Source organism: Streptomyces sp. NPDC087844 (assembly GCF_044742785.1).
Lineage (GTDB): Bacteria > Actinomycetota > Actinomycetes > Streptomycetales > Streptomycetaceae > Streptomyces.
On the sequence record NZ_JBIUVD010000002.1, the window covers coordinates 173015 to 230685 of the forward strand.

Here is a 57671-nt window from a genome sequence, read left to right on the forward strand (position 1 = left end):
TCCGGGCTCATGGACGTACTCATTCATGTCTTCGTCGCCCTGCACATCATCGGCATCGCCTCCCTGCTGGGCGGCTTCCTCACCCAGCTGAAGGCCATGGGCGGCGGCACGGCCCGCTTCACCCCCGCCATGCTCCACGGCGCGCTGACCATGCTGGTCACCGGCGCGGTCCTGGTCGGCCTCAACCAGGCCGACGACCAGACCGTCAACAACATCAAGATCGGCGTGAAGCTGGCGCTACTGGTCGTGATCCTCGGCCTCGTCTACGTGAAACGCGACGACGAGAAGGTGGAGAAGGGCCTGTTCGCCCTGGTGGGCGGGCTGACCACGGTGAACGTCTTCATCGCGGTGCTCTGGACCTGAGCGACCGACCCGGAATCCGACCCGGAATCCGACCCGGAACACGGACGGGGTACGCGGACGGGGTACGCGGACGGGGTACGCGGACGGGGTACGCGGACGGGGTACGGCACACACGTGCCGTACCCCGTCCGGATGCGGGTGGGCCCCTAGCCCGGCCGTACCACGCTGTGGACCGGCATGTAGTAGATCGACTCCTCGCGGACGTAGGCACCCGGCTTCGGGGCGTGGATCATCATGCCGTCGCCGATGTAGATGCCGACGTGGCTGATGTCGTCGTAGAAGAAGACCAGGTCGCCGGGCTGGGCGTTGTCCACGGAGACGGTCGTGCCGGTCTCGACCTGGTCCCATGTGGTGCGCGGGAGGGTCACTCCGGCGGCCTTCCAGGCGGCCTGGGTCAGACCGGAGCAGTCGTACGAACCAGGACCGCTGGCGCCCCAGACGTACGGCTTGCCGATCTGGGCGCGGGCGAAGGCGAGCGCCTTGGCCGCCTTGGTGGAGGAGGCGGAGTCCGATCCCGGCACGCTCCCGGTGCCGGTGCCGGTGCCGGTGCCGGTGCCCGCGCCCGTTCCGGCGGCGGCCCCGGTGCCCTGCGTCGCCGCCTCCTGGCGCCGGCGCTCCGCGTCGGCTGCCTGCTGCCGCGCCAGCTCGTCCGCCTTGCGCCGGGCCTTTTCCTGCTTCTCCCGCTCGATCGCGGCGAGGCGGACCTTGTCCTCGGCGGTCAGCTTCGAGAGGAGCTCGCGCGCCTCGGCGAGCTTTCGCTGAACGTCCGCCTTGGACGTCTTCAGCGTGCTCTGCGTCGTGGTGAGCGTCTCCAGACCCTCGGAGGCCTCCTGCCGCCTCTTCGACGTGGTGGCCCGCTGGGTGACGTACTCGTCGACGGCCTGCTGCTGGCGGGCGGTCAGCCGGTTCATCAGCTGGGTCTGGTCGAAGTAGTCCTGCGGGTTGTCCGCGAGGAGGAGAGAGGCCGTGTCGGGGGCGGACGCTCCCGTGCGGTACTGCGCCGCGGCGAACGTCCCCAGCGCCTCGCGCGCGGTGTTGAGCTTCTCCGTACGCTGCGCCACGTCGTCGAGGAGCGTGGCGACGCGCTTGCGTTGCTTGGTGGTCTTCTCCTTGGCCGCGTTGTACTTCTCGGTGGCCGTGCCAGCCTGCTGGTAGAGGTCGTCGATCTTCTTCTGGACTTCCTCCGTGCTGGGCGTGGGCTCCGCGGCAGGCGAGGCGTCCGCCGTCTGGGAGAGCAGGGCCACCGAGGTCAGGGCCGCGGTGGCGAGGGCCGGCGTCCGTACGCCCAAGGGGCTGGGGGGCCGCGACTTGCGGTGTGGCGCCACGAGGGCGTCTCCTTCCGTCATCCGCCTACCGAGTTAGCTGTCGGGTTCGGGCGAATGCTTCGGAAGGTTTGCCCTACGGTCCTTGTCCCGCGAGGGAGTCGGACCGATTCACCCCAGGATCGGTTGGGTCCCCGGTTCCGGAGGCCGCGAGGGCATGCCGGATTCGGCGGAGCCCGCTCGGCCCGGCGTTGTTCGCCGGTGCGGGTCGAGCGGTCTACGCGAAAGTTAGCCAATACGTGTGGCACCTGTGAAGTTTGATGTGCGATATGCCCGATACATTTTCGTGACCTGGGCCACGGATGCCGTCCGCTGACGTCAATTGGTCGTGATCTGCTCCGAGTTGTCCCTGAGGGGCGCGGGAGCGCGGTGGCCGGGTCGCGGAGCGGCGCCCGCGCCGACGGGCCGGTTCCGGCCGCCTCGGTCATTACCTCAGGCAGGTGGTGTGCCGGTGCGCCCTGTCTCCGCACGGCTATACGGAAATCATCCATACGCGGTTCGGGTGCGGGGCGAAGTGGCGCCCTGCAGCGGTAGCGCCGGGCGCGACACGACACGGCGCGGCGCGACACAGCACGACAGGGCGCGACACGACACGGCACGACGGGGCGCGACGGGGCACGGCGCGGCACGCCAAGACACCGTCATGGTCGCCGTGTGTAGTGACGCACTCATTACGGGTGAGGGTCCCCCTCGGCCGCCCGGCCCGGATTCCGCCGAGTTTCCGGGGTGGCGGCCGGGTGTCAGTGGGGGCGCCTAGACTCGGAGAGCGATGAGCAGCCTCTTTGATGACAGCTTCCTGGCGGACCTCAAGCCCTCCCGGGCCCACGAGGAAGAGCCCCCGCCGCCGCCCGAGGACGAGGCGCCGGACCACGGTCCGGACGACCTGTTCGGCGGGCGCTTCGACGTGCCCGCGAGCCGATGGGGGTCCCCCCGGTCGAGCGGGGTCGAGACCGGGGGAGGCTATTACCGCGACGGCGCCCCTCGGCCGCTCATGGACCCGGCCACGCTCCTGGACGGGCTGAACGAGAACCAGCGCGCCGCGGTGGTCCACCATGGCTCACCCCTGCTCATCGTGGCCGGCGCCGGTTCCGGCAAGACCCGTGTGCTCACCCACCGCATCGCCCACCTGCTGGGCGAGCGCAAGGTGCACCCCGGCCAGATCCTCGCGATCACCTTCACGAACAAGGCCGCGGGCGAGATGAAGGAGCGCGTCGAGCAGCTCGTGGGCCCGCGGGCCCACGCGATGTGGGTCATGACCTTCCACAGCGCCTGCGTGCGGATCCTGCGCAGGGAGAGCAAGAAGCTCGGCTTCACGTCGTCCTTCTCGATCTACGACGCCGCCGACAGCATGCGGCTCATGGCCCTGGTCTGCCGTGACCTGGATCTCGATCCCAAGCGCTTCCCGCCGAAGTCCTTCAGCGCCAAGATCTCGAACCTGAAGAACGAGCTGATCGACGAGGAGGACTTCGCCGCCCAGGCCTCCGACGGCTTCGAGAAGACCGCCGCCCAGGCCTACGCGATGTACCAGTCGCGGCTGCGCGAGGCGAACGCGCTGGACTTCGACGACCTGATCATGACGACGGTCAACCTCCTCCGCGCCTTCCCCGACGTCGCCGAGCACTACCGCCGCCGCTTCCGGCATGTCCTCGTGGACGAGTACCAGGACACGAACCACGCGCAGTACTCCCTCGTCCGGGAGCTCGTCGGCAGCGCCACGGACCCCGTCGCGCACCCTGAGGACGTACCGCCGGGGGAGGGCGACCTCCCGCCGGCCGAGCTGTGCGTCGTCGGTGACGCGGACCAGTCGATCTACGCCTTCCGCGGCGCGACCATCCGTAACATCCTCCAGTTCGAGGAGGACTACCCGAACGCGACGACGATCATGCTGGAGCAGAACTACCGCTCCACGCAGACGATCCTGACCGCCGCCAACGCGGTCATCGAGCGCAACGAATCGCGCCGCCCGAAGAACCTGTGGACGAACGCGGGCGCGGGCGCGCGCATCACGGGCTATGTCGCCGACACCGAGCACGACGAGGCGCAGTTCGTCGCCGAAGAGATAGACCGTCTCACCGACGCGGGCGACGCGAAGGCCGGCGACGTCGCCGTCTTCTACCGTACGAACGCCCAGTCCCGTGTCTTCGAAGAGATCTTCATCCGGGTCGGCCTGCCCTACAAGGTCGTCGGCGGCGTCCGCTTCTACGAGCGCAAAGAGGTTCGGGACGTCCTCGCGTACCTGCGGGTGCTCGCGAACCCCGAGGACTCCGTACCGCTGCGCCGCATCCTGAACGTGCCCAAGCGCGGCATCGGCGACCGCGCCGAGGCGATGATCGACGCGCTCTCCCAGCGCGAGAAGATCAGCTTCCCGCAGGCGCTGCGCCGCGTCGACGAGGCGTACGGCATGGCGGCCCGCTCGACGAACGCCGTCAAGCGGTTCAACACGCTGATGGAGGACCTCCGGACGATCGTCGAGTCCGGCGCGGGCCCGGCGACCGTCGTGGAGGCGATCCTCGAACGCACCGGCTATCTCGCCGAGTTGCAGGCCTCCACCGATCCCCAGGACGAGACCCGCATCGAGAACCTGCAGGAACTCGCCTCCGTGGCCCTGGAGTTCGAGCAGGAGGCGGCCGGCGGCGAGGATGCGGGCGCGGGCGCGAACGAGGGCGAAGGTGAGGGCGAAGGTGAGGCGGAGGGTGAGGCCGAGGGCGGTACGCCGACCGGGCTCGCAGCCTTCCTGGAGCGGGTGGCCCTGGTCGCCGACTCCGACCAGATCCCCGACGAGGACGAGGACGGCTCCGGGGTCATCACCCTCATGACCCTGCACACCGCCAAGGGCCTCGAATTCCCTGTCGTCTTCCTGACCGGCATGGAGGACGGCGTGTTTCCGCACATGCGCGCCCTCGGCCAGACCAAGGAGCTGGAGGAGGAGCGGCGCCTCGCGTACGTCGGCATCACCCGCGCGCGCGAGCGGCTCTACCTGACGCGCGCGTCGATGCGCAGCGCGTGGGGACAGCCCTCGTACAACCCGCCGTCCCGCTTCCTGGAGGAGATCCCGGAGGCGCATCTGGACTGGAAGCGCACGGGTTCGATGGGGGCGGTGGCCTCCGGTCCGGTCGGCGGTGTGGCGGCCTCTCTGTCCTCCTCCCGCTCGCGCTCGGCGGCGTCGGGCGCGTCCGGCTTCGCGACGCGGCGCGGTTCCTCGGAGAAGCCGGTGGTGTCGCTGGCGGTCGGAGACCGGGTCACACACGACCAGTTCGGCCTCGGCACGGTGGTCGGAGTGAAGGGCATGGGGGCGAACTCGGAGGCGACGGTCGACTTCGGCGGAGAGAAGCCGAAGCGCCTGCTGCTGCGGTACGCGCCGGTGGAGAAGCTGTAGGCAGCGGGACCGGACGGGATGTGCGGGCGGGGCTGCCGACCGGGCGGCCTCCGCCGGTCCGAGGTCCACTCCGAGGGGGCGCTCGCAGGCCCTAGGTGGGGTCGATGCCGTGGCTGCGCAGCCACGGGAGCGGGTCGATCGCCGAACCGCCGCCGGGTCGCACCTCGAAGTGGAGGTGCGGGCCGGTGGAGTTGCCGGAGTTGCCGGAGTACGCGATCGGGTCGCCGGCCTTCACGACCGTCCCCGAGGCGACCTTGTACGTGGAGAGATGGCAGTACCAGGTCTCCGTGCCGTCCTTGGCCGTCACGATGATCATGTTCCCGTAGGCGCTGTTCCACTGCGTACGGACGGTTCCGTCCGTCGCGGCCATCACCGTCGTACCGTACGAGACCGGAAAGTCGATACCGGTGTGCACGGACATCCAGTTGATACCGGCCTGACCGTAGTAGGCGCTGAGCCCGTGCCTCGCGACCGGCAGCGCGAACTTCGGACGCAGCCGCTCCTTACGGGCCGCATCGGCCGCCGCCTTCTGCTTCTCGGCGGCCTGCTCGGCCTTCAAGTCGATACGTTCCTGCGTGCGGCTCGCCCGGTCCGCGAAGTCGTCCGCGTCGGCGGAGAGGCTTTCGAGCTGGGCGTCCAGCTTGTTGTTCGCGACCGACGGCTTCACGGCGCTCGCGTCGGGCGCGGCGGCCGTCGTCTGGACATCGTCTCCGCCGTCGCCACCGGTCACCGACGCGGCGGCGATGCCGGCGACACCCATCACACACGCCGACGGTACGGCGATCGTCAGCAGCGCGGAGCGCTTGGGCGGCGTGCGGCGGCGCGACCGGGAAGCGGAACGGCCCGCCGCGCGGGACCCGGCACGGGAGGCCGGCGCGCTGGCGGCGACGGGAATGATCTCCTCGACACCGTCGAGCAGCTCGGGCTCGTCGTCGGCGTGGTCGTGATCGTGACCGTGGGTACGAGCGTGAAGGTCGGAGTCCGCGTCGGCGAGAGCGTCGGCATCGGTATGGCCGGAGTGTTTGAACTCGCTCTGCGCGGTGACCCGTTCTTCGAACGGCACCTGCTCGAACGTGGCGGTGGCCTGCTGGTGGAACGACTCCCGCTGGTCGTACGCGTCCTGCTGGTCGTAAGACTCTTGCTGGTCGTGCGACTCGTGTCGGTCGTAGGACTCGTGCTGCGCCTGCGGGTGGAGTTGCGTGTGGGGCTGGGGCTGCTCGCCGCCGTCCGAGTTCCACGCCGTGGCGTCGTACGTGCCTGTCTCGAAGGTCGGCGCCGTCCACTGCTGGGTGGGGTCGGCCTGTTCGGCCTGGTGCCAGGCGTTCGCGTCCCACTGTCCGGTGCCGTCGGGGCTCGTTGCCTGCGTCGGGATCTCACCGAGCTGCTGATAACCGGAATCCGGCCAGACACCGCTCGTGTCGTAGCTGCCGGTCTCATAGGCGGCGTGGTGCTGGGCCGCGTACGGGTCGTAGTTCAGCGTCTGATGACTGCCGGTGGAATCAGTCCAGTTACCGCTGTGGGACGCTCCGGTCGTGGTGCCGTACGAACCCGTTCCGCCGCCGCTCCCGTCGGTTCCGCTTCCGTTGCCGGGCAGATCGCCGAAGAGGGGGTCGGTGTCGAACGTGGTCGTCGCGTAGGCGCCCGTCATGTCGTAACCACCTGTCGTGCCGTACGAGCCGGTGGCGGCCGGGTCAAAACCGGCGGCGGGATATCCGTCGTACGTGGTGAAGTCGCCGTGCTGGACCCCCTGCTGGCCGTGGGACGCGTAATGCGCCGAGGCGGCCTCGGGAGCCGGAGCCGGGGGAGTTACGGTCCCCGACGGGTGACGGTCGTTCACCAACTTCTCTTTCGCCTCGACAACAGGGGCTGGCAGAGCAGTGCGGCGACTGTACCCGGCGGTATGCGGGCGCGACAATCTTCAGCAGGTTTCCTCCTCTCAGGAAAGGGGCATTCGGATGCCTTTCGGCGGAGGTTGGGCAGAGCTTTGGCCTTGCGTTCGATGAACGTTCGAAGAAAAGGCGCCTCCGAAGGCGAGCTCGGCTTCCACTTGGTGCGTTACCCGTCGCTTCCCGTTGCCCCGGTTCGGGGCGGATCGCCTTCAGACGTCCGCTTCCGGTTGAGCCCCGCGGCCGACCTCTTGTATCGGCCTCTCGGGTCGGCCTCTGCGATCGGCCCCTTTGATGGGCCTCTTGGGTCGGCGTCTTCGGTGTCTTCGGTTGTACCTCTCCGAGCGGGTCCGGGCCCTACGGACAGGCTCTCTCCGTTAAGCCACTGTCAGGCCGCCGGTGTGGGTGGTGGCGCGGGCGGTTCCCTCCTCGACATCCAGGGCCTGACGTATGCCGACCGCGACCGCCGGGTGCACCGGCAGGGCGAGATGTCCGATTCCGCTCACGCGAACGTTCTGCGCGAGCAGATCCGGGTGCTCGATGCACGCCGTCTCCACCGGGTCCATCAGCTGGTCGAGGTCGCTCCAGAAACTCACGAAGCGCGTACGGCAGTGCGGGGCGGGCTTGCGCAGCTCTTCGAGTACGCCGGAGCCCGGGCGCATCTGGCGGACGACAGGGTGCGCGTTCATCAGCGGCACGACGCGGGTGCCCGCGTGCGGAGTGCCCAGGGTGACCAAGGTCCGGACGCGGACGTCACCGCCCAGGCGCTGCGCGTAATAGCGCGCGATCAACCCGCCGAGACTGTGCCCGACGATGTCCACCTCCTGGCGGCCGGTGCGCTCACAGATCTCCTCGATGTGCCGGCCGAGCAGCTCGGCGGCGGTCCGTATGTCACAGGTCAGCGGGGAGTAGTTGAGCGACTCGATCTGCTGTCGGCCGTGCTGGGCCAGCGAACGGCGCAGCAGCACGAAGACCGAGCGGTTGTCTATGAATCCGTGCAGCAGGACGACCGGTGGCTTGTCCGGAAGGGGCAGCCGGGCGGCGTCGGGGATGCCGTCCGTGCCGAGGTCGGGGTCGGGCAGGTCGGCCAGAGGCCGGGTCGGGATCGGGGATCGGCGGCGCTCCGGGGTGATGCCGGAGGGGTAGAGGACGAGATGGCCGGCGAGGATCGCGATCTCCAGGGCCGTCGCCTTCAGCAGGGTCAGTGAGAGCCCGGCCAGTCTGGTGGGGAGCAGGCGCTGGCAGAGTGGAAGAAGGGGCAGCAGTGCCCTGGTGACCTTCATGGCCGACCTCCCGTCGGCGCACGGCAGGACCCCTCTGTCCCCCGTGTGCCCTCGTGGGAAGCCGATGGGTGAGGACGGCGACGGTGCACGTGCGGCGTGGGTGACGCCGGGGGGAGCGACGGAGTGCCCGTCGTCGTGCGATCGCCGATGCGCCGCACCACCCCGTCGCGCGGCTGACGGCGCGGAGGTGCGGAGACCTCGTAGCGGTTTCCCTTGCGCCCGTCCCGGGTGCGAACCGTGTGTCGCGGTGTGCGGGGTCGATGCGCTGCGAACTTGTCCCACCGTGTGATTTCCCCCTCGGTCTCCACCGCGAAACTGCCGGTTGCGGGATGGTGGGGATAACGTTCGTTCACTTCCCCGGACCGTGCGGTGCGGGGCGGCCGTGCCGGGCGTGTCTGAGATGCATGCTTGGGACGGGCGCGGTGACGGCGGGTCGCCATCGCGATCGGCAGGTGCTGTCAGTCGCTCTAGATGTAGATGTAGACGTGTATGTAAATGCAGGTGCAGGTGCAGGTGTGGCGATCGTCGCTGGTCGAAACTGATCCCTGCAGATCGGGTTGTAGTCGGTTCATGGAGGCAGTGATGGGTGTGGCAACCGGTCCGATCCGCGTGGTGGTGGCCAAACCGGGGCTCGACGGACACGATCGCGGGGCGAAGGTGATCGCGCGGGCGCTGCGGGACGCGGGTATGGAGGTCATCTACACAGGCCTCCACCAGACGCCCGAGCAAATCGTGGGCACGGCGATCCAGGAGGATGCCGACGCGATCGGGCTGTCCATCCTGTCCGGCGCGCACAACACGCTGTTCGCCGCGGTCATCGCGCTCCTGAAGGAGCGCGACGCCGCGGACATCAAGGTCTTCGGCGGCGGGATCATCCCCGAGGCTGACATCGCGCCGCTCAAGGAGAAGGGCGTCGCCGAGATCTTCACGCCCGGGGCCACGACTACGGCCATCGTGGACTGGGTGCGGGCGAACGTGCGCCAGCCTGCGTAGGGCTGCGCCCGCCGGGTGGGCCGGGGGCCTGGTGCGTGCGCGTGGGTGGGTGCGAATCGGTGGTGGCTGGTCGCGCAGTTCCCCGCGCCCCTGGGGGGTGGGGGTGGGGGTGTGGATGGGGAGTTTGGTGCGGGCCGGTTGTGGCTGGTCGCGCCGTTCGTCGCGCCCCGTGGGGGTTGGGGTTACGGGTGGGTGAGTTCGGTTTGGATCGCTGCGCGTAGGCGCAGTGTGGTGACCAGGCGTTGGAAGGATTCGGCCCAGTAGCCTCCGGCGCCCGGAGCAGCGTTCTCCGATTCGTCGGGGACGGCTGTGAGCGCTTCGAGGCGGCCCGCCTCCGCCGGGTCCAGACAGCGCTCGGCCAGTCCCATGACCCCGCTGAAACTCCATGGATAACTCCCCGCGTCCCGAGCGATGTTGAGCGCGTCCACGACTGCCCGCCCCAACGGGCCGGCCCAGGGCACCGCGCACACCCCGAGCAGCTGAAACGCCTCCGACAGTCCGTGTACGGAGATGAATCCCGCGACCCATTCGGCCCGCTCCTCGGCGCCCAGGATGCCGAGCAGTTTCGCCCGCTCGGCCAGGGAGACCGCTCCGGGCCCGCCCGCCTCCGGCGCCGCCGGTGTCCCCAGCAGCGCTCTGGACCAGGAAGGATCGCGCTGCCGCACCGCCGCCCGGCACCATGCGGCATGCAGCTCGTCCTGCCAGTCGTCGGCCACGGGCAGCGCCACGATCTCCTCCGGCGTGCGCCCCCCGAGCCGCCGCGACCAGGTGCCGAGGGGGGCCGCCTCCACCAACTGGCCCAGCCACCAGGACCGTTCACCGCGGCCGGCCGGAGCCTTGGACACCACGCCGTCGCGCTCCATCCCGGGATCGCACTCGTGCGGCGTTTCCACCGCTATCGTCGGTGTGCCGTGCGTGTGGTCGAACGCGACGCAGGACCCCGCCCGCTCCGCCATCCGCCCCGCGAGCGCCGAGCCGGGCAGCGCGGACAGCAACTCGGCCGCGGTGGCCCGCACATTGCGGCTCCGGTCGGCCAACGCCCCCTCCAGGAACGGCTCGTCGGCCGCGCACAGCCCAGTCCGCAACGAGTCGAGGAACATCAACCGGTCCTCGGCCCGCTCCGACGCCCACGTCCCGGCGAGCAGGTCCCGCGCGGCCCCCGCGTCCCGCGCCCGGACCGCCGACAGGAGCGCGACCCGCTCCGCGAACAGCCCCTCCTCCCACAGCGCGCGCATCCGCTCCGGCTCCTCGGGCCCAGGTAGCACGGCACCGCCGCCCGGCGCCGCCCGCAGCGCGAACCGCCAGTCCGCGTTCAGCCGGGCCAGCCACAGTGCGCGCGGCCCCGTGAACGCCAGCACCGCCGGCCGGATGTCCGTACGCCCCCGGGCCGCGTCCAGCAGAGCGGGCAGTGCCTGGGCAGGAGCCGCGAAACCCTGCCGGTTCGCCGTGGCGAGCCACTGCGGCAGCAGTTCCATGAGGTCGGGGGCCGTCCCCCGGCGGCCGCCGCTCCCCGCCCCCGGCCGGTCGGCGAGCAGCATCGTCAGCCGGCGCGCCGCCGCCGGCGGCAGCGCGGGACGGGAGTCCTCCGCCGCGGGCTCGACCCGGGCCGTCGCCCGGCCCGGCCGCATCCCGGCCCGTCTCCGTACCGTCTCCACGGCCGCCGCGTCCAGCAGTGCCGTCGGTGCGTCGCGCCGGGACGTGACCCCCGGCGGTGTACGCCGTGTGGTCCCCAGCAGTGCCACGGTCACAAGCTCCTCCCAATGGCTTCCGGCGGACGCCGCCGTGGAAGCGGAAGCGGAAGCAGAAGCGGAAACCGGGACAGGGACAGGGACAGGGACAGGGGCAGGGGTGCTGATCATGGGCGTCCCTTTCGTGCGTGGGGGGCGAGTCGTAGAGGAGGCGGAAAGGGTGGAGCGCGGTGCCGTCAGCACAGGGTCACCGCCTCTCCCGGACCCTCCGGCCAGGCCGTGAGGGGGGAGAAGCCGCGGTGGCCGCACTCTCCGAAGACCGTCACCGGAGCACCGCCGGAGAGGGCGACCAGGCGCCACAGACCGGAGCGGGACCGGGCGGCCGGAGTGAGCGGGAGGGCGAGCTCTCCGTCGGCGTCCGCCAACTGCCAGTCGTCGCCGTCCGGAGTCGGTATGACGCGGGCCAGTGTCACGGGCCGCGATTCGAGCCACGGGTCGTCCCGGAGCGCCTCGCCGTACTGGGCCACGGCCCGCGCCACATCCACCCCGGGCGGCCGGAACTCCGTGGGCGCCGGAGCGGCGAACCGCTCTCCCAGCGCCGCCCGCAACTGCCCCGCACCCGGATACGCGGACAGTGCCGCGTCCAGCGTCAGCCCGACGGGCAACGTAAGCTCCGGTGCGCGCCCGGCGGCCCCGTAGGAAAGCAGCAGTGCCGTGCGCCCCGACTGCGCCCCGTACAACCAGACCCGTCGGGTCGTGAGGCGGCTGTCCGCGGTGTCGTACTGGGCCAGGACCAGCCACCGGTCACGCACCGGCGGGCCGTCCGCCGAGCCGGCCAGCCCGATCCGGGAACGGACCGTCGCGGCCAGCCCGTCGGGCAGCGCGGCACGGCGCAGCCACCCCTGGTCGAGCAGGTGGAGCAGCGCGCACTCCTCCAGCAGCCGCACGGGCCAACCGGGCCCCGACGACGGTATCGCCCCCAACTCGCGCACGCGCGCGGCAAGTCCCGGCGCCTGCGCGTCGACCATGCGCGCCGCCGTCTCCTCCCACAGTCCGTACCCCCTCTGATCCGCCGAGGCCAGACCGTCCCGCAGCAGATCGGTCAGCCGCTGCTCCAGCTCGGACGCCCCCGCGGTGATCCACTCGGCCCGCCGCTCCGCCCTGCGCCGCGCCGCCTCCGGATCACCCGCGGACGGCGAACCGGCCGTATCCTCCGTCCGCTTGTCGTCCGCGCGCTTCCTCCTGCCCTCGATCCACTCGTCCGCCCAGTCCGGCGCCTGCCCCCGCGGCACCGCGCCGTCCTCGCCGGCCCAGAGCAGCAGCAGCCCCAGCGCGTGCTTGCACGGGAACTTGCGGCTCGGGCAACTGCACTTGTAAGCGGGCCCGGTGGAGTCCGCGACGTCGATCACCGTCCGGTACGGCTTGCTGCCGCTTCCCCTGCACAGACCCCATACCGTCCCCTCCTCGGAACTGCCCGCCTCCGACCACGGCCCGGCCGCGCCGAGCTTGCTGCCCGCCTTGCGTGACGCGGTGTCAGGCGCCAGTGCCAGCACCTGCTCCGCAGTCCAGCGCACCCCCTGCTGAGTCATGAGACCGAAGGTAGATCCCACCACTGACAATCGCCTGTGACGGCTGAGTTCGCGCAGGTCAGAGCCGATTGTCAGTGGCGTGGTGCACGGTGGTACCAGATCCGAACCGGCCGAGCCGCAAGGGGGACCGCTCCATGTCCGTGTCCGTCGACCCGACGTCCGTCGACCCGAACCACCACCCGTCCGTGCCCGCGCCGGACAAGGGTGAGGAGTTGCGGCCGCATGCCGAGGACGCGTTCGCCTCCGAACTCGCCGCGCTGGCCGCGCAGGACGATCGTCCGCGGCCCGCCCGCTGGCGCATGTCACCGTGGGCCGTCGCGACGTACCTGCTGGGCGGCACGCTGCCGGACGGCACGGTGATCACGCCGAAGTACGTGGGACCGCGGCGCATCGTCGAGGTGGCGGTGACCACGCTCGCCACCGACCGGGCGTTGCTCCTGCTCGGCGTACCCGGCACGGCGAAGACATGGGTGTCCGAGCATCTGGCCGCGGCGGTCAGCGGCGACTCCACCCTTCTCGTGCAGGGCACGGCCGGCACACCGGAGGAGGCGATCCGCTACGGCTGGAACTACGCGCAGTTGCTCGCGCACGGCCCGAGCCGGGACGCCCTGGTGCCCAGCCCGGTCATGCGGGCGATGGCGGAGGGAATGACGGCCCGGGTCGAGGAGCTGACCCGCATCCCCGCCGACGTACAGGACAGCCTCATCACGATCTTGTCGGAGAAGAACCTGCCCATACCGGAGTTGGGCTCGGAGGTGCAGGCCGTCCGGGGCTTCAACCTCATCGCGACGGCCAACGACCGCGACCGCGGGGTGAACGACCTGTCGAGCGCCCTGCGCCGCCGCTTCAACACGGTGGTCCTGCCCCTGCCGGAGAGCGCCGACGCCGAGGTCGACATCGTCTCGCGCCGCGTCGACCAGATCGGCCGCTCCCTGGACCTGCCCGCCGTGCCCGACGGCATCGATGAGATCCGCCGCGTCGTCACCGTCTTCCGCGAGCTGCGCGACGGCGTCACGGCCGACGGGCGTACGAAGCTCAAGTCGCCCAGCGGCACGCTGTCCACCGCCGAGGCGATCTCCGTCGTCACCAGCGGCCTCGCCCTGGCCGCCCACTTCGGGGACGGCGTCCTGCGCGCCGGAGACGTGGCGGCGGGCATCCTCGGCGCCGTCGTCCGTGACCCGGCGGCCGACCGTGTCATCTGGCAGGAGTATCTGGAGGCGGTCGTCCGTGAGCGCGACGGCTGGAAGGACTTCTACCGGGCGTGCCGGGAGGTGAGCGCGTGAGCGAGCACGCCGCGGGGAGCCGGGCCGGAGTCCGCAGGGCGCCCGGGCCTCTGCTGCTCGGGGTGCGCCACCACGGGCCCGGCTCGGCGCGAGCCGTACGGGCGGCACTCGACGCGGCGAGCCCGCGCGTGGTGCTCCTCGAAGGGCCGCCGGAGGCCGACGCGTTGATCGCGCTCGCCGCCGACGAGGACATGCGGCCGCCCGTCGCGCTCCTCGCGCATGTCGTGGACGAGCCGGGACGGTCGGCGTTCTGGCCGTTCGCCGAGTTCTCACCGGAGTGGGTGGCCATCCGCTGGGCCCTGGAGCACGAGGTGCCGGCCCGCTTCATCGATCTCCCGGCCACGCACACGCTCGCCCGGCAGGAGGAGGAAGAGGTGGGGGAGGGCGAGGGGGAGCCGGACGGGGCTCGTTCCGAACCCGCCCGGGCCGTGCGGATCGATCCGCTCGCCGTGCTCGCCGAGACCGCCGGGTACGACGACCCCGAGCGGTGGTGGGAGGACGTGATCGAGCACCGGGGGGCGCGGGGAGAGGACGCGTTCGCACCGTTCGAGGTGCTCGGCGAGGCCATGGAGGCGCTGCGGGAGGTCTACGGGACGGGGGGACACGACCGGGATCTGGTGCGCGAGGCGTACATGCGGCTCCAGGTGCGGGCGGCCCAGCGGGAGTTCGAGGACGACGTGGCCGTGGTGTGCGGCGCCTGGCATGTGCCGGCGCTGCGGCAGCGGACCGCCGTCGCCGCCGACCGGGCCCTGCTCAAGGGACTGCCCAAGGTGAAGGCCGACATGACCTGGGTGCCCTGGACCCACCGACGGCTCTCGCGCACGAGTGGTTACGGAGCGGGCATCGACTCGCCCGGCTGGTACGGGCACCTGTTCGCCGCCGCCGACCGTCCCATAGAGCGCTGGATGACGAAGGTGGCCCGGCTGCTGCGGGACGAGGACCGGCCCGTGTCCTCCGCGCACGTCATCGAGGCGGTGCGGCTCGCCGACACGCTCGCGGCCATGCGGGGCCGCCCCCTGCCGGGCCTCACCGAAACCACCGACGCCGTACGGGCCGTGATGTGCGAGGGCTCGGACATACCGCTCGCGCTCGTGCACGACCGGCTCGTCGTCGGCGACGTCCTGGGAGAGGTGCCCGCGACGGCGCCCGCCGTCCCGCTGCAGCGCGACCTCGCCCGGCTCCAGCGGCGGCTGCGGCTCAAGCCGGAGGCACAGGAGAGAGAGCTGGAGCTCGACCTGCGCAAGGAGACCGACGGCGGACGCAGCAGGCTGCTGCACCGGCTGCGCCTCCTCGGCGTCGGGTGGGGAAAGCCGGTCGCGTCACGCGGCAGCACGGGTACGTTCCGGGAGACCTGGCGGCTGCACTGGGAGCCGGAGCTCGCGGTGCGCGTCGCCGAGGCGGGGGTGTGGGGTACGACGGTGATCGCCGCCGCGACCGCCAAGGCCGAGACGGACGCGGTCGGCGCACGGTCCCTGGCCGAGGTCACGGGCCTCGCCGAGCGCTGCCTCCTCGCCGAACTCCCGGACGCCCTCCCCGTGGTCATGCGGATACTCGCCGACCGGGCCGCCCTGGACGCCGACGTCGGCCACCTCGCCCAGGCGCTGCCCGCCCTCGTCCGTTCCCTGCGCTACGGCGACGTTCGGGGCACAGGCACCCACGCCCTGGCCGAGGTCGCCGCCGGGCTCGCGGAGCGGGTCTTCGTCGGGCTGCCCCCGGCCTGCGCCGCCCTCGACGCGGAGGCCGCCGAGGAGATGCGAGGCCACGTCGACGCGGTGCACGGCGCGGTGGGACTGCTGGTCGAGGGGGTCGAGGGGGTCGAGGAGGTCGAAAAGGTCGAGAAGGTCGAGGGAGGCGCGGACGACTCCAGGGCCGGCATACGCGGCCGGTGGCACTCCGTGCTGGGCACGCTCTGCGCGCGGGACACCGTTCCGGGCATCGTGCGGGGGCGGGCCGTCCGGTTGCTGCTGGACGACGGTGAGCTGGGGCAGGAGGAGGCGGCCCGGCTCATGGGGCTCGTCCTGTCACCGGGGACCGCACCCGGCGACGCGGCGGCATGGATCGAGGGGTTCGTCGGCGGTGGATCGGGAGGCGGCATGCTGCTCGTGCACGACGAGCGGCTGCTCGGCCTGGTCGACTCCTGGCTGACGGGTGTGCCGGGGGACGCGTTCACCGACGTACTCCCGCTGCTGCGACGCACCTTCTCGGAGTACGAGCCCGGAGTGCGCCGCACCCTCGGCGAACTGGTCCGGCGCGGGCCGGGGCCGCGCGGGAGCGTCGCGGACACCGTTTCCGGGACACCAGGCTTCGGACCCGACCTGGACGAGGAGCGCGCCGGCGCCGTACTGCCGGTGCTGCGCCTGCTGCTGGGGCTGGACGAGGCCGCCGGCGATGTTGGTGCTCTCGGTGCTCTCGGTGCTCTCGGTGATGACGGTGATGACGGTGATGACGGTGATGACGGTGATGACGGTGATCTCGGTCATTCCGGGGACAACGACCTTGTGGGGGCGGGCCGATGAGTATGGGAGCGGTGAGCGTGGGAACGGCGGGCCGGGACGACCGGGCCGGGGCGACCGACCAGGCCGGCGGCACCGACGAGCGGCTCCGGCGCTGGCGGCTGGTGCTGGGCGGGGAGGACGGGGACGGTACGGGCTGCGCGCTCGCGGGGCAGGACGCCGCGATGGACGGGGCGCTCGGCGCGCTGTACGGGAAAGGGAAGGGCGGCAGGGCGCGGGCGGGGCAGGAGCGTTCGGCGGGGCTGGGGGCGTCCGCGCCGTCCGTCGCCCGTTGGCTGGGCGACATCCGGACGTACTTCCCGTCCTCCGTCGTCCAGGTCATGCAGCGGGACGCCATCGACCGCCTCGGCCTGTCCACCCTGCTCCTGGAGCCGGAGATGCTGGAGGCCGTGGAGGCTGACGTCCACCTGGTCGGCACTCTGTTGTCGTTGAACAAGGTGATGCCCGAGACGACCAAGGAAACGGCACGGGCGGTCGTACGCAAGGTGGTCGAGGACCTAGAGAAGCGGCTCGCGACCCGCACCCGGGCGACCCTCACGGGGGCCCTCGACCGCAGTGCGCGTATCAGTCGGCCGCGCCACCACGACATCGACTGGAACCGCACCGTCGCGGCCAACCTCAAGCACTATGTGCCCGAGTACCGCACGGTCGTGCCCGAGCGGCTCATCGGTTACGGACGTGCCTCGCAGTCGGTGAAGAAGGAGGTCGTCCTCTGCATCGACCAGTCGGGCTCGATGGCGGCGTCGGTCGTGTACGCGTCGGTGTTCGGCGCGGTCCTCGCCTCGATGCGGTCGATCAACACCCGGCTCGTCGTCTTCGACACGGCGGTCGTCGACCTCACCGACCAGCTCGACGACCCGGTCGACGTCCTCTTCGGCACGCAGCTCGGCGGCGGCACGGACATCAACAGGGCCCTCGCGTACTGCCAGTCGCAGATCACACGCCCCGCCGACACCGTGGTCGTGCTCATCAGCGACCTCTACGAAGGGGGCATCCGCAACGAGATGCTGAAGCGGGTCGCCGCGATGAAGGCGTCGGGGGTGCAGTTCGTGACGTTGCTCGCGCTGTCCGACGAGGGGGCCCCGGCGTACGACCGTGAGCACGCGGCGGCGTTGGCGGGGCTGGGCGCACCGGCGTTCGCCTGTACGCCCGACCTCTTTCCGGAGGTGATGGCGGCGGCGATCGAGAAGCGCCCGCTGCCGATACCGGACACCGGCAGTCCGGCGCGGTAGGGACGGCAGAGAAAGGGGAGGGAAGGGAGGGGGAGAAGGTGGGGGAGAAGGTGGGGGAGAAGGTGGGAGGGGAGGTGGGGGAGAAGGTGGGAGGGGAGGTGGGAGGGGAGCGATGGATAAAGCGGACATGAGTATCCATCGGTAACAGAGGGCTTGCGCTACCTCGGGAGTCCCGTGCGAGGATCTGCGGGTCTTCGGGGGCGTGCAGCCTCGCGACCGCGCCCCCACCTCGCTCCACTTCACCACGCCACCTCACCTCGCTCCGTCTTGTCCCTCCGCACGGGAGGCTCTGCCCGCCTTGGCCCTGTCAGCCGTACCGCCCGGTGCCGCTCTGCGCGTGATGCGTGGAGTGGTGGGGCGGCGTGCGCTGCAAGTGGTGTTGCTGGTGGGCGGGTTGTTGCTGCTGGGGCTCCTCTGCGGGGAGCAGGCGCACGCGGTGGACGGTGTCGTGCCGGCCAAGAAGCCCGCTGAGCTTGCCCGTGAGGTGACGGGTTCGGCCGAGCGGTTGACGGCGGGCACGCCGCGGAAGTGGGCCGGCGAGCAGTCGCCGGGCTCGGGCTCGGGCTTGGGCTCGGACTCGCGGCCCGCGATCGACGAAGTCCAGCGTGTCGTACGGCCGGTGACCGAGGAGGTCGTTCGCCCGGTCACCGAGCGCGTCATACCGCCGACCGTCGGGCACGTCGTCCAGCCCATCGGGGATCTGGTAGATCAGATCACCGACGAGATAGGCGAAGGGATAGGCGGCGGAATAGTCGACGGGATAGGCGACGGGATAGACGACGGGGTCGTCGAGCGGCCGGCGCCGCCGCAGTGGTGGCCGTCGGTGCCGCAACTGCCCACGCTGCCCGGTGTTCCCGAGCTGCCCGAATCACCGGGGCTGCCGTTGCCCGCGGTTCCCGGCGAGACTCTCCCGGCCGAGTCGACGGTGGAGCCGCAGCAGCCCGGCGGGGCTTCGGACCAGCAGCAGGCAGTCGAGAAGAAGTCGAGCGGCGAGAACAGCGCGACGGTGTACGGGCCGCGGTTCGCCGGTGGCCTAGCGACGACCGGTGACGACGTGCGCCACCAGGGGCATGCCCGGAGCGCCCGGGACAGCCAGATGACGGCGGCCGTGCAGGCGCCCGTGCACCAGGTGCCCGACGGTGACCCCACGGGTGCGCTGGCGCGTCATTCCGCGGTCGACAACGGGTCGCCGCGGCACGGCGACGCGCAGGCCGTGACTCTGAACGAGAGGGCCCGGCCGACGCTGGTGCCCAGCGCTGCCGCGGATGTCGCCGCGGCCGGGCCCCGGGACCGGCACCGGGATATTCCGGCGTCCCCCGGTTAGAGCCGGCTTCCCCTCCGCCGAACAGGTCTGTCCGCCTGCCCGGAGAGCGCGCCCGTCACGGGTGCGGGTGTCGGTGGTCGTCTCCACGCACCGGCTCCCTTCACCGGCGCGGCGACCTTCCGGAGAACCGGCCCCTCCCCACCGGACGTCCCGCACACGTCCCGTAGCCGCCCCGTCCCGTAGCCGTCCCGAACTCTCGGTATCCGAAGGATCTGACGCACGCATGTACGAGAACATCCGCCGTTCCGTCGTCATAGCCGCCGACGTCACCGGCACGTGGACACTCGGTTCCGCCGTCACGAGTGCCGACGAACTGCCCGCGCACCAGGTCGCACAGGCGGAGAACGCGGCCGATGCGGCCGACCCCCGCCCCGAGGACGAGGCCGACTACCTCTTCGGCCCCCTGCTGGCTTCGCCCCGGAGCCGGAGCCGGAGCCGGAGCGGGAGCCGGAGCCGGAGCCGGAGCGGGAGCCAGAGCCAGAGCCAGAGCGGGAGCCGGAGCAGGCCCTCACTTCCGTCCACCGGTCCGTCGTCGGTCAGACGGCCGACGGCGCGCTCCCCGTCGCGGGCGGAGTCGTGGGCGGGATACCGCCGATCGCGTACGGGGTGACCGGCCGGGTCGGCCCGTTCCCCGAGGGCGTCGGCGATGCGGCGCGGCCGGTCGTGAAGGCCGCCGTGCAGTACGTCGAGTACGTCGAGTACGTCGAGTACGTCGATGACGTCCAGCCCGTAGTGGACGGAGTGGGCGGCAGCGCCACGACGCTCGCGTACGGCGTGACGGGCGACATCCGGCCGTTCGCGTATGGCGTGGCCGAGGTGGCCGACGAGGTCGGGAAGATAGCCCCGTTCGCGGCCGGGACGGCCGGACGGACCGGTTCCGTCGAGTCCGCCGCCGTCCCGCTGGCCGCGAACGCGGTCGGTGGCGTGACGGACGTGGCCGCGTACGTCACGCCGAGCTGTCTGCCGCCCGTCCGAGGCGGTTCCGCGCACGGCGGCTGACCATGCCGTCGCTCGGCCGAGCCCGGCGGCAGACCGTACGGCACCCCGTCCGCACCCCGTCCGCAGCGCACCCGCAGTGCACTCGAAGCGCATCCGAAGCGCATCCGAAGTGCACCCGAAGCCGCTCCCGCGTCGCATTCGCCTCGCATGCCGAGCGCGTAAGAGCCCCAGCAGAGCCCCAGCAGAACCACATCACAACCGCAACGGAACCGCTCTCGAACCGCTCTCGAACCGCTCTCGAACCGCTCTCGAACCGCTCTCGAACCGCTCTCGAACCGCTCTCGAATCACTCTCGAACCGCTTCCGAACCCGTCCGACTCCGCAGGGCGCAGGGCCCGTACGGCCGAAATCCGTTCGGTCCGTCCGGGCACGACCCCGCGGTCCGGGCCGGCGGTCCTCATTGGGGTGAGGATCGCGGGCCCACGCCCCTCAGGTCAGTTTCAGGGGCTGTCAGAGGGGCCTCACCAGGCAAACCCCAGCCTGGTGAGGCCCTTTCGACTGGCATTCTGTGACCGTAATCACCGCCCAGGTGTGATCCGCGATTTACGAGCCCACCGCCTGCGGGGATAACCTGCGAGACGGACATGCCGCGTGTCGGCCACCGTGCTCACGCCCTCCTTGTGACCGCGCAGTCACGTTGCCCTCGCGGCACGCCCACGCAGACAACGAACCGCGAATTACCTGATAGGGACGGACGCGCGTGGACCTGTTCGAGTACCAGGCGAGGGACCTCTTCGCCAAGCACGGTGTACCGGTGCTGGCCGGTGAAGTCATCGACACGCCTGAAGGGGCGCGCGCGGCGACCGAGCGACTTGGCGGCAAGTCCGTCGTCAAGGCGCAGGTCAAGGTCGGTGGCCGCGGCAAGGCCGGCGGCGTGAAGCTGGCCGCCACCCCGGACGAGGCCGTCGCTCGCGCGACGGACATTCTCGGCATGGACATCAAGGGCCACACGGTCCACAAGGTGATGATCGCCGAGACGGCCCCGGAGATTCTGGAGGAGTACTACGTCTCGTACCTCCTCGACCGCACGAACCGCACCTTCCTCGCCATGGCGTCCGTACAGGGCGGCATGGACATCGAGGAGGTCGCGGAGAAGACCCCCGAGGCCCTCGCGAAGGTCCCGGTCGACGCCGTCGAGGGCGTTTCGATCGAGAAGGCCCGCGAGATCGTGGCCCTGGCGAAGTTCCCGGCCGAGGTGGCCGAGCAGGTCGCCGAGATCCTCGTGACCCTGTGGGAGACCTTCGTCGCGGAGGACGCGCTCCTCCTGGAGGTCAACCCCCTCGCCAAGGTCGCCTCCGGCGCGGTCCTGGCGCTGGACGGCAAGGTCTCCCTGGACGAGAACGCCGAGTTCCGCCAGGCGGACCACGCGGCTCTTGAGGACAAGGAGTCGGCCAACCCGCTTGAGGCCGCCGCCAAGGCGAAGAACCTCAACTACGTCAAGCTCGACGGCGAGGTCGGCATCATCGGCAACGGCGCGGGTCTCGTCATGAGCACCCTCGACGTCGTCGCGTACGCCGGTGAGAACCATGGCGGCGTGAAGCCGGCCAACTTCCTCGACATCGGTGGCGGCGCCTCCGCCGCGGTCATGGCGAACGGCCTGGAGATCATCCTCGGCGACCCGGACGTCAAGTCCGTCTTCGTCAACGTCTTCGGTGGCATCACGGCCTGTGACGAGGTCGCCAACGGCATCGTCCAGGCGCTGCAGCTGCTCGCCGACAAGGGCGAGGAAGTCAGCAAGCCGCTGGTCGTGCGTCTCGACGGCAACAACGCCGAGCTGGGTCGCAAGATCCTCTCCGACGCCAACCACCCGCTGGTGCAGCGCGTGGACACCATGGACGGCGCGGCCGACAAGGCCGCCGAGCTCGCGGCCGCGAAGTAAGGGACGAGGGACAGAACAGCCATGGCTATCTTCCTCAACAAGGACAGCAAGGTCATCGTCCAGGGCATGACCGGTGCCACGGGCATGAAGCACACCAAGCTCATGCTCGCCGACGGCACCAACGTCGTCGGCGGCGTGAACCCGCGCAAGGCCGGCACGTCGGTCGACTTCGACGGCACCGACATCCCCGTCTTCGGCACGGTCGCCGAGGCCATCGAGAAGACGGGCGCCAACGTGTCGGTCGTCTTCGTGCCGCCGGCCTTCGCGAAGGCCGCTGTCATCGAGGCCATCGACGCCGCGATGCCGCTTGTCGTCGTGATCACCGAGGGCATCGCCGTCCACGACTCCGCCGCCTTCTGGGCGTACGCGAAGTCGAAGGGCGCCGAGACATCAGCTGCCGGCGCAGCGGGGACCCGCATCATCGGTCCGAACTGCCCCGGTCTCATCACCCCGGGCCAGTCCAACGCCGGCATCATCCCGGGCGACATCACAAAGCCGGGCCGCATCGGCCTGGTCTCGAAGTCCGGCACGCTGACGTACCAGATGATGTACGAGCTCCGTGACATCGGCTTCTCGTCGGCCGTCGGCATCGGCGGCGACCCGGTCATCGGTACGACGCACATCGACGCGCTCGCCGCGTTCGAGGCCGACCCCGACACCGACCTGATCGTCATGATCGGTGAGATCGGCGGCGACGCCGAGGAGCGTGCGGCGGACTACATCGCGAAGAACGTGACGAAGCCGGTCGTCGGCTACGTCGCGGGCTTCACCGCGCCCGAGGGCAAGACCATGGGCCACGCCGGCGCCATCGTCTCCGGCTCCTCCGGCACGGCTGCCGCCAAGAAGGAGGCCCTTGAGGCCGCCGGGGTCAAGGTCGGCAAGACGCCGACCGAGACGGCGAAGCTGGCCCGCGCCATCCTCGCCGGCTGACCAGCCGGTCCACTGTTTGTCGGTACGCCGACGGGCCCGCACCCCACACCCGGGGTGCGGGCCCGTCGGCGTTGCCGGGCGGCTCTCAGCGGAGCTGCGGCAGGAGTCTCTCCGGGCCCTTGCCGAACATGGTGCGGAGCTTGGCGCGGACCTCCATGTCCTCCTCCGACAGCGGGGCGGGCCCGGAACGCGGCGGAACTCCGGGCACCCTCGTGGCCGGGGCCTGCGGAGCCTCGTAATGATCGGGGGCCGTGTGCAGCGTGAACGCGGTGGAGCCGATGATCAGGACCGTGAAGGCGATGGCCGCGCGGGTCCAGCAGCGGGCCCGGCGCTCGCTGCCCGAGCGCACGACGACGGGCTTCGGAGCGGTCCGCAGCCGTTCCGTGCCGCCGAGCTCCGTGAGCCGCCGTCGCAGCTCCCCCTTCTCCGCCAGTTCGGGCAGGCGCCGGGCGACGGCCGCGCGCGCGTACAGCAGCCGGTTCGCCGCCGCCGGAGTGCTCGCCTCCGTCTCGGCCGCAATCTCCGCCAGCCCGATCCCGACACCGTCGTAGAGGAGCAGGGTCCGCCGGTACACGGGCGGCAGTTTGAGCAGTATCGACAACAGCCGGCGGTCGTCCAGGGCGGCCGGCGGCGGCTCCGGGACCCGGTGGCGCAGCCGCAGCCGATGCCAGGGGGACATCGCGTACTCGTACGCCGCCGCCCGCACCCAGCCCGCCGGATCCCGGTCGACCGCCACCTCGGGCCAACGCTGCCACGCCAGTTGGAAGGCCCGCTCCACGGACTCCCGCGCCAGCTCACGCCGCCCGGTGAGCAGATACGCCTGCCGTACGAGGGCGGGGGCGGCGTACGCGTAGAGGGCGTCGAAGGCCTGAGCGGGCGTCAGGCCGGTGGTGGCGGCGCCGTCGGTATCAGCGCCGCCGGTACCAGTACCGGTCTCGGCATCGGTCTCGGCATCGGCATCGGGCTCGGCATCGGGCTCGGCGTCGGCGGGGGCAGCGGTCTGCGTCACCGGGCACCCTTTCGTACGTAAAAGCACATAAACGTATATTGAGCGACACATCCGAGGTTCGCCTGTTACGACGGGAAAGCGCGTGTCGTTGGCAGCATGGCGGGCGTGACCCAGATGACCGATCGCAGTCCCGATCGCAGCCCGGACCGCAGCCCGTCGTCGCCGCCGCCGCTCGCCCGGCTGCGCGAACGGCCACCCGGACTGGCCGCCGGCCTGGTCGGCGGCGCCCTCGCGGCGGGCCTTGGGCTGGCGGCACTCGCCGTCCTCGTGACGGTCCTGTGGATCAGCTCGCCCTACCCGGACAGCGGTCCCGACGGGGCCCTGCACGTCGCCGCCGCGCTGTGGCTACTGGCGCACGGCGCCGAACTCGTCCGTACGGACACGCTGTCCGGCGTACCCGCGCCCATTGGGGTGACTCCCTTGCTCCTGGTCGCCCTGCCCGTGTGGCTGCTGTACCGCGCGGCGCGCGACGCGGCGGACGGCAAGCCGGCCGACGGTGACGAGCCTGGGGCGCCGTCGCCCGCCGTTCGCGCGGCGTGGGCCGGAACCGTCACGGGCTACCTGACGGTCGGCGCCGCCGCCGCGGTGTACGCCTCGGGCGGCGAACCGAGCCCGTCGTGGACGTCCGTCGTCCTGTGGCCGCCGCTGCTCGCGGTGACCGCGGCGGGAGCGGGCGTCTGGACGGCGTACGGCCGACCGCTCGGGCCGCTGCCACGGTCTCTGTGCCACGCTCTCGGCGCCCTGCACCTCGCGTCTGTCACGTCGTCCGTCACGTCGTCTGTCGCATCGTCTGTCACGTCGTTCGTCGCCGGGGCGCGGCTCCTGGACGCCGTACGCGCCGCGGCCGCGGGGGCCGCGGCGCTCGTGGGTGGCGGGGCGGTGCTCGTCGGTGTCTCGCTGGTGTGGCACGGAGGTCCGGCGCGGCTGTCGTTCCTGCAGCTCACGGACAACTGGTCGGGCCGGTTCGCGGTGCTGCTGCTGGCGCTGGCCCTCGTTCCGAACGCGGCGGTGTGGGGGGCCGCGTACGCGCTCGGCCCCGGGTTCGCGCTCGGGACCGGGCATACGGCGGGGCCGTTGCTGTCGGACCCCGGCTCGCGACTGCCCCCCTTTCCCCTGCTGGCGGCCCTTCCGGACGCCGGCCCGGGGACGGCGCCGAACTGGGCGGCGGGAGCCGTGCCCCTGATGGCCGGTGTGGTGGTGGCGTGGTTCACGGTCGGGGCTGGGGTGCCGGGGCGCACGCGTACGGGCGGGGGGCAGGACGCGGCCCCGCCGGCGGATCGGCGCGCGGCGGCCTGGTCGGCAGGACGTACCGCCGGGGCCCTGGCGCTCGCGGCGGCCCTGTGCGGCCTGGCCCTCGCGGTCCTCGCCGCCTTGGCAGGCGGGCCCCTCGGGGTGGCCGCGCTCGCCGAGTTCGGCCCTGTCTGGTGGCAGACGGGGCCGGCCGCGGCGCTCTGGATCGCGGCGGTGGGCCTGCCGACGGGCCTGGCCCTGCGCTACTGGCGCCTGCGCGAGCCCCGCACACGGGCACCGCGCGTACCGGCCGCGGACTCGGGTGTCCTGCGGGGCGTGGCGCTCCCGGTACGGGGCTTTCGGGTACGAAGCTTTCCGGTACGCGGAAGCCGGGTACGCGGACGTGGGGTACGCCCCGTACCCGGCTTCCGCGTACGGGGCCTGTGGGCTCGGCGCGCACGAGACCACGGGCAGTCCGCCGGTAGGCAGTCCGGCGACGGGCAGTCCGGCGATGAGCAATCCGGCGATGGGCAGCCGCCCGAGGGAAAGCCGGCCGGGGAGCGGTCGGCCGGGGAGCACTCGATCTATGAGTTTCTGATCCACGAGCCTCCGGCGGCTCCGGCGAACGGGTCCAGCAGCCCGGTGTCCCAGGCGCCGCCCGCTCAAGCGCCGCCCGCACAGGTGCCTTCGGTGCAGGTGTCTTCGGTTCAGGAGCCGCAGGGACCTACGGCCTCACCCGTGCCTCCGGCGGACCCCACGCCCCCGCCCATTCCCTCGCCCCCGCTCCGGGAACCCTCCGGCTCCGCCGAGCCGGAGCCGTCCCCGCGAACCCGCTGGTTCTCGCGGTTCCGGCACGGGCGGCGAACGGAGAGGGAGTCCGGTGGAACAACCGGCGGCCGTACGAGTCCCACGGCCCCCGATCCCGACTTGGAGCCGTACGACTTCCTGCCGCCCTCCGACTCCCACGGTTCCCTCTGGCACGACGACTGGCACGACGACTGGCACGACGACGTCTCACGCGAGACCCGCTGGGCGGCGCTGAAGCAGGCGTCCACCCCCGTCGACCGGGTCGACCCCCCGGACTGACGCCCGGTGGAATCCGGCCCCCGGTCAGTCGCGTGTGCCCAGCAGCCCCCGCAGCTCGTCCGGCAGCAGCGTGTCGCAGGATTTCTCCGCCGTGTTGGTGAGGGAGTCGTTCACACAGGTGTAGTAGTCGCGGTACACGAGCTGTGCGGTGAACGTCATCGCGACCATGGCGAGCGCCAGGGACGCCGTGACGAGGCCGGTGATCGCCGCCGTGGTCTGGGGCCTGGAGCCCTGGCCGACCGGTGCCGGGGTGTCAGGGTTCGTCGAGCGCGGCTTGGCGCGCAGGGCGCTGATCGACCAGTAGAGGGCCAGTGCGCCGAGCAGCAACGCCATGTAGGGCCAGCTGAAGAGGGCGAAGAAGAACGCCCAGATGCCGGACAGCAGTGCGTACCGGGCGCGCCTCTGCGGGGGGTCGGCCGGGTCCCAGCGCATCCCCGCTCCCGGGCCGCCGGACCCTTCCGGACCGCCCTGGCCGCCACCGGGGCCGCCCGAGTTGCCGGAGCCCGGCTTGTCACCGAAACGGCCGCCCTGGGAGGGCCCCGGCTGCCGGTCGCTCCACTGGCTGCCCCAGGGGGAGCTGCCGTCGTCCTGGCCGCCCCTGTCGTCCTGACCCTGGCCGCCCGCGGGCCGCCGCGGCTGCCACGGCCGGTCGGGGGTGCCTTCCGGCGGCGGGGCGAAGGGGTTGTCGTCCGAGGGGTTTCCCGGCGCCCGGGGCGGCTCGGGCCGCTGCCCGGTGGCCGGCGTGCCGGAGCCCTGCCCGCTCTCGGGCACGTCGTCGCTCTCCCGCGGTGGAGTGGGAGAGGAGCGCCGCTCGCGCAGCAGGAGCGGAGGGCGTCGGAGACTTCGGTCCGGCATCAGGTGTGCGTCTTCCCCTTGGTGGTGTCGGGCGGTGGTGATCGGCGCTGGTGATCGGCGGGCAACTGTCCACAGAGTCGGCTACGCCTCCGGGGGCTCACTTCCCGGACATTCGTACCTGTAGCTGTAGCTGTAGCTGTACCTGTCCCCGGTCAACGTCCCGTACGCACAAGGCGTTCCCCTGCGCGGACCGTCCTCCCGGAGTGGTTCCTCCCCTGACGCTACCTTCCGGCCACGCCCCCGTCCCGTGGGGGCCGCCCGGTGTGCCGGTATCGTTGCCGGCGGTCGGCCGCTTCGTAGACTTCCCCGTATTCGGGGGCGCGAAGCATTCGTACGACCATACAAAGGCACTCCCCGAGAAAGGGCCCCGTCGTGGCCAAGGCCAAGCGCCTCGTCGTGCTGGTCTCCGGATCAGGTACGAATCTGCAGGCTCTCCTCGACGCGATCGCGTCGCAGGGGGTGGCCGGCTACGGAGCCGAGATCGTCGCGGTCGGCGCGGACCGCGAGAACATCGCGGGTCTTGAGCGTGCCGAGCGTGCCGGGCTGCCGACCTTCGTCCGCCGGGTGAAGGACTACGGGACCCGTGACGAGTGGGACGCGGCACTGGCCGACGCCACCGGATCGTACGCACCGGATCTCGTCGTCTCGGCCGGGTTCATGAAGATCGTGGGCAAGGAGTTCCTTGCCCGCTTCGGCGGCCGGTGCGTGAACACCCACCCCGCCCTGCTGCCCAGCTTCCCGGGGGCGCACGGCGTCCGTGACGCCCTCGCCTACGGCGCGAAGGTCACCGGGTGCACCGTCCACTTCGTCGACGACGGCGTCGACACCGGCCCGATCATCGCCCAGGGCGTGGTCGAGGTCCGCAACGAGGACTACGAAGACGACGGGTCCGCTCTCCATGAGCGCATCAAGGAAGTCGAGCGAAGGCTGCTCGTCGATGTCGTGGGGCGGCTCGCCCGCAACGGCTATCGCATCGAGGGACGAAAGGTAGTTATCCAGTGACCGCCGAGAGCACAGGCAGCGCAGGCAGCGCCGGCAGCACAGACACGGCCGAGAGCAGCAAGCGGGTCATCCGGCGCGCGCTCGTCAGCGTCTACGACAAGACCGGACTCGAAGAGCTCGCCCGTGGCCTGCACGCGGCAGGCGTGGAGTTGGTCTCCACCGGTTCCACCGCCGCGCGGATCGCCGCCGCCGGGGTCCCCGTCACCAAGGTCGAGGAGCTCACCGGCTTCCCCGAGTGCCTGGACGGCCGGGTCAAGACGCTGCACCCGCGCGTGCACGCGGGCATCCTCGCCGACCTGCGCCTTGAGTCCCACCGGGAGCAGCTCGGCGAGCTGGGCGTCGAGCCGTTCCAGCTCGTGGTCGTGAACCTCTACCCGTTCCGGGAGACCGTCGCCTCGGGTGCCACCCCCGACGAGTGCGTCGAGCAGATCGACATCGGCGGCCCCTCGATGGTCCGCGCCGCCGCCAAGAACCACCCGTCCGTCTCCGTGGTCACCAGCCCCGAGCGGTACGCCGACGTGCTGTCCGCCGTCCGCGACGGCGGCTTCGACCTGCACGCCCGCAAGCGGCTCGCGGCCGAGGCCTTCCAGCACACCGCCGCGTACGACGTGGCCGTGGCCTCCTGGTTCGCGAGCGAGTACGCGCCCGCCGACGACTCGGACTTCCCCGAGTTCATCGGCTCGACCTTCGAGAAGCGCAACACCCTGCGCTACGGCGAGAACCCTCACCAGGGCGCCGCCCTGTACGTCGACACCGCATCCATCAGCGGCTCCGCCGCGGGGGGCGGCCTGGCCGACGCCGAGCAGTTGCACGGCAAGGAGATGTCGTTCAACAACTACACGGACACGGACGCCGCGCGCCGTGCCGCGTACGACCACGACGACCCGTGTGTCGCGATCATCAAGCACGCCAACCCGTGCGGCATCGCGATCGGCGCGAACGTCGCCGAGGCGCACCGCAAGGCGCACGCCTGCGACCCGCTCTCCGCGTTCGGCGGTGTCATCGCCGTCAACCGCCCCGTCTCCAAGGAGATGGCGGAACAGGTCGCCGAGATCTTCACCGAGGTCATCGTCGCGCCCGAGTACGAGGACGGCGCGCTGGAGGCCCTCGCCAAGAAGAAGAACATCCGCGTGCTGCGCGCCCACCAGGGTCCGTCCGCGCCGGTCGAGGTCAAGCAGATCGACGGCGGCCGGCTCCTGCAGGCCGCCGACCGCCTGCAGGCCGCCGGCGACGACCCGTCCTCCTGGACCCTGGCGACCGGCGACGCCCTCTCGCAGGGCGAGCTGGACGAGCTGGCCTTCGCCTGGCGCGCCTGCCGGGCCGTCAAGTCCAACGCGATCCTCCTCGCCAAGGACGGCGCCTCGGTCGGCGTCGGCATGGGCCAGGTCAACCGTGTCGACTCCGCCAAGCTCGCGGTCGAGCGCGCGGGCGCCGAGCGTGCCCGGGGCTCCTTCGCCGCCTCGGACGCCTTCTTCCCGTTCCCCGACGGCCTGGAGATCCTGACCGCGGCCGGCGTCCGGGCGGTGGTCCAGCCCGGCGGTTCGGTCCGCGACGAACTGGTGGTCGAGGCGGCCAAGAAGGCCGGCGTCACCATGTACTTCACGGGGACGCGGCACTTCTTCCACTGAGCCGCACGCGTGGGGCGGTCCGTCGGCAGTACTTTCCAGTACACCGGCGGGCCGTTGTCGTCGAAGCCCGGCCCTTCGCCGCCGGAGGAGTTCGACCGCCGCCGTGGTGTCCTCAGCAGTTCTTGCCGGCGACGTCCTTCCACGTCTTGTTCTTCCCCGTGTAGCTCCTGCCGTCGAAGTGCACGGCCTTGCGGTCGGCCTCCGTGGGGATGCCGGCGGCCTTGTAGCGCTGCTCGTGTTGCAGGTGCGCCAGGGCCGTGTCTCCCGGGCGGGACGGAGCACGGCCCTCGGCGTGACGTGTCGCCCCCGAAGTCAGTACCGCGGACGCTTGAACCAGGCGGAGGCGGCGCCGTTCACCATCGAGGCGAGGATGATGCCGGCCATGGCGAGGGAGATGATCCCGCCGAAGGTGATGGAACCGCCGCCGCCCTGCACGGTGTTGTTGAGACCGCCGAGGATCATCAGCGACGCGTACACGATCGTCGTGACGCGGATGCCGGTGCCGCCGTTCTTGAACTTGACGCCCAGGAAGATCGACAGGGCGCCGACGCCGACCAGGAGCGCCGCGAACACGAAACCGAGGCCCGCGAAGGTGTCGGTGTCGTCACCGCTGCCGAAGCCGTTCGACGCGTCCTGCGCGGCGCCGACCACGATGCCGGCGATGATCCCGACCAGGAGCTGCAGGCCCGCCAGGATGAACAGCAGGACGCGCGCGGTCTTCATCAGACCCGGCATCTCCATGGGCAGGTGGTTCCCGCCCGGGTAACCGGGATACGCCGGCTGCTGCGGGTAGCCGTATCCGTAGCCGGGCTGCTGCGGCGGGGCGCCCTGCGGGTAGCCGTAACCGGGCTGGCCCTGGGGAGGCTGGGGCGGGTAACCGGGCTGGCCCTGCGGCTGCTGCGGCGGATATCCGGGCTGCTGGCCCTGGGGAGGCGGGCCGTAGGGGTTGTTCGGATCGCCGAAACTCATGGCGTCTTTCCTCCGTCGTTGCGTCGAGTGCGGGGACGACGCGGCGCATTCGGAGGAAAGTTCTACAGATGCGGTTCGTCCCCCCGGTACTGTCCGCGGCACTGTGTCATTCATCGTCCTTAACGCGTCACTTATTTGTCCAGCCGGATACCGGCTGCGTTGTGCAAGTGCAACCTCGCCGATCATGGGGCGAAGCGGGACAGGCGCGGGGCGGGGCGGGGTGTCGGGGGAGCTCGGGGGCCGTAGGCGGGGGGCCGGATTGGAACCAGGGCCCCGTCATCCGCGAGGATGGGCACATGACCGCCCAGATTCTCGATGGCAAGGCCACCGCAGCCGCGATCAAGTCCGCCCTGACCGTCCGTGTGGCGGCCCTGAAAGAGAGGGGCATCACGCCCGGACTCGGGACCGTCCTGGTCGGTGAGGACCCCGGCAGCCAGAAGTACGTCGCGGGCAAGCACCGCGACTGCGCGCAGGTCGGGATCGCCTCCATCCAGCGTGAACTGCCCGCGACCGCCACGCAGGAGGAGATCGAGGCGGTCGTCCGCGAGCTCAACGAGGACCCGTCCTGCACCGGGTACATCGTCCAGCTGCCGCTGCCCAGGGGCATCGACGAGAACCGCATTCTCGAACTGATGGACCCGGACAAGGACGCGGACGGGCTCCATCCGATGAACCTCGGCCGTCTCGTCCTGAACGAGCCGGCCCCGCTGCCCTGCACCCCGAACGGCGTCCTCACCCTGCTCCGGCAGTACGGAGTGGAGATCAAGGGCGCCGAGGTCGTGGTCGTCGGCCGTGGTGTGACCATCGGCCGGTCGATGCCGCTGCTGCTCACGCGGCGCTCGGAGAACGCGACGGTCACGCAGTGCCACACCGGTACGCGTGATCTGGCCGCGCATCTGCGCCGGGCCGACATCATCGTGGCCGCGGCGGGTTCCGCGCACCTGATCCGCCCCGAGGACGTGAAGCCGGGGGCGGCCGTCCTCGACGTCGGCGTCTCGCGCAACGCCGAGGGCAAGATCGTGGGCGACGTCCACCCCGGCGTGGCCGAGGTCGCCGCGTGGATCTCGCCCAACCCGGGCGGAGTGGGCCCGATGACCCGCGCCCAGCTCCTCGTCAACGTGGTCGAGGCGGCGGAACGCAGTGCCGGCTGAGCGCGAGCCGGTGGCCCCGGCGCAGAAGGATGCCGTGACCGTGACCGCGACGGAGAGCGAGGTCCGGGGTACGGGTGACGCGCCGGCGTCAGACACGGCGTCAGGCACGGCGTCAGGCACGGCGTCAGGCACGGCGTCGGCCACGGCGTCGGCCACGGCCGAGAACGGAGCCCCGGACCGGCAGGATGCCGTTCAGTCGACCTCGGACCCGGCTCCGGGCTCGGCCCCGGCCGCGAAGTCGGCGTCCGGCCCGGACTCGGCTCCGGACTCGGGCTCGGACTCGGGCTCCGTATCAGCCTCGGGCTCAGCCCCAGCCCCAGCCCCGGAATCGGCGTCCGGACCGGGCGCGGGAGTCGGCTCAGCTCCGGAGTCGGCTCCGGAAGCGGAGAGCGGATCCGCTCAGGAAGACGAGTTGACCGTCCGTGACGCCGTCAGTGCGCCCGGGCCCGACGGGGAGGCGCGGCGGGTCACACGGCGGTTCCCACTGTTCACCCGGGACACCGCGCGGCCCGAGGGCGGCGGCAGAGCGGCGCCCAGCGGCGCCCCCGCGCCCGCACGGCAGTGGCCGATCCTCGCGGTCACCGGCCTGGTCGGACTGGGACTGCTGCTGACCGCGCTCGACGCGTTCAAGGCGGGGACCCTGCTGATCGGCATCGCGTTGCTCGTGGGGGCCGCCATGCGCTGGGTACTGCCCGACGTGGGCATGCTCGCCGTCCGCTCCCGGTTCACGGACCTCGTCACGTACGGCGTCCTGGGGGCGACCATCGCCCTGCTCGCGATGATGGCGCAGCCGAATCCCTGGCTGGAGCTTCCGTTCCTGGACGACACGCTGCACTTCACGATCAGGACGTGAGCGGGAGCGCTCCGCTTGGTGACCGCGGGGTGGTGCGTCGTGCGGACCCGCCGGTCCGCCGTGGCTGAGCGCGCAGTTCCCCGCGCGCCCGTGGGGCGTTCGAGCGGCGACGCCCGTCCACTCCCCCGAAGCGCGGAGGGGCGCCGCCTGGAACAAGGGTCATGGACGTGCCAACGGCTCTTCAATAGCTGTCAGCCGCCTGTGGCAGGGTGGTGACGGTTCCGGCACCTCCCGCGCGCGGGGCGCGCAAAACGTGTCCGCGCCGGTACCGGTCGCCCCGGACGCCGTACGCGCCACCGTTTCCGTCGATAGCCTGGCGGACCGACCGCGGCCGTCGCCTCATCGTGACGGTGGCGAGCGGTCGACGATCCGATCTGCCCCCTGGTGTGCGTGTGATCCCCCTGAAGACGCGAGTGACGCACGAGGTCGCGCATGCGTTCCCCGCGTGTCGATATGTCGACAAGTCCGCGGATGGGTCGCGATCACTCCCAAGGTCGTGGACAACGTGGACAACGGGGGCAACGGGGGCAACGGGGGCAGCATGGGCAATCGGGACGCTCCGGTGCGTCCCCGTGCACGTCCCCGTGCACGTCCCCGTGCACGTCCCTGTGCTCATCCCCCTGCACGTCCCCGCCCATGGGCCCGGCCATCTCGTCAGCCGAGAGGCAAGTCGGTGGGACACTGGACCGCAGACCAGGGGGCATGCGACGGTGCATGCCCACAGGCCCGAATGCTCCCGTGCGCCCCCACCCCGGGAACTGAGGTCCGGACCGAGCGCATCCCTGTGACTAGCCGGAACGGGGACTCGGCAAGGGCTTCACACGCGGGAAAAGACCAGCACGTACGGGGGGAAGAGGGGGGTATCAATGCCTCGTTGGAGGCCCTTGCCGGATGAACTCGATCCGCAGGTAAGGGAGTTCGCCAGCCAGTTGCGCCGACTGGTCGACCGCGGTGGGCTGAGCATCGCCGCCGTGGCCGACCGCACGGGATACAGCAAGACGTCCTGGGAGCGGTATCTGAACGGCCGCCTGCTCGCGCCCAAGGGCGCGATCGTGGCGTTGGCCGAGGTGACCGGGACCAATCCCGTCCATCTGACGACCATGTGGGAGCTCGCCGAGCGCGCCTGGAGCCGTTCGGAGATGCGCCACGACATGACCATGGAGGCGATCCGGATCTCCCAGGCGCGCGCCGCGCTGGGAGAGTTCGGGCCGACTCCTGCCAAGGGGGGAAAGAGCGAAAAGCAGGCGCGCGCCGGGGGAAGCGCGACGGCCGCGCCCAAGCCGGGTATCGCGGGCCCTGCCGGGGTGGCACCCACCGTGCCCCCGCAGAGCCCGGCGCAGAGCCCGGCACAAGGGGACGAGCGCAGGCCGCCTTACGGGGCCGGGGCCGGTGCCGGTGCCGCCAGCGGCGGCGAGGGTGCCGGTGCGAGGACCGGTGCGGATGCGCGGGGCGGCGGTTGGGGAGTCGTCGCCTCGCCCCCGGGAGCGTCCGGAGTCTCCGGACCCAGGGGCGCCGGTGGACCTGGCGGCCCTGGTGGTCCCGGCACGTCCGGTGCCTCCGGCTTCGGTCCGCCGGGAGCCTACGGGCCGTCCGGCTCGGCCGGTCCCGCGGGAGCAGGCGGCGGTCAGGCCGCGGGCACGCCCCAGGACGCGCGGCCGGGAACCGGCGGTCCGCCCGACGGGCAGCGGCGCAAGCGGCGGCTCACCATGTACCTCGCCGGAGTCGTGGGCGCGCTCGTGGTGATAGCCGCGGCCGTGTTCCTCACGAACTCCGGCGGTGACGACGATGGCGGGAACGAGGCCAAGCCGACCCCGAGTCCCACGGTGAGCAAGGAACTCCCGGCCGGTGTCGAGTGCAGCGGCGCGGACTGCGCGGGCAAGGACCCGGAGAACATGGGCTGCGGCGGGACACTGGCGCAGACCGTGGAGAAGGTCGTTGTCGGCACCGCCCAGGTCGAGGTCCGGTACAGCGAGACGTGCGGCGCCGCCTGGGCCCGTATCACCGCGGCCGGAGCGGGGGACACGGTCCGGATATCCGTCGGCTCGGCTGCCGCGCAGACCGCCGAGGTCGAGACGGACACCGACGCCTACACCCCGATGGTCGCGGTGAAGAGCGCCACCGGGGCGAAGGCCTGCGCGACGCTCGCGTCGGGCGTGGAGGGCTGCACGAAGTAGGCGATCGCGTCACCGGAATGCGGCCCGGACGGGCGTCCGACTCCTTTGAGCCGGGCGCCCGTCGCCGTCGTGGCGCGCGCACGGCGAACCCCGTAAGGGAGGAATGGCCGGCGTACTCGGGGGCAGGCGGACCGTACCCCCACGGGAGTCCGGCGTTGTTCCGGCAGGACGAGCAGCTTCCGCGCTGCCGACCGGCACCCCCACCCGGCGGCCGTCGGCCCACTCTCCCGGATCGACGGCCGCCACCTTCACCAGCCACCCGGCCCTCAGATCTTCCGGGGCACGGTTGCTTTTCAGGGGCGCGGGGAACGGCGCAGTCTTCGGCGTTGCAGGGGCGCGGGGAACGGCGCAGTCCTTTGCCTTTCAGGGGCGCGGGGAACGGCGCAACCACCCCCACCGGGCCCGCACCGCACGACGCACCCGACCCTGCCGACCCGGCCGGCCCCGCGCGGGCCCCGCCCTGTGGGACGGGCCACATCGGACCCGCGCATCCGGGATCCCGGATGCGCGATAGCCTGACCGCTGGATCTCTCTTGACGCCGAGAGATCGATCATCGGCACCGGTGATCGATCATCCCGGCGCCAGGGCCGGGATCCCGTACCCCGGGGCAGGGACGCCCCACCGTCAGCTGCCCTACGGAGAACGCCATGACCCGCACTCCCGTGAACGTCACCGTTACCGGCGCGGCCGGCCAGATCGGTTACGCCCTGCTCTTCCGCATCGCCTCCGGCCAGCTGCTCGGCGCGGACGTGCCGGTCAAGCTGCGTCTGCTGGAGATCACACCGGCGCTGAAGGCCGCCGAGGGCACCGCCATGGAGCTCGACGACTGCGCCTTCCCGCTCCTTCAGGGCATCGACATCACCGACGACCCGAACGTGGCCTTCGACGGCACGAACGTCGGTCTGCTCGTCGGCGCCCGCCCCCGCACCAAGGGCATGGAGCGCGGTGACCTTCTGGAGGCCAACGGCGGCATCTTCAAGCCCCAGGGCAAGGCCATCAACGACCACGCCGCGGACGACGTCAAGATCCTCGTCGTCGGCAACCCGGCCAACACCAACGCCCTCATCGCCCAGGCCGCCGCCCCCGACGTACCGGCCGAGCGCTTCACGGCGATGACCCGCCTGGACCACAACCGCGCGCTCACCCAGCTCGCGAAGAAGACGGGCTCGACCGTCGCGGACATCCAGCGCCTCACCATCTGGGGCAACCACTCCGCCACCCAGTACCCCGACATCTTCCACGCCACGATCGCCGGCAAGAACGCCGCCGAGACCGTGAACGACGAGAAGTGGCTGGCCGAGGAGTTCATCCCGACCGTCGCCAAGCGCGGTGCGGCCATCATCGAGGCCCGCGGCGCCTCCTCCGCCGCCTCGGCCGCGAACGCCGCCATCGACCACGTGTACACCTGGGTCAACGGCACGGCGGACGGCGACTGGACCTCCATGGGCATCCCGTCCGACGGTTCGTACGGTGTCGCGGAGGGCCTCATCTCCTCCTTCCCCGTCACCGCGAAGGACGGCTCGTACGAGATCGTCCAGGGTCTCGACATCAACGAGTTCTCCCGCGCCCGCATCGACGCGTCGGTGCAGGAGCTCGCGGAGGAGCGCGAGGCGGTCCGCGCCCTCGGCCTTCTCTAGGCACCCGGTCTGTTCCACTGATCCCCGGGCAGCCGCCCGGGGATCAGTGCGTTGCGCCTCCCCTGCGCCGGTCGTTCAGCGGGGCAGGGGCTTCTCGAACCAGTACCCGGCGTGCGGATTGTCGCCGTACGCTGGGATCTCGGTGTAGCCGCCGGTGCGGTACCTCGCCGCCGCCTCCTTGAGCGCTTCGTGCGTGTCGAGGCGTACGGTCCGGTGTCCGCGTTCGGCGGCCGTGTGCTCCAGTTCGGTCAGCAGCCGCCGTCCGAGGCCCAGCCCGCGGGCGTCCGGGTGCACCCACAGGTGCTTCACCTCGGTCGTCCCGGCGTCGAGCGCGCACAGCGCCCCGCAGCCGACGGCACGCTCCTCCTCGTACGCGACCAGGAAGACGGCGATCCGCTCGGGTGGTACGAGGTCGGCGGCGGCGTACCCCTCGGGGAACCGTTCGTCGAGTTCGGCGGCGTAACGGGCGACGCAGGCGCGCGCGTCGGCCGACGTGGCGTCGACGGACCTGACCGTGATCGCGGCCAGCCGCAGCAACCGCTCGGTGACGGCGACAGCCTCGGTCAGCCGCCCCCGCTGGGGCTCGCTCAGCCCGCGCAGCAGTCCTTCGGCGAGTTCGTCCGCGCGGCGGTTCTGCTCCGCCAGTTCGGCGCGCCCGGCCGGTGTGGGCTCCGCGAGGCGCAGTCTGCTGTCCCTCGGGTGCACGGTGACCCGCACGAGCCCCTGCTTCTCCAGCGCGCGCACCATCCGGCTCAGGTATCCGGCGTCGAGGCCGAGCCGGGTCCGCAGTTCCCGCAGTGACGCGCCGGCTCCGATCTCGTACAGCAGTCGGGCCTCGCCGAGGGGCCGGTCCTGCCCGAGGTAGTGATCGTCGAGCACGCCGATCCGGCGCGTGAAGTAGCGGTTGAAGCGACGCAGGGTCGTCACGTGCGCCTCAGAGACTGGCATCGGCTCCATAATCTTTGACTTTAGTCAAAGAGTGATGAGGGTGTCCACGTTTCGGGCGGCTTGTCAGTGACCCCGCGCACTTCGACGGCCGCGCGCGCATGACATCGGGGCCGAGGGGCAGGTGCTCCCGGCCTCGGGAGTGACGTGCGTGTGACGCGAGGGCTGATGACACAGGGGCACCGAACAGGAACGGAAGGCAGCACCGAAACATGTCGGGACACCAGGCGCAGCAGACGATTCATGTGGACGGCGAGTGGCGTGCGGCCGTCTCGGGGGCCACCCGGGACATCCTCGACCCGGCGGACGCCAAGCCGTTCGCCGAGGTCGCCGAGGGCGGGGTGCCGGACACGGACGCCGCCGTCGAGGCCGCCCGGCGCGCCTTCGACCACGGAGCATGGCCCCGCACGCCCGTCACCGAGCGGGCCGCCCTCCTGCGCCGTGTCGCCGATCTCCTCGTCCGCGACCGCGAGAAGCTCGGGCTCCTGGAGAGCCGGGACGCGGGCAAGACGCTGGAGGAGGGGCGGGTCGACATCGACTGCGTCGCCGACGCCTTCCGGTACTTCGCCGATCTCGTCGTCGGAGAGGGCGGCGGGCGGGTCGTCGACGCCGGCTCGGACGACATCCACAGCGTCGTCGTGCACGAGCCCGTCGGCGTCTGCGCGATGATCACGCCCTGGAACTACCCGCTGCTGCAGGCCAGCTGGAAGGTCGCCCCGGCCCTCGCCGCGGGGAACACCTTCGTCCTCAAGCCCAGCGAGATCACCCCGCTGACCACCGTCGCCCTCATCGAGCTGCTGGTCGAGGCCGGGCTGCCCGCCGGAGTGGCCAACCTCGTCACCGGCCCCGGGCACAGCGTCGGCGCCCGTCTCGCCGAGCACCCCGGCGTCGACCTCGTCTCCTTCACCGGCGGACTCGCCAGCGGTACGAAGGTCGCGCAGGCCGCCGCCGTCACCGTGAAGAAGGTCGCCCTCGAACTCGGCGGCAAGAACCCCAACGTCGTCTTCGCCGACTCCTGCGCCACCGAGGAGGGCTTCGACACCGCCGTCGACCAGGCCCTGAACGCCGCGTTCATCCACAGCGGCCAGGTCTGCTCGGCGGGCTCCCGGCTGATCATCGAGGAGTCGGTACGCGACCGGTTCGTCGCCGAACTGGTGCGCCGGGCCGGGCTGATCCGGCTCGGCCGAGGCACCGAGGAAGGCGTCGAGTGCGGCCCGCTGGTCTCCGCCGAACAGCGCGAGAAGACCGAGGGGTACGTGGCAGCCGCCCTGGCGGAGGGCGCGGTGCTGCGGACCGGCGGCGCCCGCCCCGACCCGTCCGAGCGGCTCCCCGCCACCGGCTACTTCTACGAGCCGACCGTCCTCGACCAGTGCCACCGCGAGATGCGCGTCGTACGGGAGGAGGTCTTCGGGCCCGTCCTGACGGTGGAGACCTTCCGTACGGAGGACGAGGCCGTCGCGCTCGCCAACGACACGGAGTACGGACTCGCGGGAGGCGTCTGGGCCGCCGACGCGGGGCGCGCCCGGCGTGTGGCCGGACGGCTGCGGCACGGCACCGTCTGGATCAACGACTTCCACCCCTACCTTCCGCAGGCGGAGTGGGGCGGTTTCGGCAAGAGCGGCGTCGGCCGCGAGCTGGGCCCGGCGGGCCTCGCCGAGTACCGCGAGACGAAGCACGTGTACCAGAACCTCGCGCCGAAGCCGGTCCGCTGGTTCGCGGGCTGACGCCAGGCCCCCTCACAGGTCCTCACGCCGCCCCCCACCTCACAAGGTCCCCTGGAGCGCCACCGCATGCCCGAAGACAAGCGCGAGCCCGAAAGCACGTACGAGCACACGCATGAGCGCGAGCACACGCACGAGCACGAGCACGAGCGCACGTACGACTACGTCGTCATCGGCGGCGGCACCGCGGGATCCGTCATCGCCTCCCGCCTCACCGAGAACCCCGACGTCACCGTCGCCGTCATCGAGGGCGGCCCCAGTGACGTGGACCGGGACGACGTCCTGACCCTGCGCCGCTGGATGGGTCTGCTCGGCGGTGAGCTCGACTACGACTACCCGACGACCGAGCAGCCGCGCGGCAACTCGCACATCCGGCACAGCCGTGCCCGGGTTCTCGGCGGCTGCTCCTCGCACAACACCCTCATCGCGTTCAAGCCGTTGCCGTCCGACTGGGACGAGTGGGAGGCGGCGGGCGCCGAGGGCTGGGGTTCGGCCCCCATGGAGGCGTACTTCCCGCGCCTGCGCAACAACATCGTCCCGGTCGACGAGAAGGACCGGAACGCCATCGCCCGCGACTTCGTGGACGCGGCGCAGTCGACGCTCGGTGTGCCGCGCGTGGAGGGGTTCAACAAGAAGCCGTTCACCGAGGGCGTCGGCTTCTTCGACCTCGCCTACCACCCGGAGACCAACAAGCGCTCCAGCGCGTCCGTCGCGTATCTGCACCCCGTCATGGACGAGCGTCCCAACCTGCACCTCTACCTGGAGACCTGGGCGAACAAGCTGGAGCTGGACGGCACTGGCGGCACTGACGGCACCCGGGTCCGCGGGGTCCACGTGACGACGAAGGACGGCGACGAACTCCTCGTACGGGCCCGGCGCGAGGTCCTGCTGTGCGCCGGCGCCGTCGACTCGCCCCGGCTGCTGCTGCACTCCGGCATCGGGCCGCGCGAGGACCTCGAACAGCTCGGCATACCCGTGGCCCACGACCTGCCGGGTGTCGGCGAGAACCTGCTCGACCACCCCGAGTCGGTCATCGTCTGGGAGACGGACGGGCCGATCCCCGAGAACTCCGCGATGGACTCCGACGCGGGTCTGTTCGTACGGCGGGATCCCGAACGGGCGGGCCCCGACCTGATGTTCCACTTCTACCAGATCCCGTTCACGGACAATCCGGAGCGCCTCGGCTACGAACGCCCCGAGCACGGCGTCTCGATGACCCCGAACATCCCCAAGCCGCGCAGCCGCGGTCGCCTCTACCTGACCAGCGCCGACCCGGCTGAGAAGCCCGCCCTCGACTTCCGCTACTTCACGGACGAGGACGACTACGACGGCCGCACCCTCGTCGACGGCATCAGGATCGCCCGCGAGATCGCGAAGGCGGAGCCGCTCGCGCACTGGCTCAAGCGCGAGGTGTGCCCCGGCCCCGAGGTCACCGGCGACGAGGAACTGAGCGAGTACGCGCGGAAGGTCGCCCACACGGTGTACCACCCGGCGGGCACCTGCCGGATGGGCGCGACGGACGACCGGCTCGCCGTGGTGGACCCCGAGTTGCGCGTCCGCGGCCTCGACGGCATCAGGATCGCCGACGCGTCCGTCTTTCCGACCATGCCCGCCGTGAACCCGATGATCGGGGTCCTCATGGTCGGCGAGAAGTGTGTGGACCTGCTGGGAGGCGGTGCGTGCTGAGTACGGAGATCTCTGTTCGGGAGGCTGCCGCCGAGCGCACGGGCGCCGAGCCCGCCGAACCCGTCTTCTCCGTCGACGGCCTGTGGAAGGTCTTCGGCCCCAAGGCGGACCGGGTCCCCGCCGACCCCGAGCTCGCCGCCCTCTCCGCCGCCGAACTCCGGACCCGTACCGGCTGTACGGCCGCCGTGCGGGACGCTACCTGCTGGAGCACGAACTCGGCTATCGCGTCGACACCGTCCAGGTCGACGAGGTCCCCGTGTGGGACGCGCTCAGCCAGGGGCGTGTCGACGCGATCCTGGAGGACTGGGGCCACCCCGAGCAGGAACAGCGGTACGTCGAGGACAAGAGGACGATCGTGGACGGCGGCGGTCTCGGCGTCACCGGACACATCGGCTGGTTCGTACCGACGTACTTCGCGAAGCGGCACCCCGACGTGACGAACTGGAAGAACCTGGACACGTACGCGGACCAGCTCCGCACCGCCGAGAGCGGCGGCAGGGGCCAACTCCTCGACGGCTCACCCTCGTACGTCACGAACGACAAGGCGCTGGTGAAGAACCTGGACCTCGACCACCAGGTGGTGTTCGCCGGTTCCGAGGCGGCGTGGATCACCCAGATGCGGCAGTTCGCCAAGGAGAAGAAGCCGTTCCTCACGTACTGGTACCCGCGTACAAGGAGGGCTGCGACGCTGATCCGGAGGCGGTCGCCTGCGCGTATCCGCACACGCCGCTCCGCAAGTACCTGAACGCGGACTTCGCGAAGTCCGGCGGCGGGGCCGCGGCGTTCCTGAAGAAGTTCAGGTGGACGACCGTGGCGTCCGGTGTGTCCCTGGCTACGGGCCGGTGGCGGCGTGCCGCGCAGTTCCCCGCGCCCCCGAAAGGCCGCGGGGAACTGCGCGCCCAGCCCCCACCGGCCCGCAGCCGACGCGAACGGGTGGACCCTCCCCGAAGCGGGGCCCGGAAGGACAGGGCCCGGAAGGACGGACGTCGTTACTTGTGCTGCCCGGCCTCGTAATGTCCCGGCACAAGGCGGCAGGTCACGCCGAAGCGGTTCCACGCGTTGATCACCGTGATCGAGGCGAGCAGCTGGGACAACTCGGTCTCGTCGAAGTGCCGGGCGGCGGTCTCGAACACCTCGTCCGGGACGAAGCCGTCCGTCAGGACCGTCACGGCCTCGGTCAGCGCGAGCGCCGCGAGTTCCTTCTCCGTGTAGAAGTGCCGGGACTCCTCCCATGCGCTGAGCTGGACGATCCGCTCGACGCTCTCACCCGCCGCGAACGCGTCCTTCGTGTGCATGTCGAGGCAGAACGCGCAGTGGTTGAGCTGCGAGGCGCGGATCTTCACCAGTTCCAGCAGCACGGGGTCGACGCCCTGCCGGGCGGCGGCGTCCAGCCGGACCATGGCCTTGTACACCTCGGGGGCGAACTTCACCCACTGGAGTCGGGGGGTGTCCTCTGGGGCGTACGAGGTGTCCCGCACGGTGCCGTTCTCCGTTGTCGTCATGTGGTCGACACTACGAGCGAACCAGCCCAGGAGTATGGTCCATTTCCATGGCCGGATCTTGGGCCACTTTCGGAGTGGATCTGCATGTCGACGTGGCGCGTACCGGCTCCGGCCTGCGCAGAGGCCTCACGGACGCGCTGCGGGAGGCGGTGCGGGGCGGACGGCTCGCACCGGGCGTCCGGTTGCCGTCCTCACGCTCCCTCGCCGCCGACCTCGGCATCGCCCGCAACACGGTCGCCGACGCGTACGCCGACCTCGTCGCCGAGGGCTGGCTCACCGCACGCCAGGGCTCGGGCACGCGAGTGGCGCAGCGGGACGTGCCGCTCCCGGCCTCTCCCGCGCGCAGGCCCCGGTCACCCAGGGGACCCGCCTACGACCTCGTCCCCGGCACTCCGGACCTCGCCTCCTTCCCGCGCGCCGAGTGGCTCAAGGCGTGCCGCCGTGCCCTCACCGCGGCACCGAACGACGCCTTCGGTTACGGGGATCCGCGCGGCCGGGTGGAACTGCGCACCGCCCTCGCCGGCTACCTCGCCCGCGCCCGAGGCGTACGCGCCGACCCCGACCACATCCTCGTCTGCTCGGGTTTCGTCCACGGGCTGATGCTGCTCGGGGAGGTGCTGCGACGGCGGGGCGCACGGACGCTCGCGGTGGAGTCGTACGGGCTCGATGTGCACTGGGGTCTGATCGAACGGGCGGGGCTGGGGTCGGTGCCGCTGCCGTTCGACGAACTGGGCACGCGGACGGAGGACTTGACGGAGCGCGGTGGCGGCGGCGCCGTGGGTGGGGTGCTGCTCACCCCCGCCCACCAGTTCCCCATGGGTGTACCGCTGCGCCCCGACCGCCGGGCCGCCGCCGTCGACTGGGCGCGGCGCACGGGCGGGCTGATCCTGGAGGACGACTACGACGGCGAGTTCCGCTACGACCGCCAGCCCGTGGGCGCGCTCCAGGGCCTCGACCCGGACCGCGTGGTGTACTTCGGCACCGCAAGCAAGGCCCTCGCGCCCGGCCTGCGCCTCGGCTGGCTGGTCCTGCCGCCGGACGTGGCGCCCGAGGTCATGGCGGCGAAGGGCGGCGCGGACTGGTCGTGCGGGGTCCTGGACCAGCTGACACTGGCGGAGTTCATCACCTCGGGCGCGTACGACCGTCATGTACGCGCCTCCCGCCTCCGTTACCGGCGCCGCCGCGACCAACTCGTCGCGGCCCTGGCGGCCCGTGCCCCGTCGGTCACGGCCACCGGTATCGCGGCCGGATTCCACGCCGTGCTGCGGCTCCCGCCCGGCACCGAGCAGTCGGTGGTCCGCGCGGCGGCCTGGCACGGCCTGGCCGTCCACGGCCTGACCAGGTACCGCCACCCGGCCGCCACGCCCCCTTTGACGGACGCCCTGGTCGTCGGCTACGGAACCCCGTCGGACAGCGGCTGGCCAGGAGCGCTGGAAACACTGTGCGGGGCGCTGCCCTAGCCCCGCCCGTGCGCGGCGATCGCCCGCAGCACCGTCGCCGTCCCGGAACACACCGCCGCACCGAGGGCACACAGCATTCCAAGGAGCACAAAATGAGCACAAAATGACATTGGAGGAGGGGGAGGAGGGGGAGTTGGGGGAGCAGCGCAGAAGACCGCGGTCCAGCACGGTCGTACTCGGTGGCATGGGCGTCCTCGCGACAGCCCTCACCTCGTGCGGTTCCGATCCCGACCGCCGCTGTGTGGACCGCGACGCCCCCGCGAACTGGCCACCACCAGCGGATACGTGGTCAAGCCCCTCCTCGGTCGCGAGGGGGCCGGCGGCACGGTCCACGAACCGGGTTCCGGCCCCGGCCCCCTCGCCGTCCGCGAAGAGGCCTGCCGCTACCAGGAGCCGGCGCCCCTGCCGTCCTTCGACGGCAACCGGGTCGTCCTGGGAGCCTGGGTCGTCGGACACGAATCGGCCGGCTTCGGCATCCGTGAATCGTCCGTCCTGGTGACGGACGAGGACGAGTACGCACGCTTTCTGCCGCACGTGAGCCTGTGACCCACGGTGGGGGCGGGCCCCGACGGCACTCTGCCGTCGCTCGCATGGTGGACGGCGGAACCTCTCCCGCGGACGCTCCCGGTAGGCTGATCCACGGGCCGTGACTGGCGCGCTGGGATGGGATCGACCATCGGGGAGCGGCCCGGGAACCGTGTGCCGTGCGCCTGGGCCGAACCGTGAACGCCGAACGCCGAACGCCACGTCCGGAGGCCGTCATGCCCGAGCCCCTTTCCACCCCTCTCTCCGCCGAATCCACCGCCTTCCGCAGTGCCCTCGAAGTGATCCGTGCCGTCGAACCCCGGATCGCCGACGCCATCGGGCAGGAGGTCGCCGACCAGCGCGAGATGCTCAAGCTGATCGCCTCCGAGAACTACGCCTCCCCCGCCACCCTCCTCGCGATGGGCAACTGGTTCAGCGACAAGTACGCGGAAGGCACCGTCGGCCGCCGCTTCTACGCCGGCTGCCGCAACGTGGACACCGTCGAGGCCCTCGCCGCCGAGCACGCCCGCGAGCTCTTCGGCGCCCAGCACGCCTACGCCCAGCCACACTCCGGCATCGACGCCAACCTCGTCGCCTTCTGGGCCGTCCTCGCCCAGCGCGTCGAGGCCCCCGCACTGGAGAAGGCAGGCGTCCGCAACGTCAACGACCTCTCCGAGGCCGACTGGGCCGAGCTGCGCCAGGCCTTCGGCAACCAGCGCATGCTCGGCATGTCCCTGGACGCCGGCGGCCACCTGACCCACGGCTTCCGTCCGAACATCTCAGGCAAGATGTTCGACCAGCGCTCCTACGGCACCGACCCCACCACCGGCCTCATCGACTACGAGGCCCTGCGCGTCACGGCCCGCGAGTTCAAGCCGATGATCGTCGTCGCCGGCTACTCCGCCTACCCCCGTCTCGTGAATTTCCGGATCATGCGCGAGATCGCCGACGAGGTCGGTGCCACGCTCATGGTGGACATGGCCCACTTCGCCGGCCTCGTCGCCGGCAAGGTCCTCACCGGGGACTTCGACCCGGTCCCGCACGCCCAGATCGTCACCACGACCACCCACAAGTCGCTGCGCGGCCCGCGCGGCGGCATGGTCCTGTGCGACTCGTCGCTCGCCGACCAGGTCGACCGCGGCTGCCCGATGGTCCTCGGCGGCCCCCTTCCGCACGTCATGGCCGCCAAGGCGGTCGCACTCGCCGAGGCACGCCGCCCCGAGTTCCGTGACTACGCCCAGGCCGTGGTCGACAACGCCCGCGCCCTCGCCGAGGGCCTGATGCGGCGCGGTGCCACGCTGGTCACCGGCGGCACGGACAACCACCTCAACCTCATCGACGTCGCCTCCTCCTACGGCCTCACCGGCCGCCAGGCCGAGTCGGCCCTGCTCGACTCGGGCATCGTCACCAACCGCAACGCGATCCCCGCCGACCCGAACGGCGCCTGGTACACCTCGGGCATCCGGATCGGCACGCCCGCGCTGACCACCCGGGGTCTCGGTGCCACCGAGATGGACGAGATCGCGGGCCTCATCGACCGCGTCCTCACCACCACGGAACCGGGCACCACCAAGAAGGGCACCCCCTCCAAGGCCCAGCACATCCTCGACCCGAAGATCGCGGACGAGATCTCCCACCGCGCGACCGACCTCCTGACCGGCTTCCCGCTCTACCCGGAGATCGACCTCGGCTGATGTCCCGGTCGGGCGCCCGCACTGTGTGCTCCCGGTCGGGCGCTCGTACCGAGTGTTCCCGGTCGGGTGCTCGTACCGAGTGTTCCCGGTCGGGTGCCCGCACCGTTTTGTCACGCCGTCGGAGACAGACCGGGCCCCACCTGTTTCCGACCAGTTCCGGAGCGGGCCCCGACACCTGAGAGAATGGTGGGCATGGCTCTCGACCGTCCCCGCGTGCTCTCCGGAATCCAGCCCACCGCAGGCTCGTTCCACCTCGGCAACTACCTCGGCGCCGTCCGCCAGTGGGTGGCCCTGCAGGAGTCCCACGACGCCTTCTACATGGTCGTGGACCTGCATGCGATCACCCTCCCGCAGGACCCCGTGGACCTGCGCGCGAACACCCGGCTCGCCGCGGCCCAGCTGCTGGCCGCCGGGCTCGACCCCGAGCGCTGCACACTCTTCGTCCAGAGCCATGTCCCCGAGCACGCCCAGCTCGCGTGGATCATGAACTGCCTCACCGGCTTCGGCGAGGCCGCCCGCATGACCCAGTTCAAGGACAAGTCCGCCAGGCAGGGTGCCGACCGTGCCTCCGTCGGCCTCTTCACGTACCCGATCCTGCAGGTCGCGGACATCCTGCTGTACCAGGCCAACGAGGTCCCCGTGGGCGAGGACCAGCGCCAGCACATCGAGCTGACGCGTGACCTCGCCGAGCGGTTCAACAGCCGCCTGGGGCAGACGTTCACGGTTCCGAAGCCGTACATCCTCAAGGAGACGGCGAAGATCTTCGATCTTCAGGACCCGGCGATCAAGATGAGCAAGTCGGCGTCGACGCCGAAGGGCCTCATCAACCTCCTCGACGAGCCGAAGGCCACCGCCAAGAAGGTCAGGAGCGCGGTCACCGACACGGACACGGTGATCAGGTTCGACCCCGTGGCGAAGCCGGGCATCAGCAATCTGCTGGGCATCTACTCCAACCTCACCGGCACCGGTGTCGCGGAACTGGAGCAGAAGTACGCCGGCAAGGGCTACGGTGCGCTGAAGACGGACCTGGCGGAGGTCATGGTCGACTTCGTGACGCCCTTCCGGGAGCGCACCCAGCAGTATCTGAACGACCCGGAGACGCTCGACTCGATCCTGGCCAAGGGAGCGGAGAAGGCTCGCGCGGTCGCGGCGGAGACGCTCTCCCAGGCGTACGACAAGGTGGGCTTCCTGCCCGCCAAGCACTGATCGCCGAGCACCGGCCGCCCATACGGGAGCCCGTAGGGGAGTCCGTACGGCGGCCCGGACGAGACCAGGACAACACCGGCACGACATCCGGAACGGGCCCGCACCGCCGTACAGTCGATAGCCGAACCGGCGGCAGCCCATGCCTGACCGGAACGCCGACACGGCGGAACAGAACACCGGCACAACGACAGGAGACGACGTGGGGACCGTAACGATCGGTGTGTCGATCGCGGTCCCGGAGCCACACGGCAGCCTGCTCCAGGAGCGGCGCGCGGGCTTCGGCGACCCCGCGGCTTCCGGCATTCCCACCCACGTCACACTGCTGCCGCCGACAGAGGTCGAGCGGGAGGCACTGCCCGCGATCGAGACGCATCTCGTCGAGGTCGCGGCGGCCGGCCGCCCCTTCTCGATGCGGCTGAACGGCACGGGAACGTTCCGTCCGCTGTCCCCGGTCGTGTTCGTGCAGGTGGTCGAGGGCGCCGAGGCCTGCACCTGGCTGCAGAAGCAGGTCAGGGACGCCTCCGGGCCCGTCGCGCGCGAGCTGCAGTTCCCGTACCACCCGCATGTGACGGTGGCGCACGGCATCGACGACGAGGCGATGGACCGTGCCTTCGAGGAACTGGCGGAGTACGAGGCGCACTGGCCGTGCACCGGCTTCGCGCTCTACGAGCAGGGGCCCGACGGCGTGTGGCGCAGGCTGCGCGACTACGTCTTCGGGGGCGCGGTCGTACCGCCGCAGGCTGCTCATGTGAAAAGAGGCCCGCTCCCGGCCTGCTGATCAGATCAGATCGGATCAGATCAGAATTGGGTCAGGTCGGGTTGGATCGGCAGTACGGGGCTCGTGGGATCCGGGACCAGGGGGAACATGCGCAAGGTGATGGCGGGGCTCGCCGTTCTCGGCCTCGCGCTGACCGGATGCGGTACGGACGACGGCGGCGGCGGCGATCGCGGGAATCGCGGGGAGCGCGGTGACGGCAGGGCGACGTCGGCCGGGATGAGCTGGGCGTACGACGAGATCCTCGACGAGGGCAGTCTGTCGGACGTGCTGGCGAACGGCGCCGACGACGTCTGGGCCGTCGGCACGGTCCCGAGCGGCAACGAACCTCTGTCCGGCGAGGGGTTCCTGCTCCACCGGGACGGCACCCGATGGCAGCGGCAGCCGATACCCGCGGTACTCGGCGACAGCGTCCATCAGGCCCGCCTCGACGGCCTGGGCTCCGGCGAGTTCCTGCTGACGGCCTCCGTGCAGGACACGACCACGTCGCGGACGGCTCACTGGGACGGCGCGAAGTGGACCGTTCTTCCGAGGACTCCCGGCGGCGGCCGGGTCACCGAGGTGAAGGCTTTCGCGGCCGACGACGTCTGGGCCCTGACCACCGAGTCCCGGTTCCAGCACTGGGACGGCGCGCGGTGGAGCGCCGTGACGCTGCCCGACGGTGTCACCGCCACCTCGCTCGACGGCGTCGCTTCCGACGACCTGTGGGCGGCCGGCTACCGCGGCACCGGTGACGGCACCGACGGCCACGAGATGCAGCAGCCCGCCGCCGTGCACTGGGACGGCAAGGCCTGGCGGCTGACCGACACACCCGAGTACCGCTACCCCGACCCGGTGCCGGCCGAGCCCAGCGCCTCGATCGCCCGGGTCCTGGCCTTCGCCGCCGACGACGTCCGGGCGTACGGCACGCACAGCTTCAACCATGGCGAAGGGGAGAACGAGCCTCAGGAAGAGGCCGTTCGGCTGCGCTGGGACGGCGCCCGCTGGAGCGAGGTGGCCGACGCCCAGGGGGACTGCGCCGAGCGCGTTCCCGTGGCCCGCGACGGCGTCGGCGGGGTTTTCCTCGACGGCAGCCGGTACGTCACCGGTGACGGGGCCTGTACGAAGATCAAGCGGTCTCGGCTGCCCAGCGAGGGTGGGGTCAGGGACGGCTCGCGGCAGTCGCTGTGGCTGTCCGCCGTGGAGTCGGTGCCCGGCACCGACCAGGTTCTTGGCGTGGGCCAGGTTCAGGTCAACCAGAGCGGTGACCCGATGAACAAGGCCGTCATCGTGTCGCTCAAGAGGTAGCGCTGCGCGCTGCGCGCGGCTCCGGGTCCCGGGTCCCGGGTCCCGGGTCCCGGGTACAACTCCGGGTCCCGGGTACGGCTCCGGGTTCGGCTCCGGGTTCGGGGAGTCTCGGGTTCGGTGCCGGGCTGCGGGTCGGTGGGGGCCTGGCGCGCAGTTTCCCGCGCCCCTCAGGGGGCATGGCCCACACGTCCCTCAGGGGGCACAGCCCCACGGGGGCACGGTTACAGCGGCAGGCGGCGGAACACGCCCCGCGGGACGTGCCGCAGCGCCGACATGACCACCCGTAGCGCGCCCGGTACCCACACCGTTTCGGAGCGGCGGCGCAGACCCGTTTCGATGGCTGTGGCGACCGCTTCGGGAGTCGTCGCGAGCGGGGCCTCCTCCAGGCCCTCCGTCATCTTCGAGCGGACGAAGCCGGGGCGTACGACCATCACGTGGACGCCCGTGCCGTACAGCGCGTCCCCCAGGCCCTGGGTGAACGCGTCGAGGCCCGCCTTGCTGGAGCCGTAGATGAAGTTGGCGCGGCGGGCCCGTTCGCCCGCCACCGAGGAGAGCACCACCAGGGAGCCGTGGCCCTGCGCCTGCAGCGCTCGCGCGCACACCAGTCCCGACGACACGGCGCCCGTGTAGTTGGTCTGCGCGACCCGTACCGCGGCACCGGGCTCGTTCTCGTCGTGCGACTGGTCGCCGAGGACGCCGAACGCGAGCAGGACCATGTCGATGTCCCCCTCGGCGAAGACCTTGCCGAGGGCCGCCTCGTGGGCGTCGGGGTCGAGCGCGTCGAAGTCGACGGTACGGACGTCCGCGCCGAGTTCGCGCAGCCCCGAGGCGGCCGATTCCAGGCCGGGTGAGGGACGGCCCGCGAGCCACACCGTGCGGGTGCGGCGGGTGATCAGCCGTCGTGCGGTGGCGAGCCCGATCTCGGACGTGCCGCCGAGGACGAGCAGGGACTGGGGGATGCCGAAGGCGTCCTTCATGGAAGCGAACTCCTAGTGGGAGGGGGCCGACAGGGTGGTGGCGGGTGGCCGGCGTCAGAGCCCGAGGCGCCGGGACAGGTCGGAGGTGAAGACGGATCGCGGGTCCAGCTCCTCGCGCAGCGCCCGGAACTCACCGAGCCGCGGATACATCGCCGTGAGCAGCTCGGGCCGCAGCCGGGAGTCCTTGGCGAGGTAGACCCGCCCGTCGGCCGCGGCGACCTCCTCGTCCAGCTCGTCGAGGAAGTTGCCGAGCCCCGGCAGGTTCGCGGGGATGTCGAGGGCGAGGGTCCAGCCGGGCATCGGGAAGGACAGCCAGCCCGGGTCGCCCTCGCCGAACCGCTTCAGGACGGCGAGGAAGGACGGGCAGCGGCGCTGCGAGATGCGGTGCACGATCCGGCGCAGGGCCTCCTCCTGCCCGTATCCGACGGCGAACTGGTACTGCACGAAACCGCCGCGCCCGTAGACGCGGTTCCAGTGCGGCACGCCGTCGAGCGGGTGGAAGAAGGTGGACATCCGCTGGAGTTCGCCCACCCGCGCGCGGGGCGCCTTCCGGTACCAGAGCTCGTTGAAGAGGCCTACCGTCGTACGGCCCAGCAGGCCCTCGGGGACGAAGGAGGGCGCGGCGGGAAGACGTCCCGGGCGGAACTCCAACGGGGCTCTACGCGCGCGCGTGCGGTCGGCCAGTGCCTCCAGCGGGGCATGGTCGCCCCGGGTCAGCACCGAGCGGCCCATGGCCGCCCCGCGCGCCAGCAGGTCGATCCAGGCGACCGAGTAGCGGTAGCGGTGGTCGGTGGCCGTGAGGCGGGCCATCAGGTCGTCCAGGTCCGTGGCGCGTTCCGTGTCGACGGACATCAACGACGTCGCGACGGGCTGCAACCGGACGGTGGCCGTCAGGATGACGCCGGTCAGGCCCATTCCGCCAGCCGTGGCGTCGAACAGGGGCGTCCCCCGGTCCACCATCCGGATCCGGCCGTCGGCGGTCAGCAGTTCGAAGGACAGGACGTGACGGGCGAAGGAGCCGGACACATGGTGGTTCTTGCCGTGGATGTCCGCGCCGATCGCCCCGCCGACCGTCACATAGCGGGTCCCGGGCGTCACCGGCACGAACCAGCCCAGCGGCAGCAGGACCTCCATGAGGCGGTGCAGGGAGACACCGGCGCCGCACAGCACCGTCCCGCCGTCCGCGTCGATCGCGTGGACGTGGTCGAGCCCCGTCATGTCGAACACGGCCCCGCCCGCGTTCTGCGCCGCGTCCCCGTACGCCCGTCCCAGGCCCCGCGCGATGCCTCCGCGGGCCCCGCACTCCCGGACGGCCGCCACGGCCTCCTCGTACGAACGGGGGCGCACCAGGCGGGCTGCGGTGGGAGCGGTGCGGCCCCACCCCGTGACGGAAACCGTGTCGGTAGACATGTCAGTGACCGTATCGAGCGGAAGTCTCCTTTAGTTACCTAACATCCCTCTACATCCCTTTCCTCCCCGAAATGGGTGATTAATGGGATGTCGCTCAATATTGCCGGAGCTGTAGCGGTGTTGACGTGAACAGTGAGTCCCCATGGACCACCACGACGAGCGCCCTGACCTGGACCACCGGATCCTCACGGCCCTGCACGCACGCGGCACCGGCCCCCGAGTCGCCGCCGCCGCGCGGGTTTTGTCCCTGGCCGGTGAGCACGGCGCGCTGTGGCTCGCGGCGGGCCTCGCGGGAGCCGCCGCGGACCGGGAGCGGCGCGGCGCCTGGCTGCGCGGCACGGCCCTGACCGCGGGCGCGCACCTCGCCAGCATGGGCGTGAAACGGCTCGTACGCCGTCCGCGCCCCGGCCATGTCGAGCCGCTGGTCCGCACCGCGGGCCGGCATTCCTTCCCCAGCTCGCACGCCACGTCCGCGGTGGCCGCCGCCGTGGCCTTCGGAGCGCTCGGCGCGCGCGTGGTGCCCGCGTTGGCCGCCGCGATGTGCGTGTCGCGGGTGGTCGTAGGAGTCCACTACCCCTCGGACGTCGCCGCGGGCGCCGCCCTCGGCGCGGTGACGGCCCGGCTGGGCGCCCGCTGGATGACAGGAGGCCGTGACCATGGCTGAGACGGCCCTTCTGGGGAGTTCGAAGAGCCCGGAGAGCCCGGAGAGCCGGGAGAGCCCGGGGAGCCCGGGAAGCCCGGAAAGGACACCGGGAAAACAGTCCGCGCCGCCGAAAAGTGGCCTCCTGAAGGGGCTCATCAGGACCGCCCGTCCGAAACAGTGGGTCAAGAACGTCCTCGTCGCCGCCGCCCCGGCCGCCGCGGGCGAGCTCTTCTCACGCCACGCCCTCATCCAGGTCGCCCTGGTCTTCGTGCTGTTCACGGCCTGCGCGGCGAGTGTCTACCTGGTCAACGACGCCCGCGACGCCGACGCCGACCGCGCCCACCCGGTCAAGCGTCACCGGCCGGTCGCCGCGGGCGTGGTGCCCGTCCCGGTCGCCTACTCCGCGGGGATCGTTCTCGCCGTCGTCGCCCCGACCGTGGCCGCCTTCGTGTGCTCGCCGCTCACCTCGGCGCTGCTCACCGCCTACCTGGGGATGCAGTTCGCGTACTGCGTCAGCCTCAAGCACGTCCTGGTCGTCGATCTCGCCGTGGTGACCACCGGGTTCCTGATGCGAGCCATGATCGGCGGGCTCGCGCTCGGCATCCCGCTGTCGCGCTGGTTCCTGATCACGACCGGCTTCGGCGCGCTGTTCATGGTGTCCGCCAAGCGCTACTCCGAGGCCGTCCAGATGGCCGGGAAGGCGGGCGCCACGCGCGCGTTGCTCACCGAGTACACCGTCGGCTACCTGCGTTTCGTCTGGCAGCTCGCCGCCTCGGTCGCCGTCCTCGGCTACTGCCTGTGGGCCCTGGAGGAGGGCGGCCTGCCGCACACCAGCGTGCTGCCCTGGCGGCAGCTGTCGATGGTCGCCTTCATCCTCGCCGTCCTGCGGTACGCGGTCTTCGCCGACCGGGGCACCGCGGGCGAACCCGAGGACGTGGTCCTGCGCGACCGCGCGCTCGCCCTGATCGGCGTGGCCTGGCTCGCCATGTACGGCCTGGCGGTGGCCAACTGGTGAGCGGGGCGCACCGCGCGGGAACAGGAGGCGTGCGCCGGGCGCCCCCGCCGCACGCGGGCCGGCCGCGGCGCCGGGAACTGCTCGGCTTCGCCGCCGCGGGCCTCCTCGCGTACGCCGCCGACCTCACCCTCTTCCTCTGGCTGCGCGGCCCGGCCGGGCTCGACCCGCTGACCGCCAAGGCCCTGTCGTTCGTGGCGGGCTGCTCGGTCGCGTACGCGGGCAACGCGCTGGGCACCTACCGGCACACGACCACGAGCCTGCTCCAGTACGGGATCTTCTTCGGGGTGAACATCGCGGGAGCCCTGGTGCAACTGCTGTGCATCCTCGTCAGCCACTACGGCCTCGGGTTCACCTCACCGCGCGCGGACACCGTGTCGGGCGCGGGGATCGGCATGGCGCTCGCCACGGTCCTGCGCTTCTGGGGTACGAGGACATTGGTTTTCCGAGGCGAGGGCAGAGTCGGATCATGGACTGGCTGAGAAAGCTCCCCGTCGTGGGCCCGTTGGTCGCACGGCTGATGCTCACGCACGCCTGGCGCTCGTACGAACGGCTGGACCGGGTGAAGTGGACGCGGCTCGCCGCGGCGATGACCTTCATCAGCTTCCTCGCGCTTTTCCCGCTGATCACCGTGGCCGCCGCGATCGCGGCCGCGGCCCTCGACGAGAAGGGGGTGCGGACGCTTGAGGACAAGATCGCCGAGCAGATCCCCGGTATCGCCGAACAACTCGACATCGGCGCTCTCGTCGACAACGCCGGCACGGTCGGACTCATCGCGGGCGCCCTGCTGCTGTTCACCGGCATCGGCTGGATCGGCTCGATGCGCGAGTGCCTGCGCGCGGTCTGGGAGCTGCCGGACGAGGAGGAGAACCCGATTCTGCGCAAGCTCGTGGACGGCGGCGTACTCGTCGGCCTCGGCGGCGCCGCGCTCGTCACGCTCGCCGCCTCCACCCTGGCGTCGACCGCCGTGGGCTGGACCACCCGGCAGCTCGGCGTCGACGAGGGCGGCTGGGGCGGGGTGCTGCTGAGGGTGGCCGCGTTCGCAGTGGCCGTCCTCGCCGCCTTCCTGCTGCTCCTGTACCTCCTGACGCTGCTCCCCGGCGTCCAGCCGGAGCGGCGCCGCCTCGTCGTCGCCGCGCTGATCGGCGCCGCCGGGTTCGAGCTGCTGAAACTGCTGCTCAGCGGCTATATCCAGGGAGTCGCGGCGAAGAGCATGTACGGGGCGTTCGGTGTGCCCGTCGCGCTGCTGCTGTGGATCAACTTCACGTCCAAGCTGCTGCTCTTCTGCGCGGCCTGGACGGCGACGGGGCACAAGGAGGCGGACGGGCCGACCGCGACGGACGACTCCGCGGACCTCAGCGGCGGCGACGCATCAGCTCCGGCAGCGGCCAGCGGCGGTTGATCAGGAACACACCGGCGGCGAGCAGGGCGAGGACGCCGCCGGTGATCGCCAGGGCGATGCCGACACCGCCCGAACCGCCCGTACCGTCCGTCTTCGACGAGGCGGCCACCGCCTTCGACTTGGCCGCGCCGTCACCCGAACCGCCCGCCTCACCGGAGGCGTTCGCGCCCGGCTGCGCACCCGTGTCCGCGCCCTTGGGCGGCACCAACTCGCCCACCGGGGAGACCTTGCCCGAGGCCTTGAAGCCCCAGTCGAGAAGCTTGGCGGTCTCCTTGTAGACCTGGTTGTGCTCCTTCTTCTCCGGGTTCATGACAGTGACCAGCAGCACCTTGCCGTCGCGCTCGGCGACTCCGGTGAAGGTCGCGCCCGCGTTCGTGGTGTTGCCGTTCTTCACACCCGCGATGCCCGGGTAGGCGTCCAGTCCCACGTCGCCGGCCAGCAGCCGGTTGGTGTTGTTGATCTCGAAGGTTCCGCGGGTCGTCTTGCCCTTCTTGTTCTTCTTGGTCTCGCCGGGGAACTTCGCGCGGACCGTCGAGCAGTACTCCCGGAAGTCCTCGTCCTGCAGGCCGGAACGCGCGAACAGGGTCAGGTCGTACGCCGACGACACCTGGTGCTTCTCGTCGTAGCCGTCCGGGCTGACCACGTTCGTGTCGAGCGCCTGGAGCTCCTCAGCGCGCGCGTTCATGTCCTTGACGGTCTGGTCGACGCCCCCGTTCATCGCGGAAAGGACGTGCACGGCGTCGTTGCCGGACTGGAGGAAGACGCCGAGCCACAGATCGTGGACCGAGTACGTCTCGTCCTCCTTGATGCCCACCATGCTGGAGCCCACGCCGATGCCGGCCAGGTCGGCCGGGACGACCTTGTGCTTCTGCTTCTTGGGGAACTTGGGCAGCACGGTGTCGGCGAACAGCATCTTCAAGGTGCTCGCCGGAGGCAGCCGCCAGTGCGCGTTGTGGGACGCCAGGACATCGCCGGACTCGGCGTCCGCGACGATCCAGGAGCGGGCGCTCAGATCCTTCGGGAGGACCGGCGCGCCGATGCCGAGGTTCGCCTGGGTTCCGGGCCGCGCGAGCAGGGCGCCGCCCACGGACGACATGCCCGCCGGTGGTGTGGCCGAGGGACTGGCCGAAGGGGTCGGCTTCGGCTTGTCCGCCGCGAAGGCGGACGCGGCTGCGGCGGCGGGCGCGGTGGCGGTCACCGTGAGCGCGAGCGAGAACGACAACAGGGTGGCGGAAGTGACCAGCAAGGAGGGCTTGGCGGTCTTTTTCATGGCGGGCACGGTCGAGAACGTACAGGGCGCAGGGAGGGAAGTCGCAGGGGCCTCCTCGACCGGGCCCTTTCCGACAGGGGCTTTTCCGCCACCGGGCCGGGTGCCGTGGCCGGACCCACCCCGGGCGCCGGTTCCGTTCGAGGACGGCGATACTGAACCCATGAAGCTCAGCCGTCCCCTCTCCTGGTTCCTGCTCGCCTTCGGAGTGTGGAGCTGGGTCATCTGGGTCACTTTCATCAAAAATCTCTGGAAGGACGGCAGCGGGCTCGCCTTCGACGACGCGGGCGATCCGACCGGGTACTTCTGGGTGCACCTGACGCTCGCCGTTGTCTCCTTTGTCTTGGGGACGGTTGTCGGGGGCATCGGGTTGCGCGGTGTCCGGGCCCTGCGCCACACGTCGTCGTCGTAACACCGCACAGTCGTAACGCCGCAGCGCCGCAGTGGCGCATCGTCGTACCGCACAACGCCATAACGCCATAACGTCATAACGGGAGAGTCGTCGCGTGGTCATCGTGTTCGTCGTGGTCGTGGTTCTGGCCCTGGCCGTGTTCGGGGGGCTGCACTGGTATCTGTGGCGCCGGCTGGTGCGCGACACGACAGCGCGGCCCGGGGTGTCGCGGCGCGTGGGCACGGTCGTGATCGTCGGCGGGCCGCTGCTCATGTTCGCGGCGATCACGTCCGAGCGGACGGGAGCGCCGTTCTGGCTGCAGCAGGTGCTGGCCTGGCCCGGCTTCCTGTGGATGGCGCTGTCGATGTACCTCTTGGTGGCGCTGCTGGTCGGCGAGGCCGTGCGACCGCTGCTGCGGAGGGCTCTGGACCGGCGTACGGCGCCTGCGGCCGAGCCCGCGGCCGAGCCGACGGAGGTGCGCGAGGCCGCGCATGTCCCGGCGGGGGCGCCGGCGGCCGGGGAGGCTCCGGCCCGGGAGGCCGAGCGGCCCTCCGGGACGCCGACGACCGCCACCACGACCGCCACCACGACCGCCACCACGACCGCAGGCCCCTCGCGCCGGCTCCTCATCTCGCGGGTCGTGGGCGGGGCCGCGGGGGCCGCCGCCGTGGGCACCGTGGGGTACGGGACGTACGGCGTCCTGAGCGGACCCAAGGTGAAGCGGGTCACCGTGCCGCTGGCCAAGCTCCCGAGGGCCGCCCACGGGTACCGGATCGCCGTCGTCAGCGACATCCACCTCGGGCCCGTACTGGGGCGTGGGTTCGCCCAGAAGGTCGTCGACACGATCAACTCGACGCAGCCCGACCTGATCGCGGTCGTGGGCGACCTCGTCGACGGCAGTGTGAAGGACCTCGGACCCGCCGCCGCGCCGCTCGCGCAACTGAGGGCACGGCACGGCTCGTTCTTCGTCACCGGGAACCACGAGTACTTCTCCGGCGCCGAGGAGTGGGTCGCGCGCGTACGCGAACTGGGGCTGAACCCGCTGGAGAACGACCGCACCGAGCTGGCCCACTTCGATCTCGCCGGTGTCAACGACCTGGCCGGGGAGGACGAGGGGCAGGGGCCCGACTTCGCGAAGGCCCTCGGAGACCGGGACCGCGACCGGACGTGTGTCCTGCTCGCCCACCAGCCCGTACAGATCCATGACGCCGTGGACCACGGGGTGGACCTCCAGCTCTCCGGGCACACCCACGGCGGTCAGCTGTGGCCCGGCAACCTCGTCGCGGACCTCGCCAATCCGACCCTCGCCGGTCTGGAGCGCTACGGCGACACGCAGTTGTACGTGTCGCGGGGCGCCGGTGCGTGGGGGCCGCCCACCCGGGTGGGAGCGCCGTCCGACATCACGGTCGTGGAGCTGGCCTCCCAGCAGGCCTGAGGCGCGGGCGCGCCGACCGGCTGCTTCTGGCCAGTCGACGGGGCGCCGGCCGTGGGTGTGCGGCCGGGAACCTTCACA

At 71.5% G+C, this 57671-nt stretch carries 44 protein-coding genes, 3 pseudogenes and 2 riboswitches; of the genes and pseudogenes, 34 read left to right on the forward strand and 13 right to left on the reverse strand.

Annotated elements, in window-relative coordinates; genetic code table 11:
- Positions 1–9 precede the first annotated feature (9 nt).
- A complete protein-coding gene (locus ACIOKD_RS04405) occupies positions 10–363 on the forward strand; it encodes a hypothetical protein (RefSeq protein WP_402078020.1) in 354 nt (117 codons plus the stop codon).
- Between the two features lie 146 nt (positions 364–509).
- On the opposite strand, the gene ACIOKD_RS04410 is transcribed toward ACIOKD_RS04405, so the two are convergent.
- The gene (locus ACIOKD_RS04410; RefSeq protein WP_402078023.1) at positions 510–1688 is read right to left on the reverse strand and encodes an NlpC/P60 family protein; all 1179 of its coding nucleotides are present in this window, start codon (positions 1686–1688) and stop codon (positions 510–512) included.
- Positions 1689–1694: 6 nt separating this feature from the next.
- A riboswitch (cyclic di-AMP (ydaO/yuaA leader) is annotated at positions 1695–1867 on the reverse strand.
- Positions 1868–2454: 587 nt separating this feature from the next.
- On the opposite strand from ACIOKD_RS04410, the gene pcrA reads away from it, so the two are divergent.
- Positions 2455–5061, forward strand: coding sequence for a DNA helicase PcrA (pcrA, locus tag ACIOKD_RS04415; RefSeq protein ID WP_402078026.1), 2607 nt, complete (start codon positions 2455–2457; stop codon positions 5059–5061).
- A 91-nt stretch (positions 5062–5152) separates the two neighbouring features.
- Here pcrA and ACIOKD_RS04420 read toward each other — a convergent pair whose 3' ends face one another.
- Complete coding sequence (locus tag ACIOKD_RS04420; RefSeq protein ID WP_402078029.1) at positions 5153–6898, reverse strand: M23 family metallopeptidase; 1746 nt, start codon at positions 6896–6898, stop codon at positions 5153–5155.
- 426 nt (positions 6899–7324) lie between these two features.
- A complete protein-coding gene (locus ACIOKD_RS04425; RefSeq protein WP_402078032.1) occupies positions 7325–8230 on the reverse strand; it encodes a lipase family alpha/beta hydrolase in 906 nt (301 codons plus the stop codon).
- 582 nt (positions 8231–8812) lie between these two features.
- On the opposite strand from ACIOKD_RS04425, the gene ACIOKD_RS04430 reads away from it, so the two are divergent.
- Entirely contained in the window at positions 8813–9223 is a 411-nt protein-coding gene (locus ACIOKD_RS04430) for a cobalamin B12-binding domain-containing protein (protein ID WP_402079173.1), read from the forward strand.
- 182 nt (positions 9224–9405) lie between these two features.
- On the opposite strand, the gene ACIOKD_RS04435 is transcribed toward ACIOKD_RS04430, so the two are convergent.
- Together ACIOKD_RS04435 and ACIOKD_RS04440 are read right to left on the reverse strand one after the other, a co-directional pair.
- On the reverse strand, positions 9406–11082 hold the full coding sequence (locus ACIOKD_RS04435; protein ID WP_402078035.1) for a DUF5691 domain-containing protein: 1677 nt from the start codon (positions 11080–11082) through the stop codon (positions 9406–9408).
- 65 nt (positions 11083–11147) lie between these two features.
- The gene (locus ACIOKD_RS04440) at positions 11148–12500 is read right to left on the reverse strand and encodes an SWIM zinc finger family protein (RefSeq protein ID WP_402078038.1); all 1353 of its coding nucleotides are present in this window, start codon (positions 12498–12500) and stop codon (positions 11148–11150) included.
- A 134-nt stretch (positions 12501–12634) separates the two neighbouring features.
- Between ACIOKD_RS04440 and ACIOKD_RS04445 the strand changes: the two genes are divergently transcribed.
- From ACIOKD_RS04445 to sucD, 8 genes are all read left to right on the forward strand, one after another.
- The gene (locus ACIOKD_RS04445; RefSeq protein WP_402078042.1) at positions 12635–13783 is read left to right on the forward strand and encodes an AAA family ATPase; all 1149 of its coding nucleotides are present in this window, start codon (positions 12635–12637) and stop codon (positions 13781–13783) included.
- Positions 13780–16299, forward strand: a complete 2520-nt coding sequence (locus ACIOKD_RS04450) for a DUF5682 family protein (RefSeq protein WP_402078045.1) — start codon at positions 13780–13782, stop codon at positions 16297–16299. The genes ACIOKD_RS04445 and ACIOKD_RS04450 overlap by 4 nt, the downstream gene beginning before the upstream one ends.
- Positions 16300–16301: 2 nt before the next feature.
- The gene (locus tag ACIOKD_RS04455; protein WP_402079175.1) at positions 16302–17528 is read left to right on the forward strand and encodes a VWA domain-containing protein; all 1227 of its coding nucleotides are present in this window, start codon (positions 16302–16304) and stop codon (positions 17526–17528) included.
- Positions 17529–17826: 298 nt separating this feature from the next.
- Complete coding sequence (locus ACIOKD_RS04460) at positions 17827–18852, forward strand: hypothetical protein (RefSeq protein ID WP_402078048.1); 1026 nt, start codon at positions 17827–17829, stop codon at positions 18850–18852.
- A gap of 223 nt (positions 18853–19075) precedes the next feature.
- Positions 19076–19462, forward strand: a complete 387-nt coding sequence (locus ACIOKD_RS04465) for a hypothetical protein (protein WP_402078051.1) — start codon at positions 19076–19078, stop codon at positions 19460–19462.
- Positions 19429–19851, forward strand: a complete 423-nt coding sequence (locus ACIOKD_RS04470) for a hypothetical protein (RefSeq protein ID WP_402078054.1) — start codon at positions 19429–19431, stop codon at positions 19849–19851. Before ACIOKD_RS04465 ends, ACIOKD_RS04470 begins: the two co-directional genes overlap by 34 nt.
- Positions 19852–20551: 700 nt before the next feature.
- On the forward strand, positions 20552–21730 hold the full coding sequence (sucC, locus tag ACIOKD_RS04475) for an ADP-forming succinate--CoA ligase subunit beta (protein WP_402078057.1): 1179 nt from the start codon (positions 20552–20554) through the stop codon (positions 21728–21730).
- A gap of 21 nt (positions 21731–21751) precedes the next feature.
- Positions 21752–22660, forward strand: a complete 909-nt coding sequence (sucD, locus tag ACIOKD_RS04480; protein ID WP_402078060.1) for a succinate--CoA ligase subunit alpha — start codon at positions 21752–21754, stop codon at positions 22658–22660.
- An 85-nt stretch (positions 22661–22745) separates the two neighbouring features.
- Here the strand turns inward: sucD and ACIOKD_RS04485 are convergent, their stop codons facing one another.
- Positions 22746–23996: an RNA polymerase subunit sigma-70 gene (locus ACIOKD_RS04485; RefSeq protein WP_402078062.1), complete on the reverse strand. Its 1251-nt coding sequence runs from the start codon at positions 23994–23996 to the stop codon at positions 22746–22748.
- Between ACIOKD_RS04485 and ACIOKD_RS04490 the strand changes: the two genes are divergently transcribed.
- Positions 23937–25985, forward strand: a complete 2049-nt coding sequence (locus ACIOKD_RS04490; protein WP_402078064.1) for a DUF6350 family protein — start codon at positions 23937–23939, stop codon at positions 25983–25985. The genes ACIOKD_RS04485 and ACIOKD_RS04490 overlap by 60 nt on opposite strands.
- A 24-nt stretch (positions 25986–26009) precedes the next feature.
- Here the strand turns inward: ACIOKD_RS04490 and ACIOKD_RS04495 are convergent, their stop codons facing one another.
- Positions 26010–26840 (reverse strand): hypothetical protein, encoded by an 831-nt coding sequence (locus ACIOKD_RS04495; RefSeq protein WP_402078066.1) that lies wholly within the window; start codon positions 26838–26840, stop codon positions 26010–26012.
- A 372-nt stretch (positions 26841–27212) separates the two neighbouring features.
- On the opposite strand from ACIOKD_RS04495, the gene purN reads away from it, so the two are divergent.
- Together purN and purH are read left to right on the forward strand one after the other, a co-directional pair.
- The gene (gene purN / locus ACIOKD_RS04500) at positions 27213–27842 is read left to right on the forward strand and encodes a phosphoribosylglycinamide formyltransferase (RefSeq protein ID WP_402078069.1); all 630 of its coding nucleotides are present in this window, start codon (positions 27213–27215) and stop codon (positions 27840–27842) included.
- The gene (gene purH, locus ACIOKD_RS04505) at positions 27839–29470 is read left to right on the forward strand and encodes a bifunctional phosphoribosylaminoimidazolecarboxamide formyltransferase/IMP cyclohydrolase (RefSeq protein WP_402078072.1); all 1632 of its coding nucleotides are present in this window, start codon (positions 27839–27841) and stop codon (positions 29468–29470) included. The genes purN and purH overlap by 4 nt, the downstream gene beginning before the upstream one ends.
- A 312-nt stretch (positions 29471–29782) precedes the next feature.
- Here the strand turns inward: purH and ACIOKD_RS04510 are convergent, their stop codons facing one another.
- Positions 29783–30439, reverse strand: coding sequence for a hypothetical protein (locus ACIOKD_RS04510; protein ID WP_402078074.1), 657 nt, complete (start codon positions 30437–30439; stop codon positions 29783–29785).
- A gap of 296 nt (positions 30440–30735) precedes the next feature.
- Here ACIOKD_RS04510 and ACIOKD_RS04515 point away from each other — a divergent pair, with 296 nt between their 5' ends.
- The 4 genes from ACIOKD_RS04515 (at position 30736) to ACIOKD_RS04530 (ending at position 36255) form a co-directional block, all read left to right on the forward strand.
- On the forward strand, positions 30736–31590 hold the full coding sequence (locus tag ACIOKD_RS04515) for a bifunctional methylenetetrahydrofolate dehydrogenase/methenyltetrahydrofolate cyclohydrolase (RefSeq protein WP_402078077.1): 855 nt from the start codon (positions 30736–30738) through the stop codon (positions 31588–31590).
- A 412-nt stretch (positions 31591–32002) separates the two neighbouring features.
- Positions 32003–32443 (forward strand): DUF3017 domain-containing protein, encoded by a 441-nt coding sequence (locus ACIOKD_RS04520; protein WP_402078080.1) that lies wholly within the window; start codon positions 32003–32005, stop codon positions 32441–32443.
- A gap of 866 nt (positions 32444–33309) precedes the next feature.
- Positions 33310–34617 (forward strand): DUF2690 domain-containing protein, encoded by a 1308-nt coding sequence (locus tag ACIOKD_RS04525; protein ID WP_402078082.1) that lies wholly within the window; start codon positions 33310–33312, stop codon positions 34615–34617.
- Positions 34618–35265: 648 nt separating this feature from the next.
- Positions 35266–36255: a malate dehydrogenase gene (locus ACIOKD_RS04530; protein WP_402078085.1), complete on the forward strand. Its 990-nt coding sequence runs from the start codon at positions 35266–35268 to the stop codon at positions 36253–36255.
- A gap of 75 nt (positions 36256–36330) precedes the next feature.
- On the opposite strand, the gene ACIOKD_RS04535 is transcribed toward ACIOKD_RS04530, so the two are convergent.
- Positions 36331–37212 carry a GNAT family N-acetyltransferase gene (locus tag ACIOKD_RS04535; protein ID WP_402078087.1) on the reverse strand — a complete coding sequence of 294 codons (882 nt, stop codon included), beginning with the start codon at positions 37210–37212 and terminating at the stop codon, positions 36331–36333.
- 200 nt (positions 37213–37412) lie between these two features.
- On the opposite strand from ACIOKD_RS04535, the gene ACIOKD_RS04540 reads away from it, so the two are divergent.
- From ACIOKD_RS04540 to ACIOKD_RS04555, 4 genes and pseudogenes are all read left to right on the forward strand, one after another.
- Complete coding sequence (locus ACIOKD_RS04540) at positions 37413–38924, forward strand: aldehyde dehydrogenase family protein (RefSeq protein WP_402078090.1); 1512 nt, start codon at positions 37413–37415, stop codon at positions 38922–38924.
- A gap of 66 nt (positions 38925–38990) precedes the next feature.
- Positions 38991–40607 carry a GMC family oxidoreductase gene (locus tag ACIOKD_RS04545; RefSeq protein ID WP_402078093.1) on the forward strand — a complete coding sequence of 539 codons (1617 nt, stop codon included), beginning with the start codon at positions 38991–38993 and terminating at the stop codon, positions 40605–40607.
- A gap of 8 nt (positions 40608–40615) precedes the next feature.
- Positions 40616–40807, forward strand: a pseudogene (locus ACIOKD_RS04550) (glycine/betaine ABC transporter ATP-binding protein); the annotation flags it as partial.
- Positions 40801–41417: pseudogene (locus ACIOKD_RS04555) on the forward strand (glycine betaine ABC transporter substrate-binding protein); the annotation flags it as partial. The pseudogenes ACIOKD_RS04550 and ACIOKD_RS04555, both read left to right, overlap by 7 nt.
- A 179-nt stretch (positions 41418–41596) precedes the next feature.
- Here the strand turns inward: ACIOKD_RS04555 and ACIOKD_RS04560 are convergent.
- Positions 41597–42109, reverse strand: a complete 513-nt coding sequence (locus ACIOKD_RS04560; RefSeq protein WP_402078095.1) for a carboxymuconolactone decarboxylase family protein — start codon at positions 42107–42109, stop codon at positions 41597–41599.
- Between the two features lie 47 nt (positions 42110–42156).
- Between ACIOKD_RS04560 and ACIOKD_RS04565 the strand changes: the two genes are divergently transcribed.
- The 6 genes and pseudogenes from ACIOKD_RS04565 (at position 42157) to ACIOKD_RS04590 (ending at position 49056) form a co-directional block, all read left to right on the forward strand.
- Positions 42157–43569 (forward strand): PLP-dependent aminotransferase family protein, encoded by a 1413-nt coding sequence (locus ACIOKD_RS04565; RefSeq protein ID WP_402078097.1) that lies wholly within the window; start codon positions 42157–42159, stop codon positions 43567–43569.
- Positions 43570–43824: 255 nt separating this feature from the next.
- Positions 43825–44115: pseudogene (locus tag ACIOKD_RS04570) on the forward strand (glutathionylspermidine synthase family protein); the annotation flags it as partial.
- Between the two features lie 90 nt (positions 44116–44205).
- A riboswitch (ZMP/ZTP riboswitch) is annotated at positions 44206–44292 on the forward strand.
- A gap of 38 nt (positions 44293–44330) precedes the next feature.
- Positions 44331–45788, forward strand: a complete 1458-nt coding sequence (locus ACIOKD_RS04575) for a glycine hydroxymethyltransferase (RefSeq protein WP_402078100.1) — start codon at positions 44331–44333, stop codon at positions 45786–45788.
- A 192-nt stretch (positions 45789–45980) separates the two neighbouring features.
- On the forward strand, positions 45981–46994 hold the full coding sequence (gene trpS, locus ACIOKD_RS04580; protein WP_402078102.1) for a tryptophan--tRNA ligase: 1014 nt from the start codon (positions 45981–45983) through the stop codon (positions 46992–46994).
- A 199-nt stretch (positions 46995–47193) separates the two neighbouring features.
- A complete protein-coding gene (locus ACIOKD_RS04585; protein WP_402078104.1) occupies positions 47194–47772 on the forward strand; it encodes a 2'-5' RNA ligase family protein in 579 nt (192 codons plus the stop codon).
- An 87-nt stretch (positions 47773–47859) separates the two neighbouring features.
- On the forward strand, positions 47860–49056 hold the full coding sequence (locus tag ACIOKD_RS04590) for a hypothetical protein (RefSeq protein ID WP_402078106.1): 1197 nt from the start codon (positions 47860–47862) through the stop codon (positions 49054–49056).
- Between the two features lie 221 nt (positions 49057–49277).
- Here ACIOKD_RS04590 and ACIOKD_RS04595 read toward each other — a convergent pair whose 3' ends face one another.
- Both ACIOKD_RS04595 and ACIOKD_RS04600 read right to left on the reverse strand, forming a co-directional pair.
- Positions 49278–50033, reverse strand: coding sequence for a decaprenylphospho-beta-D-erythro-pentofuranosid-2-ulose 2-reductase (locus ACIOKD_RS04595; protein ID WP_402078108.1), 756 nt, complete (start codon positions 50031–50033; stop codon positions 49278–49280).
- 54 nt (positions 50034–50087) lie between these two features.
- Complete coding sequence (locus ACIOKD_RS04600; protein WP_402078111.1) at positions 50088–51443, reverse strand: FAD-binding protein; 1356 nt, start codon at positions 51441–51443, stop codon at positions 50088–50090.
- A gap of 142 nt (positions 51444–51585) precedes the next feature.
- Here ACIOKD_RS04600 and ACIOKD_RS04605 point away from each other — a divergent pair, with 142 nt between their 5' ends.
- Genes ACIOKD_RS04605 through ACIOKD_RS04620 form a run of 4 tightly spaced genes read left to right on the forward strand, consistent with a single transcriptional unit; the run spans position 51586 to position 54500 of the window.
- Complete coding sequence (locus tag ACIOKD_RS04605; RefSeq protein WP_402078113.1) at positions 51586–52107, forward strand: phosphatase PAP2 family protein; 522 nt, start codon at positions 51586–51588, stop codon at positions 52105–52107.
- Positions 52100–53101: a decaprenyl-phosphate phosphoribosyltransferase gene (locus tag ACIOKD_RS04610; protein ID WP_402078115.1), complete on the forward strand. Its 1002-nt coding sequence runs from the start codon at positions 52100–52102 to the stop codon at positions 53099–53101. Before ACIOKD_RS04605 ends, ACIOKD_RS04610 begins: the two co-directional genes overlap by 8 nt.
- 29 nt (positions 53102–53130) lie before the next feature.
- Positions 53131–53580, forward strand: a complete 450-nt coding sequence (locus ACIOKD_RS04615; RefSeq protein ID WP_402078118.1) for a GtrA family protein — start codon at positions 53131–53133, stop codon at positions 53578–53580.
- Complete coding sequence (locus ACIOKD_RS04620) at positions 53568–54500, forward strand: YihY/virulence factor BrkB family protein (RefSeq protein ID WP_402078120.1); 933 nt, start codon at positions 53568–53570, stop codon at positions 54498–54500. Before ACIOKD_RS04615 ends, ACIOKD_RS04620 begins: the two co-directional genes overlap by 13 nt.
- On the opposite strand, the gene ACIOKD_RS04625 is transcribed toward ACIOKD_RS04620, so the two are convergent.
- Positions 54454–55779, reverse strand: a complete 1326-nt coding sequence (locus tag ACIOKD_RS04625; protein WP_402078122.1) for a D-alanyl-D-alanine carboxypeptidase family protein — start codon at positions 55777–55779, stop codon at positions 54454–54456. The two genes, ACIOKD_RS04620 and ACIOKD_RS04625, sit on opposite strands and share 47 nt — an antisense overlap.
- Positions 55780–55930: 151 nt before the next feature.
- Between ACIOKD_RS04625 and ACIOKD_RS04630 the strand changes: the two genes are divergently transcribed.
- Positions 55931–56179: an SCO4848 family membrane protein gene (locus ACIOKD_RS04630; RefSeq protein ID WP_402078124.1), complete on the forward strand. Its 249-nt coding sequence runs from the start codon at positions 55931–55933 to the stop codon at positions 56177–56179.
- A gap of 94 nt (positions 56180–56273) precedes the next feature.
- Entirely contained in the window at positions 56274–57593 is a 1320-nt protein-coding gene (locus ACIOKD_RS04635) for a metallophosphoesterase (RefSeq protein WP_402078127.1), read from the forward strand.
- Positions 57594–57671: the final 78 nt, after the last annotated feature.

What these genes read in the sequence shown, in the direction of transcription:
- ACIOKD_RS04600 (WP_402078111.1), bottom strand. Translation starts at nt 51,443, where the DNA reads ATGTCTACCGACACGGTTTCCGTCACGGGGTGGGGCCGCACCGCTCCC.
- ACIOKD_RS04565 (WP_402078097.1), top strand. Translation starts at nt 42,157, where the DNA reads ATGGCCGGATCTTGGGCCACTTTCGGAGTGGATCTGCATGTCGACGTG.
- sucD (WP_402078060.1), top strand. Translation starts at nt 21,752, where the DNA reads ATGGCTATCTTCCTCAACAAGGACAGCAAGGTCATCGTCCAGGGCATG.
- ACIOKD_RS04620 (WP_402078120.1), top strand. Translation starts at nt 53,568, where the DNA reads ATGGACTGGCTGAGAAAGCTCCCCGTCGTGGGCCCGTTGGTCGCACGG.
- ACIOKD_RS04510 (WP_402078074.1), bottom strand. Translation starts at nt 30,439, where the DNA reads ATGAGTTTCGGCGATCCGAACAACCCCTACGGCCCGCCTCCCCAGGGC.
- ACIOKD_RS04535 (WP_402078087.1), bottom strand. Translation starts at nt 37,212, where the DNA reads ATGGAGCCGATGCCAGTCTCTGAGGCGCACGTGACGACCCTGCGTCGC.
- ACIOKD_RS04595 (WP_402078108.1), bottom strand. Translation starts at nt 50,033, where the DNA reads ATGAAGGACGCCTTCGGCATCCCCCAGTCCCTGCTCGTCCTCGGCGGC.
- ACIOKD_RS04575 (WP_402078100.1), top strand. Translation starts at nt 44,331, where the DNA reads ATGCCCGAGCCCCTTTCCACCCCTCTCTCCGCCGAATCCACCGCCTTC.
- ACIOKD_RS04515 (WP_402078077.1), top strand. Translation starts at nt 30,736, where the DNA reads ATGACCGCCCAGATTCTCGATGGCAAGGCCACCGCAGCCGCGATCAAG.
- ACIOKD_RS04495 (WP_402078066.1), bottom strand. Translation starts at nt 26,840, where the DNA reads ATGCCGGACCGAAGTCTCCGACGCCCTCCGCTCCTGCTGCGCGAGCGG.
- pcrA (WP_402078026.1), top strand. Translation starts at nt 2,455, where the DNA reads ATGAGCAGCCTCTTTGATGACAGCTTCCTGGCGGACCTCAAGCCCTCC.
- ACIOKD_RS04405 (WP_402078020.1), top strand. Translation starts at nt 10, where the DNA reads ATGGACGTACTCATTCATGTCTTCGTCGCCCTGCACATCATCGGCATC.
- ACIOKD_RS04560 (WP_402078095.1), bottom strand. Translation starts at nt 42,109, where the DNA reads ATGACGACAACGGAGAACGGCACCGTGCGGGACACCTCGTACGCCCCA.
- ACIOKD_RS04530 (WP_402078085.1), top strand. Translation starts at nt 35,266, where the DNA reads ATGACCCGCACTCCCGTGAACGTCACCGTTACCGGCGCGGCCGGCCAG.
- ACIOKD_RS04540 (WP_402078090.1), top strand. Translation starts at nt 37,413, where the DNA reads ATGTCGGGACACCAGGCGCAGCAGACGATTCATGTGGACGGCGAGTGG.
- trpS (WP_402078102.1), top strand. Translation starts at nt 45,981, where the DNA reads ATGGCTCTCGACCGTCCCCGCGTGCTCTCCGGAATCCAGCCCACCGCA.
- ACIOKD_RS04610 (WP_402078115.1), top strand. Translation starts at nt 52,100, where the DNA reads ATGGCTGAGACGGCCCTTCTGGGGAGTTCGAAGAGCCCGGAGAGCCCG.
- ACIOKD_RS04435 (WP_402078035.1), bottom strand. Translation starts at nt 11,082, where the DNA reads ATGATCAGCACCCCTGCCCCTGTCCCTGTCCCTGTCCCTGTCCCGGTT.
- ACIOKD_RS04605 (WP_402078113.1), top strand. Translation starts at nt 51,586, where the DNA reads ATGGACCACCACGACGAGCGCCCTGACCTGGACCACCGGATCCTCACG.
- ACIOKD_RS04445 (WP_402078042.1), top strand. Translation starts at nt 12,635, where the DNA reads ATGTCCGTGTCCGTCGACCCGACGTCCGTCGACCCGAACCACCACCCG.
- ACIOKD_RS04440 (WP_402078038.1), bottom strand. Translation starts at nt 12,500, where the DNA reads ATGACTCAGCAGGGGGTGCGCTGGACTGCGGAGCAGGTGCTGGCACTG.
- ACIOKD_RS04545 (WP_402078093.1), top strand. Translation starts at nt 38,991, where the DNA reads ATGCCCGAAGACAAGCGCGAGCCCGAAAGCACGTACGAGCACACGCAT.
- ACIOKD_RS04525 (WP_402078082.1), top strand. Translation starts at nt 33,310, where the DNA reads ATGCCTCGTTGGAGGCCCTTGCCGGATGAACTCGATCCGCAGGTAAGG.
- ACIOKD_RS04430 (WP_402079173.1), top strand. Translation starts at nt 8,813, where the DNA reads ATGGGTGTGGCAACCGGTCCGATCCGCGTGGTGGTGGCCAAACCGGGG.
- ACIOKD_RS04630 (WP_402078124.1), top strand. Translation starts at nt 55,931, where the DNA reads ATGAAGCTCAGCCGTCCCCTCTCCTGGTTCCTGCTCGCCTTCGGAGTG.
- ACIOKD_RS04465 (WP_402078051.1), top strand. Translation starts at nt 19,076, where the DNA reads ATGTACGAGAACATCCGCCGTTCCGTCGTCATAGCCGCCGACGTCACC.
- ACIOKD_RS04455 (WP_402079175.1), top strand. Translation starts at nt 16,302, where the DNA reads ATGGGAGCGGTGAGCGTGGGAACGGCGGGCCGGGACGACCGGGCCGGG.
- ACIOKD_RS04590 (WP_402078106.1), top strand. Translation starts at nt 47,860, where the DNA reads ATGCGCAAGGTGATGGCGGGGCTCGCCGTTCTCGGCCTCGCGCTGACC.
- ACIOKD_RS04425 (WP_402078032.1), bottom strand. Translation starts at nt 8,230, where the DNA reads ATGAAGGTCACCAGGGCACTGCTGCCCCTTCTTCCACTCTGCCAGCGC.